The sequence below is a fragment of the Spirochaetales bacterium genome (genome assembly GCA_016930085.1).
In the GTDB taxonomy this organism is placed as follows: Bacteria; Spirochaetota; Spirochaetia; order SZUA-6; family JAFGRV01; genus JAFGHO01.
In genome coordinates this window covers 1-57,671 of the sequence record JAFGHO010000014.1, presented here as the reverse complement: position 1 = coordinate 57,671, position 57,671 = coordinate 1, and the positions used below count along the sequence as shown (strand labels likewise).

Sequence of the window (57,671 nt, the reverse complement as noted above, 5' to 3'; positions counted from 1 at the left end):
GCCGCCTCGAGGAGTTCCCCGATTTCAAGATCATCGAAAGCGTCGCACATGTGTCCGAAATCCGGCCGGATCAGTGGGTGCGGGGGAGCGAAGAGGGTGCAGCAATCCGGATAGGGAAGAATCGATATCTCGTATGTTCCGATCCTGCGGGCGACATTGATGATCTCTTCCTTGTCATACCCGATGAGCGGACGAAAAACGGGAAGAACCGTTTTGCTTCCCGTAAAACGAATACTCTCCGGGGTCTGACTGGCGACCTGGCTCAGGCTTTCTCCCGTAACAAGGCAGAGTGAGGCGTCCCTTCGTGCGATCGTATCCGCGATACGCATCATACTCGCCCTGCTCAGCAGGGTGATTTCATCACGAGAAGCCTTTTCCCTGATTCGAAGCTGTACTTCCGTAAACGGTACAACAAAGAGTTTCATATTCGGTATATATGTTTTTACAACGCCGATAAGGCTGCGGATCTTTTCAAGCACTTCCTGTGAGGTGAACGGCGGCGTATGAAAATAAACCGCATCCAGAAAAAGGCCCCGTTTTGCCATGAGGTACCCGGCGACGGGAGAATCGATACCGCCGGACAAAAGAAGAAGTCCCTTTCCGGCGCATGAAACGGGAAGGCCGCACAAACCCGGCACCTCTTCCCCGTAGACGTACGCACGCTCGCGAACTTCCACATTGATGGTCCAGTCGGGTTTATCCAGATTGACGGAGAGGCCGGGAAAGGTTTTACGTAAAACATCTCCAAGCCGGCATGCGATCTCGTATGACGATGAAGGAAAGGATTTATCCGTCCGTCTCACTTCACATTTAAATCTATTCCCCTTTCCGGATTCGACGAGCCTGCCGGCGACCTTGCATGCCGCTTCCTCGATGGATTCAATCTTCTTTTCCACCATGATTGCCCGTGAAAACGCCCTGATGCCGAATGTACGGGAGAGCACGACGGCCGCCCTCTCCTCCGCCCCCTCTTCCACTCTCAGATAAAACCGTCCCGGCCGGAGGGTGAAATCCGTCTTGATTCCGGTCAGCTGTTGCCTGATATTGCCGCGTAATCTTTTAGTAAACTGTGCCTTGTTTTTCCCTTTTATCGAAAGTTCTCCATATTTTACTAGAAAGAGGGATCTTTCATACATCTTTTTTTCTCTTTTCCATTATTATTTCAGCGATTGTACGAGTTGTCTGAGTACCCGTGAGAATGCGATACAATCTTCCATTTTCGTTTCCCAGCCGATCGATATCCGGATACTCGACGATGCGATATCCTCGCCGATACCCATATGACGGAGCACCCGGTGTGATTTTTCTTTCTGCCTGGAAGAACAGGCGGAACCTGTAGAAACAAGAAATCCCTTCCCGTCGCACATCCTTACCGCCACTTCACCGGGTATCGGCGGAAAAGCGACCTTGAGTATGTACGGTGAACAACTCGCCCGGTTCATATGCGGCCGCCCGTCCGGTATAAAAACAATTCCCGGAATCGATGAGAGGTCTTTCATCAGTCTTTCCATTATAGCGGTTGCGTTTTCATACCGTTCCTCCAAAAGCCCGGCGCCCTTTTCCGCGACAAGTCCGAATCCGTAACACCCGGCAATATCCTCGGTTCCCGGCCGCCGTTTCTCCTCCTGTTCACCCCCCGTATAAAGAAAATCGGGGATAATTCCCTTCCGTATGAAGAGCGCTCCGGAGCCTTTTGGTCCGCCCAGCTTATGGGCGCTGATCGCGGCGGTATCCACGTCCCATTCAACCGGCCTGAAGGGGAGTTTTCCGAACCCCTGTACCGCATCGACATGAAAAATAATCCGCCGCCCCGACTTCAACCGGTATTCCCGTATCAGGCGCCCCGTTTCTTCCACCCGCTGAACGACCCCTGTTTCGTTGTTGACGAACATAAGGGAAACGAGCACGGTCTTTTCATCCAGCGCCTCGGCGATACGTCCGGGCTCGACCCTTCCGTCTTTCGCGGCGCGGATAACCGAGACCCTGAATCCCATTAACTCGAGTCGTTTGACGGGGTTGTAAACGGACGGGTGCTCGATTCCGCTTGTGACAATATGCATTTTCCGTTTTACCTCGATCTTCGGATTCCGCTGTGCCGGACGGCCGAGTAACGAGAAAAGGATCATATTATTGGATTCGGTACCGCCGGAGGTAAAGACGACCTCTGAAGAATCGCACCCCAGGGCACCCGCTACCCTTTTCCTCGAGGTTGAAAGAAGCTCCCGTGCCTTTTTCCCCGCAGAGTGCGGCGATGAAGGATTGCCGAAACACGCTTCTTCCTCACCGCATCGTTTCCTCAATACATCGAGATCAGGTAAGGCTGTCGCAGCCCAATCCAGGTAAACCATACGCTTTCGGTATGCCTTTAATAGAATACATCGATCAAATCATAAATACTCAAGACGAGTGCAAGTGATGCGGCGGCAAAGCCTATAACGACCGTGATCTGGTCGAGTGTGTATTTCGTATATTCCCAGGCGGTTTGATCGACATAAATAAGATAACCGGGTTCGACCTCGCTTTCCAGCGTAAGCGGGGCTTTTTTCCCCTTCGTGTCGAGGAGGAAAATACGATTTGCATCCCCTTCTTCCGGGATGATTCCCCCCGCCATCATGATATAATCGGAAACAATCGAGTCGGTGACATAAGGAAATGCGCCGGGGGTGTTCACTTTTCCCGCGACCACGACTTTTGTCGCGACCATCGGTACATACACATGATCTCGGGGTTCGAGGAGTATGTCGAGGTTGTCGCTCCGGGATTCCCACAGCCTTCTCACATCGACCGGTATTTTTTCTCCTGTCCGCTTTCGTATCACGAGGCTTTTCTCCGCGTCGGCAAGGGGCGTCGGACCACCGAACTCCTCGAGAACTTCAAGGAGAGTCATCTCCGGTATATAGGGAACATTGATGACGATAGGTTTTGGTGTAATCGGCTGCGGTTCCGTTCCGGACGTCGGTCTGCCGTAAAGGGCCCCTTCGACCAGAATCATATCGGAGTTTTCATGAAACGAGGCAACCTTCATCTGATCGCCGTTTTGAACGGCAACGGTTTCAGCCGCTTCATAGGTGAGATCGATCATGGTAAAAGACCTGCTTTCCGTCATCCGGACGACCTTTATATGCTTCCTGTCCGCATCCGGCCGTAATCCGCCGGCAATACGGATGAGATCGGCCATTGTTTCACCCGGTACGAGTTCGTAAGTGTCCGGGTACAGGACATTCCCGTCGATTTTGGCCATGATTTCCGCATGGGGGATATAAATCCTGTCTCCCGGTTCAAGAAGCATATTCTGTGAAAGGTCCCCCTCCCCGATATATTTCCCGAGATCACAGACAAAGGTCTCCCCGCCCCTCTCCAATGCAATCTGGCGGTAACTTCCGCCTTTCTTGAAGCCCTTTGCCAGAACGATCGCCTCCCAGAGGGTGTTGACCGGCGTGACCGTGGCGATCCCCGGATTCTCCACCCCGCCGTAAATGAAAATATCGAATAACGCAGGCGCGACGAGAACGAAATCGACGAAGTCGACAACCATTTTTGCCTTGATTCGTTTGATTATCAGCTGTCTGAGTTCGGAAAAATACATCCCCCTGACATCGACCGTTCCGAGAAAAGGTATTTCAAGAAGATAATTTTCATCGAGTATAAGTGGCTGCGTTATCGTTTCCCTGACCTGAACGATAATCTTGTACGAATCCCCCGGGGTCAGTTTATATTTTGTCGTTCCCAGTATTTTCTGTGCGATTACTTTCTCGCTGTCGATTTTTGTGGTGAGTATCGGCTGATTTCCGAATGCAGGCATTCTCACATACTCCTCAGATATGCCCGAATAACAGATCATAAAGAAGCACATGATGCTGAACAGGTATTGTTTCATGGCCGTATAGTAACAGCTATCATCTCATCAGGTCAAGGGGAGGTGTCCGGGTTTGCGTCCAGGTGAAATTTCTCGGGCGACATACACGCGTCCTTTTTTCTTGAGTTATCATTCATATTCACCGATTTTTATAGAGTGGGAGAATAATCAATGCGACTAAACAGGGATGTTTTTGACCGTCATGTGAAACAGTTTAAAACAGGTACCGTCATTTTTCAGGAGGGTGACCGCGGCGAGGAACTCTATATTATTATAGAAGGCGAGGTCGAAATAAGAAAATCGACCTACACCTCCTCATCAAAAACACTCATAAGTCTGGGCAGGGGCGATATGTTCGGTGAAATGGCGATTATCGAAAAAAAAGCGCGATCGGCAACGGCCGTCGCGACAAAGCCGACCAAGCTCCTCATCATGAACGAGAATCTTTTCGAGAAAGTGATTGAAAAAAACTCTGATTTTGCTAAAAAAATGATACGGATTCTCTCGGAACGGCTCAGACGGGCGAATACGATTCTCCAGAAGATGATTGTCACCACAAGGGACAATCAGATTATCGGAGGTCTTATCCAGTTCGCGCACGATTACGGGACCCCCACCTTCAACGGGTTCCGGATCAATATCGACAAGTTCGTCAATTGGGCGTGCGACCGTCTCGGGATCCGTTCGGATGATATTCTCCAGACAATCCAGGACCTTCTTCGAAGGGGGATCGTCACCAATTCGGCGCTGGGTGACAGGGAGATCATTTTAAAAGAAAAAAAACGGTGAGGCGCGGTGTTTCCGTATTCCGGCCGGCGTCAACCCGTTATTCGAGCAATCCCGCGAGGCGCCGGTATAGCTTGTTCACTGTTTGACGGTCGGGACCCTGGAGAACCTCGTCGGGTTCGTCCGCGAGGGTTTCAAGGCTCGCGAGGCTTTCCGTGAGTGCCGAATAAAAGGTCTTTTTACAGATAAAACGGTAATTGCCTTCGCCGTCCGTTCGAAGCGAAAGAAATCCGAGACGTTTCGATTTTTTCCTCTGTTTGCATAGCATGAGAATCAAGCGAAGGTTTTGCAAAAGGCGGGCGGGGTTTTCACGAAAACGGAAGATATTTCGGGGCCATTTTCTGATGATTTCCTTTTCCGGATTGATTTTCGCGGCCAGATTAAGCAAGGTATCGAGCCTTGTTCCCGAAAGAATCTCATATTGTTCATAAATTATTTTTCCACGCAATCCTTTGAACGAAGGCATCATGGCATCCGTCAAGGCCGGCAACATCGCCTTTACCTTGTTCCAGGGGAGGACGACCGTCTTCTTCTTTCCTTTTACCGTTTCAATCCTGAACACTTCCCCGCCGATTTTGATATTATTCGTATAATCCCTCTCACCCCTTCGCTTTCTTTTCACACCCCCTTCCACACCAAGGAGGGATGTTAGCAGGGGAGAAATATCGGGAATCCATTCGGGCAGAATCTCGGAAACCGAGCGGGCGTATGTGCGGGTCGTCTTGACGATTTCACCAGCCACGATGAACCGGGGGTTTTTTCGAAACATCACCGAACCGGGATGAATAAATATTTTCTCTGCGGTCAGGCTTGCGTATAGCTCCTTTCCCCGTTTTATGCACACAAACTGAATAAGCCCCCTGGCGATAGCGGATATATAGTCCTTGACGCCGCCGCCCGACCGAATGGGAATTTTATTTTCCGCCACAATATCTTCGAGTTGTGTTTTGATATTGAGAATTTCAAGCATCGTCTTGTAATCAAGGAAATATTGTTCACAGAATTTCTCTTTCCTGTTCGTCCGTAAAAAGCTTTTATAAAGTTTGAGATAGGAGAGAAAATCCCCATTCTTGTCCCTGAATGAATGATGTGCCTTTCTCGCTTCGATTTCAAGTCCCTGCGGGAGAAGAAAGGGGGAATTGGTGGTCAGGAAAGCCGTTGCGATCAGGACCTCTTCGATGACGACCGGATACCGCATAATCGCCTCGACAATAATGCGTGAATGCCGCGGCAGGAGGGGGAATATCGCCATCATTTTTCCGATTTCAGTGAGTTCCATATTGTCGTCGAGTCCGTCGAGCATGGTAAGGGTTTCCACGGCACTATGAATGCCTTCCTTTTGCGGTTGCGAGATAAAATCAAAGCCTTCAAAATCATGAATACCGATTTCAGCCATTCGCAATACCACCTCGGACAGATCGGTGCGGAATATCTCTTCGAGGGTAAACATGGATCTCGATTCGTAATCGGTATGGTTATAAAGACGGAAACAGACGCCGGGATTCGTGCGTCCGGCCCTTCCCTTTCGCTGGTTACAAGCGGCCTTTGAGATGGGGACCTCGACAAGGGAGGAAGTGAATGTCCTGGGATTGTAGAAGTTCATTTTTGCGAGTCCGCTGTCAATCACATAAATAATGCCGTCGATGGTCACCGATGTTTCGGCAATATTGGTGGCAACGATGACCTTTCGTTTTCCCGGATACTGATTGAACACCTTTTCCTGTTCTTCGCTCGAGAGGCGGGAGTAAAGGGGCAGAATTTCAAGTTTGTCCGCGAAGGGAAGTCCGTAAAGCATGGTAATACATTGCTTTATCCCCTTTTCACCGGAAAGAAAAACAAGGACGTCACCTTCTTCCGATTCTTTATCGATTCTGAACATGATATCGGTTATATTCTGCAGCATCATATCGAAATTATGCTCGACCTTTGCGACCTGATAGACGATTTTGACGGGATAGATGATACTCTCGATATTGACCACGGGACAACTGTCGAAATATTCGGAAAACACCTGGGCATTGATCGTTGCGGAGGAGATAATGACCTTGAAATTCGGTCTGCTTTGCAGTATCCGTTTCAAGAGTCCGATGATAAAATCGATATTCAGGCTCCGTTCATGGGCTTCATCGACGATGATGACGCTGTATTTTGAAAGCATATAATCCGCTTTTATTTCCTGGAGGAGAATACCGTCAGTCATGATCTTTATTTTTGTCCGGGCGTCGGTTGCATCTTCAAACCGCATTTTGTATCCGACGGTGTCCGGGATGGTTTTTCCCATCTGTTTCGCGATAAATTGTGCAACGGAAACGGCCGCGATACGCCGCGGCTGCGTTATACCGATGATGCCTGACTTCGCATACCGGGCTTCATAGAGAATCTGCGGTATCTGGGTTGTTTTACCCGAACCGGTGGGACTTTCCACAACGATGACCTGATTCGAGGCGAGCCGTTTGAGAATTTTTGATCGCTGTTTGTAAACAGGAAGTTTTTTAGAATTCATGCTTTTTATTATTAGTTCGCAAGGTAATGATCGTCAGTAGTTACGGAAATATCATGTGTATCACAGATCAACATGTCGTTACCGCTTTTTTTTCTTTGGAAAACTCGACATTCAGGGCGCTGAAATTGCCGTCCGCATCAAATTCGATATTGTTTTTATCCATAAACTCCTCTGCGATATGTATTGCTTCTGTTTCTTCGACTCCGAAAGAGATGATAAAGGCGGATAATTCATCAAATGATGAAACTTTTTGTGGCATCAAAAACTCCTCATCTTCAAATAGAGCCCGGCCCGTCCATTATTAATTGAGTCCATTGAGCCTCTTACATTTATTGTATATTCGAATTACCATTTAATCAAGGAGAATTCGGCATTTCCCTCCACATAATGACGCTCAGGGAAAAGCGGGGATATACGATGCCCGTTCCCCATCTCCTCTTTGTTCATGCAGATAAAGGGGGAGGACAAATACCGCCCTCCCCCGAACGTTCATCGGGGCCGCCTGCCGGCCCCGATATCAATGGGTGAAAAAACCGGGTTAAAACCGGAGATCATTTCCAAGCACCTGCCAGGAATCCCACGACTGAAAAGAGCCGCTCTGCAATCTGATATAGAGGTACCGGGTGGTACCGCGAACGACGACAAAGAGGCGTCCGTCGCTGTACCTCGCAACGGCGGGATCCGATGTCGCAATCCCTTCGATATTCGAATTCCAGGAAGACCAGGAGGAATAACCGTTCCGTTTCCGGTAACTCGTCCAGTTGATGACATTCGATTTGGCGCGGACAAAAATAGTGAGATCCAGATACCAGGTTCCGCCTGAGTCACGAAAATACATCCCTTCACCCGCCGGCCGGCCGGCAACTTCAAGCATGTTTGTTCCGACTTTGGCCCATGAACTCCAGTTATTCTCCTCTGTTTTATAATAGAGGATATTCTCCTCGACGCTCCGGACTGCGGTAAAAAGAAGCGAATCGGGTGCCCTGAAAACGACGGGTTCATATTTGAGGTGTCCGTCGAGATACTCCCAGCCGTCTCTGTATCCCCCGCCGGCACTAACCTGATATGTACGCCCAAGCGGTATATTACCGGAATACCCGCCGAGGCCCGCGAAAATCTCGATCCTCCCGTATCTGTTCATGCACGCGCCCGAGCCCGTTTTTGCCCCGCCGATTATCTTCTCCCATCCCCCGAAATCACCATTCACCGCGGTCTGAACCCGCCTGTAAAGATTACCGTCGATACCGCGGGCATGGACCTCGACGCGTCCGTCCCTGTTCCTGACCGCCGTAAGCGGGTAATATGTTTCTCCGCCCAAATCCGTCATATTGTTCATGCTTCCGGATGAGGACTCCGAGAACAGAAGGACCCGACCGGCCGTTCCCCTGACAAAAAGAAGCAGGCGGCCGGACGGCTGTTCGACAACGACCGGATTCCCTGTAGTCGGGGTGGTATTGACGACACTCCAGGGGCTCCATCCGCCGTTCGCCGAATACTGATACGTGCGGTAGATATACCTGTCGCTTTCTCTTCTCATGAAGACATACGCCCTGCCGTTGGCTGTTTTTCTGAGGGCAAAGGGCGCCGGTGTAAACCAGTCAACCGCCGTTCCCGAAAGCCGATGTAAATCGAAAACGAGAAGCTGGGAATAGCTCAAGAGAACCGCCCCGTGCCGGTACAGCGGATCATTGACCACATAGCTGCCGGAAGAGGTTTTTCCCGTCACCGCGATATAGTGATAGCCGCTTCCCGACCAATGACCGTACGGCGAAAACTGGTTTTTCCACGAATCGGTCAAATACCCCCCGAGGATAACGGAAAGCCCGTTATCCATCGCCTTGTCCAGGATTTCCCGGGTATTGAATGCGATGATATCCCCCCCGATCGAGGACAGCGCATTGCCGCATCGCGATTCGATATCCGTGAGGTTACCGTCGAGGTTCAATTGGGTGTAGGGTATACCGGCCCGGGTGATCGTTGTGAAACTTCCGCTTAATTCCGGATACAACAGGGCGCGTGTGTGATCGATTTGTTCTTCAGGTGTCAGTGTCGCCGCGCTTCTGTAGGCGAAATAGCCCGCCGCCCTCAGACACATCGCAAGTGATGCGGGCCCGCAATTGTTGCTTCCGGAAGGTCCTGAGGGATTGTAGACGGGATGAACGATCTGGGTGATGTGGATCGAGTCTCCCTCCGAGCGGCTTATCGCAAGCTCCCCGGAAAGGGGATCATCGGCAGCCGCATCGATTTCCGGCATCCTGTTTACCTCAAGATCACAATTGATTACTATAATGGACAGAAATACCATTATTACAATACACGGGTGGAATAATCTCCCGTTTTTTCTCATACGATTATCCTCCTTGATATTCATAATATCTCCTGAAAGTGTAATCGTTACCGTAAACCTGTAAATCGTGGAAAGTACGTATTTTTAAAAATTACGGGTATACCCGTAAACGCATTTGCCGCCGCTAAACATCCGTTTTTGCAGGCGGATCGGTCTATATACGAAAGGATTTTCGGTAATGACGGCGTGACAAACCGGCTTGAGTGGGCTATATTAATGCCCGTAGATGCGGGATGACTCATTCTTGCGGATACCGGGGTCTATGGGAACGGACTCTATGAGTGTCTGTAATGCCGTTTATCCGGTTTGTTTTACGATGGCGATAATCACCGCATGAGGAGGAATCGATGGCAAAATCAACAAAAAAATCCGGTTCCGGGAAAACGTCCGGGAAGGAATCCCAACGCAGCAGGCTTGAAAAACAACTCAAAGATCTCCTTAAAAAAATCGATGAAGACGGCCTTATTTTTCTGCTGAAACAGGCAAACGTCATCATCCATAACATGCAGGTTGACAAGCTGAACAGGGAAATCGTCGAATACGAACAAAAAAGGACTAAAAAACCGGTGAGGGGAAAGCGTAAAACAAAAGCCGCCCGGGCAGAGGATGTAATGATCGAATCGACAGGCCGCGGTAAGTCATTTATCATAACACTGAACAATGCCAGAAAGATATTCAGTCTTCCGGAAATGAAAACGATTGTCGGTATCTGCAGGTCATCCGGCAACAGGCCCGACGCCTGTAAACGTTTGTATCACTGGTTTTACACAAACAGATCCGATGTTATTGCCGACGGGGGATTACGGGGCGCCGGCGACCCTCTTCTTGCCAGGCTTTACACGGATGTCCTCAATACATTTACGGACGGGTAGAAAAGCGCTTGACATAGTCATCTGCGCTTTTCGACGTCACGAAATCACCTTCGGGGAATATCGCGATCCATTTGAAATCGTCAAAAAAATAAAGATCGAACATCTTGATGTGTTTGAACCGATCCCAGATCGTGATCGAACGGTCCCTGTTCAGTGAAAGAAGGAAGGTTCCCGCGACATAGAGCTTTCTCGGTATATTGGTACTGGGCGGAAAGGATTGCAATGTCCTTTCGTTCCAGCGCTTTATCGAATCGAATCCCAAACTCGTATACACCTGTCTGTTGCCCGGGACAAGGGCGATCGAAGCGGAAAGGTCTTCGCCCGCGAAAGATGAAATAATCCGTTCCCTTTCATATCCCCTCCCGTAATGGGCCTTGAACATGGTAACGGAACCCGACTCATCATGTCCGATACTCAACGAATAGAGATAACGGGATGCGGGGTCATAGGCGATATCGTAGCAAAGCAGACTCGGATCGGAGAGGGGGACCGTTTCCCCGGTTTTCGGATTAATCGAAATAATCGAACTCCCCGCGCTGCTTAGCTTGCTGCGCGCCCCGATGAGAATGCTGTCTGAAACATAGATTACTTTGTTCATTCCCTTTACCGTATAGTCGAAAGACGGCTTGAAGCTAACTTTGTCCAGCAATTTCGTACGGCCGTTTTTCTCGAGGGTGAGGATGGTATCATCGATAAAATCGAGCTGAATAAGCGGGTTAGCGAAATCGCTACACTCCTCTTCGATCTCTCCCGTTTTGATATTGAGTACATTAAACCCGGCGGGAATTGTATCTTTGCTCCAGAAAAGCAGTTTGTTGGTCCGTAAAAACTCAAGCCCGACATCGGTGTTCAGGGTATTGCCGAATACATTCAATGCGAGGCCGGAGACATCATCGATTGTCGTTTCACTGACATCGAGAAGGTTGAGGGGAAAGGTTATTATCTGTTTGTCGTTACTGAGTGCGATAAGATCGCTGATAAAGGCGATATCGGAAATCCGGATAAGCCTGCCGGATGAGAACACCTTCGGTGTATCGTCTGATGAAAGTTCATAGATACGACCGGCCGGGCCGGAAAAGAAGATTCCCTTCTTCGTGTAAACCGGTGTATTGACGTTCCGGAAGATCCCGGCGCCGGATACGATCGGTTTCGGTACAAGATCGCTTCCATTGAAACGAAACCGGTAAAGACCCGACGTCCCTTCCTTTTTGGCGATACAGATAACTTCGGTGTCATCACGCGAAATACCGGTCGAGGTGATCCCTTCCATATCCGTATGCGCGATCACCCTGCCGGTCACAAGATCCACGATGACCAGTTTTTTGCCCGTCGAAGCGGCGATAAAGCGTTTGTTTCCTGAAATACTGATTGCGGCAAGATCGGGCAGGGTCGAGATCGGCTCGTCGAGGAGTGGTTTTTGTGTACTGAGTTTCCAATACGAGATTTTTCCGGAAGACTGGTAGGCCATTATATTTTTTTCATTATCCGAAATAATGAGACAGGAAACTATGCCGAATCCATCCTGAAAAAAAGAACGCCGCCCACCCGTTTCCGCATCGAAAAAGGAAAGGCTGTTCCATTCGGGTTTGCCGTAGACAAGATAATTCCCCTTTGGAGAATAGGTAAAGAAAAGGGGGATGAAGGCGAGTTCCTCACGGAAGAGAATTTCCCCTTTTTCCCAATCCGCCACCGTCATAACGGACGAAGCGGGACCCGTGATTTCAAGTGCGGCAATATGCGGCTTCACCGGGTGTACGGCGATTTCTTCCACAGGCCGGAAAGAAATCCTTAAACTTTGAAGCACTTCGGAGGTGTTCGTATCCCAGACCTTGATACAGCCGTCGTCCGAAGCGGAAAAAAGGAGATCGGCCTTTTCATGAAATCGAAGGCAGTTGATTTCCTCGAAATGGCCGCTTTGAATGACCGTCCTTCCTTCCTGCGCATATCCGATCGCGGCGATCCACGCGAGAAGGATGACAAATAATAAAATGTGACGGGTTTTCATTTTTCCATATACACCCTGTTCAATGACACATAGGGAGGGACCAAAAAGGTATTGAAGGGCTCTTCTTTTACCTTGCCGTCTATATCGGTCTTTATTTTATCGTACATTTCCTGTTTGATCTCGGAAACACCGATAGTATCCTCTTTCATTCCCTCGATATGAAAAACGAGGGCCCCGGGTTTTTGTTCCCTGAAGGAAATGGCGATATCCCGATCTTCATCCTTCGACGTGTCCGTCGCCTTCTGAAGCAGATAGAATTTAATCGCCTCGATCACCCTGTCGTCGAGTCCCGCTTTCATAATGAGGAGTTTTTCGACAAGTTCCGGATATCCGATGACCACACGCGCGGGCGCCCCGATAGTATATTCGAGGTTTCCCAGAAAATAGGCGACCCTGTCGAGTTCGGGAATGAAATAGACCGAAAAATCTCCCCCGACATGTTCGAGCAGAAACGGAACCTCGGGTTTGAGTACCTTGCCGCACTCCGGACAACGTATATTGAGGAAACTGCCGTCGATAATGGAATCGACCGTTTCTGGATGCTTTTTACAGTCAACGCGATCCGGAAGCTCCGCTTCGAACTCAGACTCACAAAAACAGGTTATTGTCTTTTTCATCATTTTCTCCTTTTACGGTCGCGATTATACAATGGTTGTCGTAATGCGTGCAAGGATCAGACTCTAAAATAATATAAAAAGTCACTGGAAAAGGCGAGTATGGTGAGAAGAACGATAATCACAATACCCACATATTGGTACCGGTAGACAAATCTCGATGTCAATTTCTTTTTAATCCTCATGATAACGGCGAGCACCACCTGTCCGCCGTCCACAACGGGAATGGGAAGGAGGTTCATCAACCCCAGCAAAATGCTGATGGCGCAGATAAACTCCAAAAAGCTTTTTATTCCGTCCCCGATTCCCACACTGAATCCCGAAACCGCCTGCTGGCCGATTGTCTCGGTGATACGGACCGGTCCCGCAAAGAGATCCGTGATATTCCGGACGCCTTTTGTCGCGATCGTCTCGACCGCCTTGACGATCACGGAAAAAACATACACCGTCTTGCCCACGCCCTGCACGAACGCCGTTGCGGGATCGACAGGCGGCGTATGAATGACCACTCCCTTGAAATCGATTCCAAGGGCGGCGATAAAAAAGGATGCGGATTCCGGTTGAATCGCCTCGTTATATTCGGGCGTGACGGCTGTATTGAAGACCTCCCCGTCCCGCTCATACGCAACAGCGAGTGTTTCCGGCCGGCCGCTCAATAGAGTACGCAGCGCAGCGCCGTGAGGAATCGTTGTCCCGTTGACACTGATAATCCGGTCGCCGGATTTGAGTCCCGCCCCGGCCGCCGGCCCTCCGTGCCGGAGGAATCCGATAACGGGATCGTACCACCCCCAGATACCGATCATCGGTCTCCCCGACTCTTCATTCGTTTCGGGGGTAACCGGAATAAACAAGACGGCATCACTCCCCTCCCTCGTGACCTCGAAGGTCATCGTCCTGCCTTCGCCGGCCAGAACAATCCGCTGAATATCCGCATAGGTGCCGACTTTTTTGTTATCGATTTCAGAGACGACGTCCCCTGTTTTGAGACCGGCTGAGGCCGCGGCCATAACGGGAGTTTCGGTTCCCGCAGGATATTCGGAAAAGAGAACGATCTTCGGGATCGTCGTATGAATATCCGTTCCGGCCATGGAAATGAACGAAAATAAAAGAATCGCGCAGAGAATATTTGCCAGGGGGCCCGCAATGACGATAAATATCTTGCGCGGGGTGGAAGCGGCCATGAAAGACCCCTCCTCTTCTTTTGCCTGTTGAAAATCTTCTTCGGTAAAATCGGGCTTGAACATTTCTCCTTTGAGTTTGCAGTAACCGCCGAGAAGAATCATCGAAAGCTGGTAGGTTGTCCCCTTGCGGGTAAATCCGACCAGTTTTTTTCCGAACCCGATCGAGAATGTTTCGACCCCGACCCCGCTGATTTTGGCGGCAATAAAATGGCCCAGTTCATGAATGAAAATAATGAAACTGAGTCCGAAAACACCGAAAATGATAATTAAAAGCAAATCCATACAACCCCTACCTGTCTGTTTCTGCAATGATTTCACGTGCGCACGTCCGTGCCCGTTTGTCTGTTTCCATGATTCCTTCTATAGAACCTACTATATTTTCCCATACAAGATCAAGCGTCTTCTCCACAATAACGGAAATCGCGGTAAACCGGATAGCGCCCCCGAAAAACGCTTCCACGGCCTCCTCGTTTGCCGCATTGTATACAACGGGATAAGGCATGCCCGCTTTGACGGCCCGATAGGCAAGGAAAAGCATGGGGTATTTATTTTCGTCGACCGGCAAGAACGTGAATTCGCTGCCGGCGAGATCGAGTGTTCCGAAACCGGATGCCGCGACATCCGGATAATGAAGGGCGTAGTGGATCGGCATCCGCATATCGGGTTTGCTTATCTGGGCAAAAAGACAGCCGTCGACCGTTCTCACAAGGGAATGGACCAGACTCTGGGGATGTATCACCACCTTGATTTTTTCAACAGGCATGCCGAAAAGGTAATGCGCCTCGATGATCTCGAGCCCCTTGTTTCCCATAGTTGCCGAATCGATGGTGATTTTCTTTCCCATATTCCACGTCGGATGTTTGAGCGCATCCCTCACCGTCACATCGGAAAGGCGGGAGACGGGAAGGTCGCGGAAAGCCCCCCCCGAGGCCGTAATGACGATTTCAGATACCCTGTTTTCCGGTATGCCGGCCAACAGCTGGAAAAGGGCAGAATGTTCGGAATCAACCGGAATGATTCGGGAGCCCTTTCCCCTCGCAAGATTGAATACGAGCGGCCCCCCCATAACGATCGTTTCCTTGTTTGCAAGCGCGAGATCCGCCCCACAGGAGATCGCATGAATGGAAGGGATAAGACCGTTTGCACCGGCAATCCCGTTCACGACGATATCCGGCTCAAGCCGGACCAGCATTTCTCTCAAGCCGTCTTCACCCCGGTAGATCGTCCACGGACGCCCGTCACCGGAAGCATCCGGCCCGGACTGTCCGGTGACCGCAACGGCCGCGGCCCCGAACTCTTTCGCCTGCCCGAAGATCCGGCTGATGTTCGTGTGGCAGGACAGCCCCGCAACATGAAACGAGTGCCTGTCGCATCGGATCACATCGAGCGTGTTCTCTCCGATAGAGCCGGTGCTGCCGAGAATCACGACCTTTTTATTCTCCGATTGCTTCTGCATTGGTGCCCTGATCACTATGAGATAAGCGGATATATAAGGTAAAAAACCGGCGCGCTCAGAAGGAAGGAATCCACGGTATCGAGGATACCGCCCCTCCCCATCATGATAAATCCGGAATCCTTGAGATTTGCCGATCGTTTCATGGCGGATTCGAAAAGATCGCCGAAAATGGTGGTCAGTCCGATCAGACTGCCGAAAAGCATAACGTTGAAAAGATCCGCGGAAAACAAGTCCGGCACAAGAAAATAGAAAACAACCGCGGTCGCGATAGAACCGACAAATCCCGATATAAAACCCACCAGCGTTTTGTTCGGGCTTATCGCGAGATTGAGTTTTGTGGACTGGCCGAAAAACTTTCCGCATAGATAAGAGATGATCTCATTGCTGAATACCAGGCTTAAAAAAAACAGAAAAACACAGCTCGAATTCCTGAAAGCAAGCAGGCGAATCATATAGGTCATGAAGAGTCCCGGATAGATAAGGATAAACGAAGAGGATATGGCAAGGGGGATGATGCTGTTCATATTTTTTTTACGCACGGTAAAAATAGTTCTTATAAACATGGCCGCAAGGACAATGATAAGCCACTTGTAGGTAAGAGCATCATAGCCGGTAAGAAAAAAAACCTCGAAATAGGTGACAAGCGGGATTGTTACCGAGAGAATCGGGGCGCTGTATTTGAATGTGGGAATATGCGCCTTATCGAAAAAGTTCCGCACCTCGAACGCCCCGACAACGACAAAAGCGAGAATAAACAGAACGAGCGCGACAAAATGAAACCCGGTGATGACAAAAATAAAAAGATAAAGAAGCGGGAAAATAATGATTGCCAGTAATACGCGAAAAATAAATTTGTTCATTTTATATTGCCGAATCTTCTTTCTCTTTTTTGAAAATCTAAAATGGCGTCAATCAGGTCATTCCCGTCCCAATCGGGCCAGAGTTTCGAATCGAAATACAACTCCGCGTACGCGGTTTCCCAGATAAAAAAATTGCTCAGCCGCCGTTCACCGCCGGTACGAATCACAAGGTCAATAGGCGGCAATTGCGGATTATCCAGATGCGCTTCCAGATCGCCCGCCGTCAGCACGGGGATCTCACCCGGGATTGAATCGCGGGAGGCGTTTTGAAGCCAGCGGTTGCAGGCCCGCACGATCTCATACTGCCCACCGTAATTGACGGCGAGGTTGACGATAAGTCCCCCGAATGCTCTAGTATCTTCCGCAGCCCCTTTAAGCTCGTCGGCAACATATCCCGGAAGCCCCGGAATATCGCCTGAGTAAATGACCCTGATCCGGTGCTCCCGGTAAAAATCAAGCTCATTTCGAAGATGGTTTTTTACGAGCCGCATGAGGAAGGTTACTTCCTGCTGCGTTCTCTTCCAGTTCTCGGTTGAAAATGCATAAAGAGTAATACATTGTATACCGATATCCGCGGCCGCCCGGACTACCCGCTTTGCGGCCTTTAAGCCTTCCTTATGCCCGAATGTCCGTCGTTTTTTTCTCTGCCTTGCCCATCTCCCGTTGCCATCCATGATAACACCGATATGAAGCGGCAGCCGCGTGTGATCGAGTAACGTTTTTTCTTTCATCGATGCGTGGGTGACTCTTTCACCGTCTAAACTTCAAGAATTTCCTTCTCTTTTTTTTCCAGCAGATCATTGATGTCCTTGATGTATTTGTCCGTCAGCTTCTGTATCTCGTCCAATCCTCTTTTCGATGAATCTTCACTGATTTCCGATGATTTCTGCATCTTTTTAAGATCTTCATTTGCGTCCCGCCTGATATTTCGAATCGAAACCCTGCTTTGTTCCGCGATGTTTTTCGCCAGCTTGACCAGTTCCTTGCGGCGTTCTTCCGTCAGAGGGGGAATATTGATCCTGATAACCTTGCCGTCATTGTTCGGATTCACCGATAGTTCGGATTTGAGAATCGCCTTTTCAATTTCGGAAAGAACCGACCGGTCCCACGGCTGAATGACGACCAGACGGGCTTCGGGAACCGAAATCGTTGCCACCTGGTTAAGCGGCACTTTCTGTTCATAATAATCGACCTTGATCTTCTCAAACAGGGCCGCAGAAGCGCGACCGGTGCGTATGTTATTGAACTCCTCCCCAAGCGCATGAACTGCTTTTTTCATTTTGTCTTCCGCAGTATGCTTGACTTTTTCCATGTGTCTCCTCCTCTGTCAAAGACAATGAATGTCTGTGATGTTGATTATATCATTCCGAGCCGATTTTGAAGTAGAGATAATCCGTGATTTCGATATTACCGCCGACTTCCTTGCCGAGATCTTTCAGAACAGATGCTACATTTTTTTTCTCGTCCTTGACGAACGCCTGGTCTAAAAGACAGATATCTGCAAGATGCTTGTTCATTTTTCCCTTGACAATACCTTTGAGAACATTTTCGGGTTTTCCCGTTTTTTCCGCCTGTTTCATGAATATCTCTTCCTGTTCTTTCATGTATTCCTCCTCCACATTTCCTGCGGAAAGATAGAGGGGGGCAAAAGCCGCAACATGAAGCGCCAGATCAAAAGCGGTCTGCTTTACTTTTTCGTTTTCCTTCAGGGCCGGCTCCGATACTTTCAGCTTGACGATAACCCCGATTCTACCTTCACCGTGAATATACTGAACCAGCAGTTCATCCTGCCCTGCTTTTAAAACCTCAAAGCGCCTGAGAACAAGGTTCTCCTTGATCACTGCTATGACATCTTTCACACATGCTTCGAGTTCGTCCGAGGGGGCCGTCAATTTTTTATCGTTGATGATCGCTACGAGTTTTTCTCCAAGTGCGATAAAATCCTTGTTCTTTGCGACAAAATCCGTTTCACATGAGAGTTCCAGAAGGATTCCCATATCCGGTGAAACACGTGAAAAAATTCTTCCTTCATTTGTCGCCCTGTGGGCCCTTTTTTGCGCAGCGGCAAGACCCTGTTCCTTCAGATATTTTTCAGCCTTTTTGAAATCGCCGTTCGAGGTAACCAATGCCTTTTTACAATCCATCATTCCGGCACCGGTTGCTTCCCTGAGATTTTTTACATCCTGAGCTTTAATTTCCACGTTCTTTCTCCTATTCCTCGTAAAGTTTGTCGTCATCGAGCTGATTCTTGTCTATTTTGTTGACAATGGGTTCTTCAATCTCTTCCGCGGTTTCGTTTTTAACCTCTTTTTTGTGATCATCCTCTCCTTCATAATTGGAGTAATCCATATCGGTGAAAACCGCCTGGTCGTCGTCTTCTTCCGATGTTCCGATACTCGCGCCGACAGCCGCTTTTTCGACATTGTCGGTTTCGGTTTTTTCCTCACCATTTTCCGTTTCCGAATCCGCATCCTTGTCCGGGATAAAACCCTGCTTTTCAATAAGCGACGCGAACTCTTCATCTTCCCCTTCTTCTTTTTCTTCCTGAAGGGTTTCGATTACTTCAAGACCGACCTCGTTTTCCGCTTCGATCACCGCATTCGCGATAATCTGGGTAAAGAGGGTGATCGCCCGTATGGCGTCGTCATTGCCGGGAATGGGATAATCGATACCGATCGGATTACAATTGGTATCCACGATTGCAATAATGGGAATACCAAGCCGCCGTGCTTCGGCGATCGCGATCGCTTCCTTCCTGGTATCGATAATAAAGAGGATACCCGGAAGATCTTTCATTTCCTTGATGCCGTTCAGGTTTTTCTCGAGTCGCTGTTTTTCTTTCTGAAAGCGCGAGATTTCCTTTTTCGTGAGACTACCGAATGTCCCGTCGATTTCCATTTTCTCGATCTTTTTCAACCGGAGAAGGGATTTCTTGATTGTGAGAAAATTGGTGAGCATCCCCCCCAGCCACCTGTTGGTGATATAGAACATCCCGCATCGTTTTGCTTCCCGTTCTATGGCTTGCTGGGCCTGTTTTTTCGTTCCCACAAAAAGTACGGATTTCCCTTCGAGTACATTCTGCCTTACCACCTGATACGCTTCCTTGATTGCAGCGATGGTTTTCTGAAGATCGATAATGTGGATTCCGTTTCTTTCTGCAAAAATGTACTTTTTCATCCTGGGGTCCCATCGTTTTGTCTGATGGCCGAAATGGACACCCGATTCCAAAAGGTTTTTCATTGTTACAACTGCCAAATGTCGCCTCCAAATTATTAAAATCAGGAATTCTTTCGAATCCTTAAATTTCCGGAATCATATGTATAATAATAATATTATCCCGGAAAAATTTAATTACCCTGTCTCAACGAGAAGGAATAATTATTTTCTCTGAGCATGTCATAAAAATCGGATATTGGCAACCCCACTATGTTGCTATATGAGCCGTTTATCCATTCGACAAAGAAAGCTCCCCGCTCCTGGATTCGGTAGGCACCGGCAACACCCTGCCATTCTCCGGTTTTGATATAGAATTGTATCTCGATGTCCGAAAGCAGTTTGAACTTTACGGCACTCGTTACAACCCGTACAGCAACAGGATACTCATTTGAGGCGAGAAGGGCAATACCCGAAACCACCCTGTGTATCTTTCCCGAAAGCCTTTTCAGGATAGACGCGGCTTCATGACGATTTTTGGGTTTACCGATTATCTCTTTTTCCAATTCGATAAGGGTATCGACACCAAGCACCCATTTTCTCTTTCGCGTCGGAAGTCTGCGAGCCACATTTTCGACTTTTTTTTCAGCGCAACTGCCGGCAATTTCTTCGATTGTGCGGGCGATCACCGATTTTTCGTCAAACGCGGGCTTTATAACCCTGAAGGGAATATGAAGCCGACGGAGAATTTCCTTTCTTCGCGATGACCCGGACGCAAGAATAATCCTTTCCATCGGTCTATATCGTGAAAAACAGGATAATACCGGCTATCGAGCCGAGAATAGTTCCGGGATTTCCCCTGAACGAGACAGCGAGAACATAGAAATCAAAAAGCGTCAGCGGTTCATTCATGGTAAGGCTGAAATCCGATAATCCCGGCATGAGATGAATAATCCGTTCGAGCACCTCCCACGCGATGCTTCCAATAAGAAGCCCGAGAACAAGAAAAAGAAGAAAAAGTGTCTTGTTTTTCACGGTCAGTTTCATCGACGACTCCCTCCATACTTTTACACGAAAGCCGGGCATTATTGCAAGGGGCATATCCGTGTGCATGCCGTCTGTAAAAAATCCGGAGTAATGATCCTTGACATTTTTCTCTTTCTTCAATAATATTGCGGCATAGTGAAAATCAGCTTCCAAAGGCGCAGCTTTTTGGGGAAGTCGTTTTTTTATGCTAATGAGTCGTTTTCTTATATTAAACAAGGGCAATTAGCTCAGCTGGATAGAGCGCTGGCCTCCGGAGCCAGAGGTCGCAGGTTCAAATCCTGCATTGCTCGTCGTACAAATTATCCCCGTTTTCCTCATTCGAGGTTGCCTTGCAACCTTAATTGCAGTCAAAAAACTTGAATTCCGCCATAAAATACAATATAACAATAGTGAAGGAATTGATCGCATCGCATACTGTATCGAAGCCAATTCGATATTGCGCCGATATCGGAAAAGGAGGATAAAGTGGGCAGAATTGAGAATATGCTCGATAAAATAAACAAATACCTGAGAAACAAGGGAATCCCGGCGGTGAGACCGCCCATTGGAGACATCCATGAACTCTTCGAAAAATCACTCTATTCTGTCTGGCACCTCGAAGACAAGGACCAGCGTGAATCGATCGCAATCGAGATCGCTCAGGCTTTAAAGCCGTATTACGGCGGCAAAAAAATCGAAGACGCCCTTGACGAACTCATGGAAAAACTCAATTACAGGGAACAGCAGGCCGAAATCGCGGAAGAAAAACAGGAAAAAAAAGATGAACTCGAGCAACTCAAACAGCGAATGAAAAACCCCGATTACGTCCCGACCTTCGAAGAACTCATGAGGGTAAAGAAGGAAAAAGAAACATAACGAGGGGGCGTATATCCGCATCTAATTGGAAAGCATCGGGATATTCAACCGGAAAGCCAAAAAAAGATATTTCAGTTGTAACAAGGAGTTATGGTAATGGAAAAAAACGCCCTGTTCGATGCCGTCAAATTCGCGGTAAAAGCACATCATGGGCAATTCAGAAAAGGATCGATGCTCCCCTATATATTTCATCCCTTGAATGTCGGCAGGCTGCTCATCGAATACAATTATCCGATAGACCTGGTGATCGCCGGATTCCTTCATGATACGCTCGAAGATACGATGGTAACCGTCGAAGAGATCGAAAACACCTTCAATAAAAGGATCGCATTACTGGTGGAGAACGTATCGGAAAAAAACAAGGCATCATCATGGGAAAACCGCAAAACGGAAACACTGGAAAACCTCAGGTCCGCGGAGGCCGATGTTCTCGCGGTTGCCTGTGCGGATAAACTCGACAACCTAAGGTCGATGAAAAAAGATTTTCTGACTGCGGGGGAAGAACTCTGGCGACGATTCAATCGGCCCCGGGAAAAACAGGCATGGTATTACACCAGTCTCGCTTCAGTTTTTGAGGAAAGGATGAAGGGGATTTCCCCGTTTCCAATGGCGGCGGTGTTCATCCGGGAGGTCAAAAGTTTTTTCGTTCCGACCGTATAATCTCGGGGGAGGTCTTTTTATGAAATGGTCGTTGACAATGACGTGAGGAGGAACCCTATGACATGTGATACCGTCTACCACATTTTTCTATATATCGAAACCGGTTCGGCTGCCGTTGTCTGTATACTGCTTCTTGTCATTTCAGCGCCCTACGGAAGACACTACAGACCCGGCTGGGGCGCCGTGATACACTCACGAATCGCCTGGATTATCATGGAATCACCCGCTTTTCTTCTGATGCTTGCCTTCTTTGCGGCGGGAAAAGGCTATACACATATCATCTCCGTTTTCTTTCTATTACTGTGGCAGGCTCATTATGTTCACCGGGCACTGGTGTATCCTTTTCTGCTTGCACGGAATAAAAAAAATTTCCCGATTCTCATCGTTTTCATGGGTTTCTTCTTTAATATCTTAAACGGCTATATAAACGGTTATTATCTGTTTGTCATATCTCCGCCTTATCCCGTTTCCTGGCTCCTCGATATCCGTTGTATTATCGGATCGATCGTTTTCATGGCGGGATTTGCCATTCATCTCCATTCTGACAAGATACTCAGAGAATTAAAAAACGGCCGCGATAACGGCTATCGGGTCCCTTTTGGAGGTTGTTATCGTTATATTTCCTGCCCGAATTATTTTGGTGAAATCATCGAATGGACCGGATGGGCGGTTTTGACGTGGTCTGTGCCCGGTATGGTTTTCGCTTTATTTACCGCCGCCAATCTTCTGCCGAGGGCGCTCAGCCACCACCGATGGTACAGAAAAACGTTTCCCGATTACCCTCGGGAAAGAAAGGCTATTATTCCCTTTCTTCTTTAGCGCAGACAGGCAATGAACGATGATTGCGCGTTTTAGTATCGACCGCCGGCAGCCGGGGTAAAACTCATGCCTGTATACGGGACGGACGGATGACGAGAAAGGTATTACACATTGCCAAAACGGCACTCAGCGTGATCGTGATGCTGCATTGTTCGTTTTTTATTGTCGCATTCACTTATATTCACTCATATATTGCCGATAATCCGAAAACAACAGCCATCATGCATTTCCGCAGAAATCAGCATGGGTACACACTCAAGCCCCCAGCGTTCATGCCCCTCAACGAAATTCCCATCGATATGGTAAGCGCACTCATATTTATCGAAGATTATCATTTTTTCCGGCATTCCGGTATCGATATCGGATCGATCAAAAGGGCGATGGAAATAAACAGGCGGCTGGGATATCTTGCTTATGGGGGAAGCACCATCACTCAGCAGCTTTCACGAACCCTCTTTCTCAATCCCGATAAAAATTATTTCCGCAAGTACTGCGAACTATTGCTCGCCCTCGAGATGGAACTCATATTAACAAAAGAGCGAATTCTCGAACTATATTTCAATTACGCCGAGTGGGGCGGCAATTGCTATGGCATTGCCGATGCCGCTTTTTTCCATTTCCATAACGACGTTCATGATTTAACAGAGGAGGAAAAAGTCATCCTCCTCACTCTCCTGGCCAATCCGCTCGATTATGCGCCGGAAACGGTGGTTGCCGATACAATGATGAAAGCCCGTCACGATGCGATTGAGGTATTTTTTGAAGAGATGAAAAAAGCCCCCCCGCGTTTCAAATCACAGATACGTGTCATTGAATAATCCGATACATGCCGCTTCGAGCTTCCACGAAAGGGGAGGATCGATGTTACATGTATCCGTATGTATCGAGATATTCATACGTATTCAGATATTCGTACGAAACGCCCTGACCAAGCCAGATATCCTGGGAAATCGTCCATGAGTATGTTTTCCCCAGAACAATCTTCAGGGACTCTTTTACATTGACAAGCTGATTGCCGACAAAAATATCGGCCTTCAGATCGAACTCGCCGCCCGGTATATTCACGGATACCCGATTGCCGGGAAGGATCGTCCTGCCTTTGAGAAGATCGGGCCCCCAGCCACTCTCCCCGCCGAGCTTCGCATAGAGGTGCTGTATTTCATAAGGAGAATTATTCTCGACTTCAAGGGTGGTAAAATATTCTTTTTCCGGCGGTTCCAATGAAAGACAGGTTGAAAACAGTAGAATCGTACCAATGACGATAAAAAACGTTACCCGGTGCCTTGACATTATTTCACCTCCTGCCGCAGTTTTTTTCTATATTATTATATAATAGTGTAGGTCGAATAACCGGCGAAGTCAATATTTCTCTTTGATATTCGTACATCGTTGTTCCCGGTTTATGCGACTGTCATACAATACACGACCGCCATCACACGGTGCATCACGAATACGATAACGTAGAAGAAACCTCCTAATTTTTTTTCTTGCATTTCAAAATGCCCTATGGTATAATTTGGTACCGGTATGTAAGTAAAATAAATGAAGTTAGTAAGGAAATTTACTTATAAAAGGCGTTTTCTTTTATAAGTACGGAGGAAGCCAAAAATCGGAAGGTAAATTTAAAAAAGGAAAGGAGACAGGACATGAGGAGGTCTCCCAAGCAAAAACTGGTTGAAATCTTGCTTGTCGAAGATAGCCCCGGTGATATTCGCCTTACCATCGAAGCGTTGAAAGAAAGCCGTATTCCAAATAATATGAGTGTGGTCAAGGATGGCGTTGAAGCGCTCGCCTTTTTACGAAAAGAGGGAAAATACTTCAATTCACCGAGGCCGGATTTTATCCTGTTGGACCTTATGCTTCCCAAAAAAGACGGTCATGAAGTGTTGAAAGATATCCGTTCGGACACATCATTAAAAAACATCCCTGTCGCCATCCTTACCTCATCGGAGGATGAAGGCGATATTCATAAAGCATATAAATATCTGGTCAACGGTTATATTGTCAAAAAAGCGGATATCAAGGAGCTTGCCCGCTGTATCGAACATTTCTGGGGATTCTCGGGACTGACAAAAACCGATATGCCGTTGCGCGCGGCGCCCAAAATCAAAAAAAAGGTCGTAGTCAAAAAAAGGAGGCTGATAAAACCTCTATAATAATCTACCGGGCAACCCGCCTTTTTTATTCCGCACATTCCCCTGCGACAAAACGTCGATATATATCATTTTGTTATAAACCCGATAGACAGGCCCGGGAAACCTCATGACGCCTGTTTCCAGCACGACACGGCCCGGACGAACTCCTTTGTATCATCACTGTCGACAACCGAATGCGTGAGGGTGAGTCGGTATTCATCCGTATTGCCTTCGTCCCCGCCTGTCTTGCAGACAACATCTTCTCCGTAACGGGCTTCCCCGACATAATTAATATCGAAGAATTCGATGACCCGGTTTTCTCTCAAATACACCGGCAGCGAATCGATAATCCACCTGATATAACTCACGCTGTTGACATGGCCGTTGATATCGGTATCACTGTGATTTATGCGGAACGAGGTTTTCCGGCACGACCCATGAACGGCATCGAGTTTTTTCAGGCGATCCCCGTCTCTATCCCCGCCGATAATGATATCCCGGACAAGTGGAAGCGAAGGGACCGGCCTGCGGGAAACGAGATCGATCGCCAGCCAGGCACTGTATGCCCTGCCGACAACCTCCTTTTGTTCGCTTAAAAAAAGAAAATTCCTCAAGGCAAAAAGCTTTTTTACCCCCGACGGCCAGGTCTGAATTGTCAGTTCTTCCCCGGCATGAGGATACCTTGTAATCTGTACGTGAAAACGGGCGAGCATCCATGTAAGCCCCCTTTTCAAGAGGGTCGGAATATCGAGTGAAAGGAGACGGGCATGGTTATTTGCCGCCTCGAGGATATAATGACTCAACGAAACAAACGACAGGTACCGCTCATTGTCGCTTTCAAAAAAACGGACACGAAAAGTCTCCTCAAAAACTCCCTTCTCGGCCATATTAAATCGTCACCGTATCACCGATATGGGGGACAACCACTTTTTTCATGCCGTGCCCGCGAAGACTCTCGGCAAACGCCAGTGACGCATCCTCATCGCCGTGAACGATATATGTTTCAGCCGGCAGCTGCCTGAACCCGTCGACCCATGCCAGCATCTCCTTCCTGTCGGCATGAGCACTGAATCCGTTTATTTTCTCGACACGGGCCTTGAGAGAGTATTCTCTGCCGAGTATTCTCACTTCGGGTTCCCGTTCGACCAGACGTTTCCCGAGAGTATACGGAGCCTGCCAGCCGACGATAAGAATGGTGTTTGCGGGATCTTCCACATTATTCTTCAGGTGATGGAGTATTCTTCCGGCCTCGGCCATGCCGCTTGCGCTGATTATCACGGCCGGCTCCTCAAGCCGGTTGAGTGTTTTTGATTCGGCGACGGTTCGTGTGTAATGCATCATCTCGAATCCGAATGGATCGCCCTGTCTGTCGTCGATAAGGACCTGATAAGCCTCGTCGTCGAATGCCTCGGGGTGAAGGCGGTAAATACCCGTTGTATCGATCGCAAGGGGACTGTCCACATAGACCGGAAGCCTGCCGGAGATCTTTTTCTGCCGCACCAGTTCGCGAAGCGAATAAACCAGTTCCTGGGTACGGCCGACGGCAAAAGCGGGAACAATAACTTTACCGCCGTTTTTGCATGTCGAATTGATGATCGATTCCAGTTTTTCACTTGCGATATCCCCCGCTTCATGCTCCCTGTCGCCGTAGGTACTTTCCATAATAAGGACATCGGCTTTTTCTATGACCGTCGGATCGCGGAGAATAGGCCTGTCCGGCCGGCCGAGATCGCCTGAAAAAACAAGCCGCACATCTTTTTTTTCCTCCCTGTCCTCGATATCGAGGACGACGATCGCAGAACCGAGAATATGTCCTGCATCAAAAAAGGTTAGGGTCACCCCGGGCATGATTTCCCTCGGCCGGTTATACGCAAGGGCGAGGAAATATTTCAGACTTTCAATCGCGTCTTCCGTTGTATATATGGGGGTCAAAAGCTCTTCACCGTTTTTTTCACGCTCTTTATTGACATATTCGATATCTGATTCCTGTATATGTGCACTGTCCTTGAGCATCAACATACAAAGATCGCGCGTGGCATACGTACAGACGATATCGCCCCTGAATCCGTTTTTTACGAGATTGGGAAGATTGCCGCTGTGGTCGATATGGGCATGGGAAAGTATGCAGAGATCGACTTCCTCTGCAGCAAACGGGAGGTCTATATTTCGCCTGTAACTTTCCATCCGGTGTCCCTGAACGAGACCGCAATCAAGGAGTATATTCTTCCCATTAATCCGAAGCATATGTTGTGAACCGGTTACCGTTCTTACCGCACCAAAAAATTGTATCTTCATGACTTATCTCTCCTCTCCTCTTCGTTAATCCGCATGATTACAGTATAAAAAAAACAGACCGTGAAAACCATATCATACATACTATTTTTAAAATCCCTGAACGGTTTTCCCGTGAGACCGATATTTTTCACTTACATTTTTTCACCAAAATAAATTCCAGCCCATTCCCAGCGGCCGTCGATTTCAGGATCTGTTGGAAAATCCACCCGTCTAAAATAAAAAAACCAGGTGGTTACCATATACGACCAGTGCGTCGTCCTCAAATATGCTTCATTTGAATTGGAGTCGATATCGAGTTGAGTATCGACCCTGACATCCGACGAATAGAGAAATGTGGCGAGATTAAAATATCGAGCCCGTGTTTCATCGTAATTTTTTTGTTCCCAATTCATGGCAAAAAAGTTCACCTTGGCCTTGTATCGTTCGAGTTTACGGGCATTCTTTGTCGCAATCGCGTTTTTAATTTCATCGACAAGAAAATCAAGATCTTCGACAGTCCAGTTTCTGTAATCCGAATTGTAAAAATCTATTTTCTTTTCGATATCTTTATACACATCTTCGAGACCGGGTATTCTGGTGTGGGGCTGCTTGAGAAACTTTTCATATGTCTGGATTGCCTGGGACCATTCTCCCACCTCTTCATAGGTCTTCGCAAGCGAAAAATAGATTTTCCCCTTGTCATCGACCTGGTCTTCAAAGCGCGACAAGAGTTCTTTATAATATTCGAGTCGCGATTCGGCATCCTCCCCATAGGTAAGAAGCTTGGTAATACAGCGAAAATGAATATTACTTCCATTCACGACAAGATCGGGATGATTTTTCAGTATCCTTTTATAGTAATGCATGGCAAACGGAAGGGCTCCTGAGTCTTCGTATGATTCCGCCACGAGAAGCAGATAATATGAATTATAAGGATCGAAAGGATTCCTTTCGACATAATTCGTGAGAAATATTATCTGTTTGTTTCTGTCATTGTTTTTCATGAGTATTTGCGATATCTGCTTAACGATGACATACCGGATTTCATCCTTTTCCTTATAAAGTAATGAAAAGAGTTTTTTGAGTTCATTATCCTGTTTATAGTTTCCCGTAAAGAAATACGGGTCGTACGTTCCGCATCCGGTCACCGCCGCGATAATCAGAAAAAAGACGGTGCAGAGGGATATGAATCTTCGTATTGTCGTCCTCATAAACGCAAGTTTACCATAAACCGGATGGCTTGTTCAATTGTTCGTCCTGTAATTCCGCCTTTTCCCGTACGGTATCTCTCCTCGAGGGGATATTCCCTTATCTGTATGAAACAATTTTTTACGATCCCTTGATTATTTATTGAATCTGTGTTGTAGTTATGACCGTGAGTATGATAAACAAGCGATATCTATCGGGGAACAGGTGATATGGATGGTTCACATATCTCGAAAAAACACGATTCCCTGATCGTCCCCGACAATCCGGCGATACCATTTATCCGCGGGGACGGCATCGGGGGTGATATCTGGGCGGCGGCGGAGAGGGTTTTTGACGCTGCCATCGAAAAGGCATACGGCGGCAAACGATCGATCCGGTGGCTGGAGGTCCTTGCCGGAGAAGCCGCGTACCGGAAAACGGATCAATGGCTTCCCCGGGAAACAATCGATTCGTTTAAGGAATATATGGTCGGTATAAAAGGTCCCCTTACGACCCCGGTGGGAGGAGGATTCAGGAGTCTCAATGTCACCCTCAGGCAGGTTCTTGATTTATATGTCTGCCTGAGACCCGTCACCTATTACGAAGGGGTTCCGTCTCCGGTAAAACATCCCGAACTCGTTGATATGGTTGTTTTCCGGGAAAACACCGAAGATGTCTATGCCGGGTTCGAAGTCAAGGAGGGAACGGAAGAAGCCGGGAAATTGCTCGCATTCATGAAAAATGAATTACATTGGGATATCAGGAAAGATTCGGGAATCGGTATCAAACCGATGAGCAGATCGGGGACGGAACGCCTTGTCAGGGCGGCGATCGATTATGCACGCTCATACGGCAGGAAAAGCGTTACCTTTGTTCACAAGGGGAATATACAGAAATACACGGAAGGGGCTTTTCGTGACTGGGGATATGAATGCGCAAAACGGGAGTTTGCCGGCAAAGTGATCACCTGGGACGAAATTCGGGACGACACGATTCCGGAAGGGAAAATTCTCATTCAGGATACGATCGCCGACATTTTTCTCCAACAGGTGCTTACACGGCCGACGAATTTCGATGTTATCGCGACAATGAACCTGAACGGTGATTATATTTCCGACGCCCTTGCCGCACAGGTCGGTGGTATAGGAATAGCGCCCGGTGCAAATATCAATTTCGACAACGGCTATGCCATTTTCGAGGCGACACACGGAACCGCGCCAAAATACGCGGGAAAAAATATGGTCAATCCGAGTTCGATCATCCTCTCCGGAAAGATGATGTTCGATTATATCGGCTGGCGAGAAGCTGCGGATCTCATAGAGAAAGGAGTACGAAAATCAATTTCCCAAAAACAGGTCACCTATGATTTTGCCCGGTTAATGGATGACGCCGAAACGGTCTCCACCTCCGGGTTCGGTGACAAGATAATTGATAACATGTGATTATGAAAGACGAACCAAAATACCCGAATAAATATCTCATTATCGGCGTCGTCACGTTTATTATCGGCAGTCTTTTCCTTATGTGGACACAGGGGTTTTTACCCTCATTCGAAGCACTCTGGCCGCTTCCCCTCATCATATTCGGAATGCTTCTTATTTACCTTGTTATATTTCAGCAAAGGCGGGATGTTTATATCATCATCGGCATGATTCTCTCTCTTAGCGGTATTTTCTTTTTGTTGATGAATGTCATTCCTGAAAAAAATCTCGTAAAAATATGGCCCGCCTTTATGCTGATAACGGGAATTTCATTAATTCCCTATGCATTCAGAAAAAAACAGGAGAAATTCCGGATCGCCATCATTATACCTTCCTTAAGTATCATTATCCTCTCCTGTATCTTTTTTCTTTTCAGCCTTGATATCATGCGTTTGAGTTTTCAGGAATTCGTCTCACTGTGGTGGCCGGTTCTCATCATTATACTCGGCCTTTCGTTTATTGTTCTCTATCATTACAGTAAAAAGAGAAAACCGAACAAAAAAAGCACGTGAGGGCTTTTATCACCCAGAATCCATGACCTCCGGTTTTTATGTTACGGGAATTCCGTGCCATACTTGCCATAATCGCACAAATTTAATATACTCTCCTTTATCCGGTTTATCAATCATGACCGATAAAAACGAGGAGAGTAACATGCCGACATACGAATACGAATGTAAAGAATGCCGATTCAGATTTGAAAAATTCCAGAGCATCAAGGATGAACCCCTCTCTGTCTGTCCGAAATGCAAAGGATCTCTCAGGCGTCTTATCGGGAGTGGTTTGGGAATCATTTTTAAGGGAAGCGGTTTTTATTCGACAGACTACAAGAAATCGTCCTTTCAAGCGGACTCGGGAGACAACAACTCCTCTCAAAAAAAGAACCCGGAAAAAAAATCAGATACGGAAAAAGCGAAGGCCGCAACATAGAAGAAACGCAATACCCTCTCCGTTATCTATCGCCGGGCATTGCGTTTCATTCTCCGGTAGTTTTCACTCGACAACGGCATCGATGACCTCATCGGTATCTCCCTGCGATCCTTCGCCTGCATCGTTCGTATCCGCCTTCTCATCGACATCGGAAGGTTTGTATATCTGCCTCAAATATTCGATATCAGAAATCAGGAGTTCGATTTCATCAAGAAGCTTTTTTAATTCAAAGGCAAAGGCATTGTCTTTGTAACGGTCGTTTCCAAGGACGTCCTCGATTTCATTCTTGTAGGCTTCGAGCTGCGTCGCCTTGTCCATAATTTCCTTTAATTCTTTTTGGGGGAAACTCGACTGGTTCTGTAATTTCTCCCTCAATGCGCCGATTATTTCCATACTCCCGTAATAATCGTCATAAAGCCGGGATGCAACCGCGATATCGGTCGAATTAGGTGAAATGATATTGAGACCGCCGGTGTTGATATAAAACTCCTTATCAAGATCATCATATACCACCTTGAGCCAGTTTTTATCCGCGAGTTGTTCGAGGATGATGAGGAGATCCATCATTTTATATTTTTTATCTTTTATCCTGCTTTTATCCATATCATCCGGCTGCATATAAATGTCGACATCGGAAAGGAGTACTCCCTTGTTCGCGTCCGGCACGATAATACTGGCACTTACCCACCCGATATCATCATTGAACCTCTTTACCTGATAATAGTTCTTCGTATCATTATAGACGAACCCAAGCCACTTTACTTCCTCTCCCCTGTACAGGTCTTTGTCACCCACTTCCGACCACATCCGCCACCATTTCTTCAACACTTCATCCTTGTACCATTCCCTGTAATAGCCGGCGCTTTGAAGCTTTGCATCGGCAATGACCACCGCATCCGTGGCCTTTGCGGATTTGAAAATGAGATGGCCTTTTTGAACATAGCCGGTATCTTCTCCCGTTCTGATCCTGTACCATTCGGTTTCAACGGGGTTCCCTTCCGGATCCTTTGTTTTCTCCACCTTCGGATTATCCTTATTGAGGCAGACGACATTTTCGAAACAACTCAGCATGGCGATCACCTCCCCTTCTTTCGGCTCTTTATAGACGGGAGTGAATCCGACTGTCCGTAAAATTACCAGAATATCCTTCTGCTTTGCTTCAATCTTGTTTCGATCGTCCTTTTTCAGGGTCGGATCGATGGTAACGATTTCATCGGGAACAACATACATCTGCAATGCTTCATTCAGTTTATAATACTCGGAAATCACGACATCCGCATTATCGTCCCCTTTTCCCAGAATATAGGTATCGAATAATGCCTTGGGAATATATTGTGGAATCACGTCCACGACAGTCATCGCGGCGGTTTCCGTTCCGCCCCCCGTATCACAGCAGACCATACCTGTTACTGCCGCAACAAAAAGTAATAAGCCGCATATATTTCTCGACGACATGTTGCTTTTCCTCCTTGGACATGAATTGGTATCGAATATCAAGCATATACTATATCAGTATAAACCCGTTTTGCAAAGAAAAAATCTACTCCTTTTTAAGCTTTTTACCCCTCTCCATTGAAACAAGACCGCTTCGAGCAAGTTCGATAATCGTATACGGAGAAAGGAGGGCGATAAAATCGTCAATCTTTTCACTCGTCCCCGTTATCTCCAGAATCATCGTGCTTTGCCCCACATCCAATATTTTTGCCCGGAATACATCCGCTATCTGGAAAATCTCCCCCCGCTGCGATGATTTGGCATTGATTTTTATCAGTGAAAGCTCCCTGTTAACGGAGGGGAGATAGGTAATATCCACGACCTTGATGACATCGACTATTTTATTCAACTGCTTTTTAATCTGCTCCATGATCATATCATCACCGATACAGACGAGGGTGATCCGCGAAACGGTAGGGTCCGACGTCACGCCCACCGTAAGGCTTTCGAGATTATATCCCCTTCCGGAAAACAGTCCTGCGATCCTGGCAAGTACGCCCTGATGGTTTTCGACAAGCAAATAAAATGTGTGTTTCATTTTCATTTCTCCTTTCCTAACAGCATCTCATTGATTCCGGCCCCGGGTGGAACCATCGGAAACACATTCGATTCCCTCGCGATGATAAAATCGATAAATACCGGTTTATCCTTGGATTTTCCGGCTTCTTCGAGTGCCGGCTTTATCTCTTCCGGCTTCGTCACCCGCATGCCGACGGCGCCGTACGCGTCGGCCAACTTGACAAAATCGACCGTGTAAAGATGACACCATGAACCGGCTTTGCCTTCGCAATGAAAGGGGCACTCGGGCCTTCTCATGAGACAGGTGGCTGCGTACCGTGAATTCTTGAAAATCTGCTGCCACTGCCGAACCATCCCGAGGTAACCGTTGTTCAGAATGGCGACAATAACCGGAAGCCCTTCCTGGACCGCGGTCGCGAGTTCCTGGATATTCATCTGTATCGAACCGTCGCCGGCGATATCGATTACCTTTTTATTCCTGTTTCCCATCTGGGCCCCGATCGCGGCGGGAAAACCATATCCCATTGTCCCGAGTCCGCCGGAAGTGAGAAATGTCCTGGGCTTCGTGAAATTGTAATAGAGAGCGGCAAACATCTGGTTCTGGCCGACTTCCGTGGTAATGATCGCCTCAGGGAATATCTCGCTGATCTCCTTCACGACTCGCTGCGGCATGATTTCCTTTCCTTCTTCATCGGGTAGCGGATAATCCTTTTTCCAGCCTGAAACAATCTCCCGCCATTCGTCGATATCCGCGGGATGAAGAAGCGGCATGAGTTTTTCGAGGACCTGTCGCGCATCGCCGACAATCGGAATTTCGACCGTGACATTTCTCGCGATAGTGGCCGGATCGATATCGATATGGATAATTTTCGCGTGAGGCGCAAACTTGCCGAGGTCCCCGGTCACACGGTCATCGAATCTGGTGCCGATTCCGATGATGAGATCGGTCTCCGTCATGGCCATATTCGATGCATATGTGCCGTGCATTCCGACCATGCCAAGATAGAGGGGATGATCGCTCCGGATCGCCCCGATCCCCATCAACGACGAAATCGTCGGTATTTTCGTTTTTTCGACCACTTTCCTGAATATCTCCGACGCGCCCGAGATATGAATCCCTCCGCCGATATAAAATACCGGTTTTTTTGAAACCTTGATCGCCTCCGCTATTTTCTTGATCTGACCCGCATGGCCCACATAAACGGGATTATAGCCGCGTATCGAAATGGTCTCCGGATACTCGTCATCGAGCTGTTCGTTTACCACATCTTTCGGAAGATCGACGACGACCGGTCCGGGTCTTCCCGAATTCGCGATAAAGAACGCCTCTTTTAAGGTCTGGCCGAGGTGGGCCCTGTCGTTGACCAGGTAATTATGCTTTGTCACCGGACGTGATATACCGACCATGTCCGCTTCCTGGAACGCATCGTTTCCGATCATCGGCCGGATTACCTGACCGGTAAGAAGAACGATAGGGACAGAGTCAAAATTCGCGGTCGCCAGTCCCGTAATCGTGTTGGTGGCCCCGGGACCACTCGTGACAAGGCAGACGCCGGTTTTCCCGGTCGACCTCGCATAACCATCAGCGGCATGAACGGCACCCTGCTCGTGACGGGTCAGAACGACATGAATCGATGGCTCATGATAGAGTTCGTCGAAGATGGGAATGACCGATCCCCCCGGATAACCGAAAATCACCTCGACCCCTTCCTTTTTCATCGCTTCGATAATGAGTTTTGCACCTGTTTTTTTCATCTTTGCCTCCTTTGCCTCCATAAAAAAATAAAGCCGTTCCCCAGAAGGAGAACGGCCCTTTTAACCTTATTTCCGGTTACAATTCCTTACCTTCTAAGGATTCACAAACGGCCCCCCACGGGCCACGACTACAACAACGACGAGTACTGAAACCGAAAGTATTGAATTGTATCCCGATATTCTCATATCCATTACATAGTAGCGGCAAATTGAAAATATGTCAAGCCACGGGCAAAAAAAAAACCACAACCGCTTCACGGTTGCAGCCGGTTGCTTTCATTATCCGGTCCCGGCAGGAGCTTTCCCCGTATGACAACGCAGGCAGGATCCAAGAATATACTGTATTGAAGACTAATATTCAGCAAAACATCATGGCCCGATGAGGAACGTTGTCTGCCGCGGTGCAACGCCGTCCCGCACCCGGTTCCTTACGGTTTTTCACCCCCCTCTTTCGGCGCGAAGTGGGAGAACTCCATGGCAAATGTCGCCCGGCCCTGTGTCGTACTCCTCAAGGAAGTCGAGTAACCGAACATTGCGGCAAGCGGCACCTCCGCACGAATGTGTTCGGTGGTCGGTCTGCTTTCATGACTGACGATCGTCCCCCCCCTGCCGTTCAGATTTCCTATCACTTCACCGACGAATTCGTTCGGGGTCATGACATCGACTTTCATGATCGGTTCCAGGAGGATGGGTTTCGCCTTTCTGCATGCCGCATCAAAACCAAGGGATCCCGCCGCCTCGAATGCGAAAAGAGAGGATGTGGCAGGATTGAAGGCCGCGTCATCGAGGGTGACCCCGATATCGATCGTCTGATACCCGTACATGATACCCGAAGAAAAGGCCCCGGTTACGCCCCGTTTCGCGGCTTCGATAAACTGGACCGGCAGTTTGTCTTTGGAGACCAGCGAGGTAAAGGTATTGCCGCTCCCCCGGGGAAGTGGCCGGACGGAAAGAGTGATTTCCGCGGTGTTGTCCTTGCCGCCTATCGTTCTGTGAAATTTCTCCGTATGAACGGCGGCTTTTGAAATCGATTCCCTGTAGGAAACCTGCGGTTTACCGACCCGCGCGTCGAGTTTGAAATCGCGAATCAGCCTGGTGACAATGACATCGAGATGAAGTTCCCCCATCCCGCTGATAAGCAACTGCCCGGTTTCGTCGTTTTCCTTTATAATAAAAGTCGGATCTTCCCTTTCGAGGATTTCGAGGGTATCTTTCAGCTTTTTACGATCGGAGAGTGTTTTCGGCTCGATCGCCACCGATATCACCGGTTCGGGGAAATGCATGGTTTCGAGCAATACGGGGAAATTTTCCGCACCGATGGTGTCCCCTGTCTGGCATAACTTGAAACCGATCACGGCGGCAATATCACCCGCGGAAACGGAATCAAGCTGCGTCGATTTGTTTGAATGCATACGAAGCAGCCGGTTGACCCGCTCCCTCTTTTTTTTATTGATATTGAAAACCGTCGCCCCTTTTTTTATGGAACCGGAATACATTCTGATAAAATTAATGCTTCCCGCTTCCCTATCCGTCTGGATTTTGAAGACGAGCCCGAGCGGGTGACCGTCTTCACTGCAAACGACCTTGACCTCTTTTTCGCTTTTTGCATGGCGGCCGATGTACGCGGGCATTTCATCCGGGGAAGGGAGGTAATCGATGACCGCATCAAGAAGGGGTTGTACGCCGATATTTCTCAACGACGCCCCGCAAAACACCGGAACGATTTTCTGATTCAGGGTCGCCTCGCGTATCGTCTTCTTTATCAACTCCACAGGCACTTCCCTGCCTTCGAGAAAAAGCTCTGTAAGGGTATCGGAAAAAGGAGAGATCTTATCAAAAAGGGCCTCACGCCACTTATCAGCCTCTTCTTTTCTCGATCCGTCGATATCGGAAACCGACATCGACGTTCCAAGATCGGTCTGATTCCATCGTATCTCTTTCATGTCGATCAGGTCGACGACACCTTCGAATGCAGATTCTTTCCCGATGGGAATCTGCAGGGGAACCGGAACCGCCCCGAGTTTTGCGACGATTTCCTCCAGCACCTCGTAGAAGTCCGCCCCGATCCTGTCCATTTTATTTATATAGGAAATGCGGGGGATATGGTAGGTATCCGCCTGATGCCAGACCGTCTCCGACTGGGGCTCGACCCCCCCGACCGCGCAAAATATTGCGATCGCGCTGTCGAGTACCCGTAATGAACGCTCCACTTCGGCGGTGAAATCCACATGACCGGGTGTATCGATGATATTGATCTGATGATCCCGGTAAAAACATGTGGTTGACGCCGATGTGATGGTAATTCCCCGCTCCTGCTCCTGTTCCATCCAGTCCATCGTCGCCTCACCGTCGTCGACCTCGCCGATCTTGTAACTCTTCCCCGTATAATAGAGAATCCGTTCGGTGGTCGTCGTTTTTCCAGCATCGATATGGGCCATGATTCCTATATTCCGAATTGTATTTATTTTATCCATACTACCTCATTTTAAACACACAATAATAGCATAAAGGAAATTCATGCGGAAGCTACTTTTTTTGTTTATCGGAGTTTTCGATAACGAAATAAACTAATCCGCCCCACACCAATATAACGGTTCACGAGTCCCCGGACGCATTCACCACCTCATCCGTTGCCGCCGTATTTGCGCCGATCGTCCCACCGCAGGGGACCGTTTGAAATTTCCCGCTTTATATATATAAATGTTATTCACCGGAAAATCAAGACAATCCTGCCGTTCCGTCTCTGTTTTTTATTTTTATCACTCCTTTTGCTTGACTTTGAGCATAACACCCCGTATAATCATAAAAAAGGTGCATATCCTTGGGAGGGGAACATGGCCGAACAGCTTATCGTTAAAAATCTGCCTTTTATCCGGGTGCTGCCGGCATGGGCGCAGGAATTATCATATAAATATCTCTCAAAAACGGCAAATCTGTATATCATTTACGGTAATATCATGGACTTTCTTCCCCATAAAATGAACGAAGGGGAGTTCAATTTCGTTAAAATACAGGATTATATATCGGATGTCCTTTTCGGCAACAGGGATATTATCGCATTCTATGACCGTTCATCCGGCATCTCATTTTGCACACAGGAAATGAAACAAGCGTATCTTGAAATCATGAAACAGGGCAACGGCGATACCCCGCCCCAGACACTGCTTTCACCGAATCCCGTCAAAGCCTTTCGCTATCTTGAAAAATATTTCTACATGAATATGTCGAAAAAACTCAGAATCGTCCTCATCATCGACTACGCGGAGACGATTCTTCCGAATGCCGATATATCGAATTATTCCGATGAAGACCGATTCTGTCTCGTCACCCTCAACCGGTGGGCTCATGACCCTATTTTTACAAAGGGCGACATTTCCATTATTCTGCTGACGGAAAATCTCGGTGATTTGAGTCCGCGTATCGTCCGGGCGCCCGTCACCATCAAGGTTAATATACCGATTCCGGACGAAAAGGTACGGTGCAGCTTTCTCCATTTTCTCCAAAGGCAGGACAAGCTGCTGGTGAATGAAAAACTCTCGATTAATGAGTTTGCCCAGAGTACCTCCGGATTGAATCTGGTCAACCTCAATCAACTCGTTGCCGAATCGTATCAGGAAAACCGTGAAATAACCATGAATTATCTCAGGAAAAAAAAGAAAGAGATAATCGAATCGGAGGCGATCGGTCTGCTCGAGTTCATTGAATCCGAACATGACCTTACCATGGTTTCAGGGCACGATTTTGTCAAGAAACGGTTCAAAAGCGCCGCAAAGGCGATAAAGGACGGCCGTTTCGATGTCCTTCCCATGGGATATCTCATCGCCGGCCCGGTCGGCACGGGGAAGTCCTTTATGGTCACCGCTTTTGCCGGAGAGATCGGTATACCCATCGTCAAGTTCAGGAACTTCAGGTCAAAGTGGCAGGGCGTCACGGAAGCGAACCTGGAAAAGTGCCTCAACCTGCTCAAGGCAATGGCCCCGGTAGGGGTGATGATCGATGAAGCGGATGCCTTTCTCGGAGACAGAAACCAGGAAGGTGATTCCGGAACGAGCAACAGGATTTTCGCCCAGATCGCTTCGTTCATGGGCAATACCGAATACCGCGGTAAAATCATCTGGTTCCTCATTACCTGCCGGCCGGACCTGCTTCCCATCGACCTCAAACGCCAGGGACGGGCGGAAGAGCACCTTGCCCTCTTCTACCCGGAAACGGTGGATGAAAAGCAACACCTTTTCCAGACCCTGATTAAAAAACTCAACCTCCGTATCCAGAAAGTGAATATCCTGGACCTCTTCCGCCGTTACCGTTTCGATTTTTCCGGCGCCGATCTCGAATCGGTCCTGATCCGGGCAAAACTCCTCTCGGCGATGCGGGGGCATGTTTTTATCACAAAAGGAGATCTGGAGGAAACTATCGGGGATTTCGTTCCGCCGGCCTATCCCCATGAAATCGAACTGCAGAACCTTGTCGCCGTTCTTGAATGCACGAGCAGGGAGATGGTCCCCAAACGATTCCAGAACCTCGACCGTGCCCACCTGGTGAATGAAATCAAGGAATTGAAGATTCTGCTTGGCGAGAAGGTATAGCGCTATTTTTACGGATAGATGGTTCACGAATTACGATGCTGTCGCGCCCGGCCGGTTTGTGGTATCACCTGTATTCGAGAAACCCGGATGAAAGCGTTTCCGAAGGCTCAAGATCATTCGACCTTCGCGAATTTGATTCCCCACACGGGAACATAAAAGAAATACGCCTGCGAAGGCCATGACGGAAAGAGGTTCAGAATAGACTGAATACCGCCGAAACAGGTCAGTTGAAGCCAGTCGGAAATAAAAAAGCCCGCCTCGATGTGCGCCTCACCGATGACGGCGATGTGGCCCGCATCACGCCCGATATTCGAGGACGTTACGCCCAATCCCAAAAGAAGATTCGACGCGGTCACAACCGGTCCCAGCACCAGCTCCTGGCCGAGGTATACCCCCCCGGTCACGCCGCCGAAAACATACGGTTCGGGACGGGCGCCGCTTACTATCAACGAGCCGAAACCGCCCAGCCGCTGCCCGCCGGAAGAAACGGTATAAAACTGGAAACCGAAAAAATTGCAATCCAGCTCATAGTCTTCGAACGATGGGGACCCGATATGCATCCCCCAGAATAATGCCCCTGCATTTCCGAAACAGGGATATGATGCGGTTATGAGTAATAAAAGAAGCACCATCGGCTTTCGGTTTTCATGCATACGATTACTCCCCGGCGTTATTTCCCGTTTACGGGGTGAAAAAAAAATTTTTCACCTATGATTTGACCCTTGATTAAAAAGATCTTTTCGATTAGATTTTACTATTAATTGATAAATAATAACAGCCATATTATATAAAATGCGGTCGTTTTTATCAGCTTATTACAAAAAATGGTGAATAGAAAAATGTGAATCATAATTATCAGGGCTTTAACCGAAATTATTATATCAGGGATAACCGGAACAGTGAGTAAAAGGAAAACAATAAGCAAAAGAACGACAAAAGAGACCGATATCCATATAGAAATCGATCCGGATGCGGGAGGGAATATCTCGATCGCAACCGGTCTTCCTTTTATGGATCATCTTCTCCATGCGATGGCCTTTCACGGCGGATTCGGTTTTATCGTCAAGGCGAAAGGGGATATTGACGTCGACCCCCATCACCTCGTCGAGGATACGGGGATCGTCCTGGGAGAGGCACTTAAAAGTATCGTTTCGAATCACGGCGTTATCACGCGTTTCTCCCACGCGATTATACCGATGGATGACGCCCTGTCGGAAGTGGTGATCGATGTATGCGGAAGGCCGACACTCGCCTATACCGCAGATTTCCCCCAAGACAGGGTGGGTGATTTTGATGTTTCTTTACTCCGTGAATTTCTCGCCGGCCTCTCGGCGCGTGCGGGAATGAGTCTTCACGCCCATATCCGGTATGGGGAGAACAGCCATCATATGGCGGAATCACTCTTCAAGGCATTGGGAAAAGCGATAAAAGCGGCATATGCGAAACCCGTTGAAAACAACGGGGAAATGTCGACAAAGGGGACTATTTAATAGAGGAAACGGCGACAAATTAAAAAATAAGCGGTATTTGGAATTGATTTACCGATTAAATCACACTAAAATAAAGGGAGAGACGGAAGCGAAAAAGAATATGGGTGATAAGGAGCACTTTGAGGAAATACTTGCGTTGTTACCAAAAGAAGGTTTCCTGAAAATTTCGGGTGAAAAACCGAAAAACCTTAAAAAGGAAGAAAAGGTACAATTGAACCGCAAGGGAAACGAGCTTCTTAATCGGGGAAATATTGAGATGGCACAGAAAATTTTTTTGACAACAGGATATACGGACGGCTTGATTCGTTTGGGAAAATATTTTTACAAAAACAATCAGCCTCTCGAGGCGTTAAAAATGTTCTGGCTGGCGCCTTATCAAAAAGGAATCAACGCGATGGTAAAAAAGATAGCTAAGATCATTAATTCGTGGCTACATGAGGATGAGAAAGGAAACCTTAATTATGAGTGATACAGAAAATCAGGCTAATGAAGTGCAAAACCTCATTGCAGAACTCTCGAAACTCGGCTATTTCTATCTTAAGGAAGACAGACTTGATGAGGCGGAAGAGAAATTCAAGAAAATAATCGAATATGATGATAAAAACACCTACGCGCTTGTCGGGCTGGGAGACGTGGAGAGGAAAAAGGGTAATTTCAACGAAGCGGTCCGGTATTATGAAGCCTGCCTGGAACACCATGCGGATAACAATTACGCCCTTTTCGGTCTCGCGGACAGTTACAAGGCGCTCAAAAATTATCACAAGGCGATCGATATCTGGGAAAAGTACCTTGTCAATGACGAACGGAACGTCACCGTCCTCACCAGGATCGCGGACGCTTACAAGAAAATAAAGAATTTCGACAAATCCCATGAAGTATACCTCAGGGCGCTAGAAATCGAACCGGAAAACGCCTATGCCCTTATCGGCCTCGGCTACCTCAATTTCGATTTTAAAAACTATAAAGAGGCGCTCCGCTACTGGGAAAAGGTGCTTACCTTGCAGGAGGACGAGGAAAATATAAAAATCCTCACCGCTCTCGGCAACTGCCACAGAAAATTGAAGACCTTTCATGAGGGACTCAATTATTTCAAAATGGCGCTCGATATCGAAGACAATAATTTTTATGCGCTTTTCGGAATGGCGGACTGCTACAGGGGGATCAAGGATCATCGTAAATCCCTCGAGTATTGGGAAAGAATACTCGATTTCGATCCGAACAACAAGGTGATCCTCACCCGTGCCGGCGACGCGTGCAGAAACCTGGGTGATCTCGAAAAGGCTGCCGCCTACTACAACAAGGCACTGAATGTCGGTTTTGATACGTACGCGGTACTCGGGCTCGCCATGATCAATAAAGTCCAGGGGAATTTCGACGAGGCGATCAATTCGCTTCTCAAACTCGTAAAAAACGATCCGGACAACCCGCGGCTTTATCTCGAAGCATCGGAATGCTATACGCTGACAAAACAGAAAGAAAAGGCGGTTCAGATTCTCACCGAATACACGAAAAGGGGAAACAGGAATATCTATATATCGGAAATGCTGATAAAACTCAAAAAAGATAAATAGATATAGACCGATATCAGAGAATGAACACAGTCCTTTCATCCCTTCTTCCCGAAGAAATAGAGGCGACATTCCCGATCGACCGCTCCTACAGAGCGCAGCAGATATTCGGCTGGATACAAAAAGGGATTACCGAAATCGACGCCATGACGAATATCCCGGCGCCGCTGAAATCCGTCCTGAAAGAGAAAGCCCGGATTACCACATTCAACCGCATCACGCCGTTTGAGGACCCGGACGGCACGGTAAAACACCGGATTACCCTCGAAGACGGTCTTGTCATCGAATCGGTACTCCTTTCCGACCCGTGCGCGGAAGAACCTGTTTCGAAAACGGGGAAAGCCCCGGCCGCGAGAAAGACAATCTGCCTCTCGAGCCAGGCGGGCTGCGGTATGGGCTGCAGGTTTTGCAAAACAGGGACCATGGGCTTCAAGAGAAATCTCGCCGCGCACGAAATCGTCGAACAATTCCTCAGTTTCAAAAGAGAATACGGCGATATACGGAATATCGTGTTCATGGGCATGGGAGAACCGCTGCTCAACCTCGAAGCAATAAAAAAGGCGATCGCCGTCCTGCATCATCCCGGGGGGAACAATATCGGCATCCGCAAATTTACCATTTCAACATGCGGTATCGAAAACGGAATTCGCGCGCTTGCGGAAGAAGGACCGCCCGTAAGGCTCGCCGTTTCACTCATTACCGCGGACGAGAAAATGAGAAAAACCCTCATGCCCTGCGCCGTAAAACAATCCCTCAAAACCCTCAAGGATTCCCTTCTCCATTATCAGAAAAAAACGAAAAGCCGCATTACCCTCGAGATCGTCCTCATCAGGGACACGACCGACCGTCCGGAGGATATCGCGTCCCTCAAGGATTTTATTCGACCGTTACGGACATCGGTGAACCTGATCCCGCTCAATCCCGTCCCCGAATTACCGTACGCGCGGCCCGAAAACGAACGGATCGTATGGTTCAAAAAAGCATTGGAATCCGCCGGGATCACCGTCACCCAACGGTACCGGAAGGGAACGGGAATCAACGCCGCGTGCGGGCAGCTCGCTTTTTAATGAAGCAAGTATATGTGCGCATATACTTGCATTCAATAGACTTTCATGATATATTTTAAGCAGGAGGTTGTAAAGATGGCCCAATTGACAATATATCTCGATAATAAAACGATAAAAAAGATTGAAAAAACGGCAAGGGAATCGAATGTATCGGTTTCAAAATGGGTGAGGGATAAACTGGAACTGATAATGGAAAATGACTGGCCGGAATCTTACTTTTCCGTTTTCGGGACACTTGACGATAATGATATCGACGAACCGAAAGCGCCTCATCCGGATGACGATGTAAAGCGGGAATCATTATGAAATATTTTCTCGACACGAATATATGTATTTATGCGCTTAAAAGCATATTTCCCCAAATACAAACGAACATGGAAAAAAAACATCCTTCGGATATTGCGATACCTGCGATTGTAAAAGCTGAATTATACTACGGCGCCCAAAAAAGTTTATACAGAGAAAAAGTAATAAAGGCGCTTGATTCGTTTCTGAAGCCGTTTTTTATACTCCCCTTCGATGATAACGCTTCATTATGGTATGCAAAAATTCGTGCCGGACTTGAAAAAAAAGGGAATATTATCGGACCGAACGATCTCATTATAGCATCATGCGCGATGGCGTATGGCGGTATTCTGGTTACTCACAATATAAAAGAATTTCAAAAAGTCGACGGGCTTTACCTGGAGGATTGGACGGATGAGGATGGGATGGAATAGCCGTCGTGTAAAAGTTTATCAGGAATCCATGAAACAAGGAAAATATATGATTTAAAACTCTCTTTTTTCCAGGGTTCCTTATTTAAAATTTTTCTCTATAGCAATCCCTCAGTCTCACGTCTCCTTCTCAACCCTCCTCCCCCTCTTCAAGCACAGCCCTGATTCTCCGCACCCCGGCGGAAGAGGACTGCTCCTTGGTGATTTTGAACTTTCCGAGTTCCCCGGTCGCGGATACGTGCGGACCGCCGCAGACCTCCTTCGAAAAATCCCCCATTGTGTACACCTTGACCGTTTCTTCGTATTTTTCATCAAAGAGTGCCGTCGACCCTTGCTTCCTTGCCTCATCCAGCGACATCATCTCGAAGGAGACGGGGAGATTCCTTTCGATCTGGTCGTTGACGATCCGTTCGACCTCCCGTATCTGTTCTTCCGTCATCTTTTCCGGATGTGAAAAGTCGAAACGGAGCCGTTCGGCGGTAATGTTGCTTCCTTTCTGCTCCACGTGCTCGCCCAACACCATACGAAGCGCCTTGTGCAGCAGATGGGTCGCGGTATGCAAGCGTTTGACGATCTCCGAATGGTCCGCGAGCCCCCCTTTGAACGATTTGTCGCCCTGTTTCGATAATTCCTGGTGTTTTTCAAAGGCGGCCTCGAATCCTTCCCTGTCCACGGTAAACCCGTGTTCGGACGCAAGTTCTTCCGTAATTTCAAGGGGGAACCCGTAGGTATCGTAAAGCCTGAAGGCGACGCGGCCCGGTATGATTTTTTTAGGGTTTTTCAGGAGATTCGGCAGCAGCTTTTCGAACTCGTGTTCGCCCTTTTTGAGCGCGGCACCGAAGCGTTCTTCCTCACGGAGAAGTTCGGTGGTAATGACGTCCCTGTTTTTTCCAAGTTCGTGATAAATTTTTTCATAAATCCCCACGACCGCGAGGCCGAGCGCATCGAGGCACGCGTTTTCTTCCGCACACAGTTTTCTCATGTGCCGTATCGCGCGGCGGATGAGCCTTCGTAATATATAGCCCTGTCCGAGATTCGAGGGTTTCACCCCCTTTTCGTCTCCCAGGATAAAGACCGATGCCTTCATGTGATCGCTTATAATCCTCATCGACCTGTCCGTTTCCCGGTCTTTTCCGTATGATTTGCCTGTTTTTTCTTCTATAATTCCGATAATCGGCATGAAAAGCTCTGTTTCAAACACGCTCCTTTTGCCCTGAAGCATAGCGATCGTCCGCTCCACACCCATGCCGGTATCGACGGTTTTCTTTTCGAGCGGCTCAAAGGTGCCGGCTTCCGTCTTGTTGTATTGCATGAAGACATCGTTCCAGACCTCGAAGTATTTGCCGCAGTTGCATCCCGGCCTGCATTCGGCCGAACACGGGGGTTTTCCCATATCGATGAACATTTCCGTATCCGGGCCGCAGGGGCCGGTTTTCCCTGCCGGACCCCACCAGTTGTCGCTTCTGGGAAGGAAATAGATCCGCTGTTCGGGAATTCCGAGTGATTGCCAGACCGCAGCCGATTCATCATCCCTCGGTACATCCTTATCGCCGCAGAAGACGGTGACCGAAAGTTTTTCCGGAGAAAATCCGAGCCATTCGGGCGAGGTGAGAAACTCGTAACTCATCCGTATCGCCTCTTCCTTGAAATAGTCACCGAGAGACCAGTTGCCGAGCATTTCAAAAAAGGTGCAGTGGGAGGCGTCGCCCACCTCGTCGATATCGCCGGTGCGAATACACTTTTGAAAATCCACGAGACGTTTTCCTCCCGGATGGGGCTCGCCGAGGATGTACGGTACGAGGGGATGCATCCCCGCAGTGGTAAAGAGAACGGTCGGATCGTTCTCCGGGATGAGTGACTTACCGGATATCCTTGTATGTCCTTTGGAAACGAAAAAATCGATATATTTCCGTCTTAGTTCGTCCGCTTTCATATCCGCAATGTAAAGAGAGAGGGAAATAATGTCAAGATGATGAATATGGACTTCATCACCCCTTTACCACAAATAACCGAAGGAATCTTCGATACCGGGCGATTATCATATAGATACAAAAAAGGAGATAATAATGACATTATTAGCTAAAAGCGTCCTCTTCGTCGCCGTATGGACCGGACTGGTATGTATTATGGGGTGCGAAATGACAATCGACAAACCGGCAGGAGAGGCGGATCCGCCTGAGGAAATCCCCACACTACCTCCGTCCCCGGACCGTTCCCCTGAATCGACCGTCGAGCTTCAACCTCCGACCCCACAATCGACACCGGAATTCACGGAAGCCGCCACATCCGTACCGTCTCCACCTCCGTCCCCGGAACCGACACCGGATCCCACGGCAGAACCGGCGGCAACTCCGACCTCCGTCCCCACACCCGTCCCCACCGCAGCACCTTCGACCGCCCCGACGCCAACCCCGATTCACTACGCGATCATTTATTATGTATCGGACACCGATTGCAGCGACGATCAGTACCGTCAGGGTCTCGAGAAGGTACGAAAGGCATTAGGCGAGATCAAGGAACAATTCAATGTCGAATTCGATCTGGTCAATCTCGGAAAAACATGGGACGCACCGGAATCGGACGATACGGGGACGGTACTCAAGGATCTTTCCTCGGATTATTCCTCTTACCGCAATACGAACGAATATGTAGTCGGTTTTACACCCGTGATGGGAAACAATGGCGTCGCGTATCTAAACGGACACCATTGTGTCGTTGCCTGGAAGCCGTCGGGACTCCTCTCCTGGGATCATGAGGAAACCAAACTGACCACGCATGAACTTACCCATACATGGGGTGTCGCCGCCGAAGGCCATGTGGACAGCCTCCTTCCTTCGACCGAGGTCTGCATCATGAATTACTGGCACCTCGCCTTCATGGACGAGAACAATATCGTCTGGTGCGACGGATGCAGAACCATCGTGGAACACACAATGAACTCGTGGCCGGCACGGTGAACGGCGTCTAAAAGGTTTGACCCGGGGAAGGCATCAATGGTAGGATAAGGGTGATTCTTTTAATATGCGGAGGACATCATGGAAAAACGGACCCCGGTGACAAATCCGGTCTCGATAGCGATCCAGTTGTTGATTGTCCTTGTCATCCTGCCTTTTTCTCCGATATTTATTACGTTACGGTGGACATGGGGGGAGGCATGGTTGTACGGGATCATCAGCGCCTCGGGATTTATCATCAGCAGAATCCTGGCTGCCGGAAAACACCCCGATATCGTCAAGGAAAGGGCCGAATCATTCAAACATAAAGACACAAAATCATGGGACAAGGTGTTAGCCCCGATGCTTGCCTTCGGCAGCGGTCTTATCCCGGTAGCGGCGGGAATCGATGCATTATGCGGATTATCGCCCGGATTCAACGTTATTAGTAAGATTATAGCTGTTCTCCTGATACTGTCGGGCTATGCATTGGGCACTTACGCGTTAACCGAAAACCGGTATTTTTCCGGCACCGTCCGGATACAAACCGAACGGGGACACTCAGTCGTTACGACGGGGCCGTATCAATGGATACGGCATCCCGGCTACGCGGGGGCGTTGATAGCCAATATCGGTGTACCGATACTGCTTGATTCGTACTGGGCTTTTATCCCGGTTGTGTGCGTGGCGGTTATTGTCTTTATCCGTACCTACCTGGAAGATACCACCCTGCAGAAGGAACTGGAAGGATACCGTGAATATGCGAAGAAAACCGGAAAAAGACTGATACCGTTTATCTGGTAACTTCGCCCCGACCGCGCCGCAATACATCCGAAACTCCTTGACAAACGGATGTTTTCTACATTAATATACGGCGAGGTAACATTCGAATAAAAACGTCAAAAACATCGAAAAAAAGAAAATGTGTGCCTTGAGCTTATTCACTGAAACTGCGGCACCCGATTACCATTAACAGACCGCCCCCTGGGGGTGGATTGCCGGATCGTCGATGATTTGCTGCTTGGGGCCGTGCCGTTTATTTTCCGGTATGTTTTTGTAGAAATCCGCCGGCTTCAGGACGTTCTCCGAAGGCGGTTGATTTTTACTTCAAATAAAATCAAAGGAGGAACCTGATGCAGGTAAAAGTATTTTTAAATGAAGACGAGTTTCCCCGGCAATGGTACAACCTCGCCGCCGATCTCCCCTCGCCGATGCAGCCGCCGCTGGGTCCGGACGGGAAACCGATTTCGCCGGACATGCTCACCCCGGTATTCCCGATGAATCTGATCGAACAGGAAGTTTCCACGGAACGCTGGATCGATATTCCGGGAGGGGTATTGGAACTGCTTTTTCGATGGCGGCCCACACCACTCCACCGCGCGGTTTATCTTGAAAAGGCTCTGGGCACACCGGCAAAGATTTATTACAAAAACGAGAGTGTCTCGCCTCCTGGCAGCCACAAACCGAATACGGCGGTCGCCCAGGCGTGGTACAACAAAGAGTTCGGAATAAAAAAAATAACAACGGAAACCGGTGCCGGACAGTGGGGAAGCGCACTCGCTTTTGCCTGTTCCGTAGTCGGTCTCGAATGCAAGGTTTTCATGGTGCGGATAAGCTTCGACCAGAAACCCTATCGAAAAGTCATGATGCAGACATGGGGGGCTCAATGTATCGCGAGTCCGAGCAACCAGACGAACGCGGGAAGAGATATTCTCAAAAAGATGCCGGACACACCGGGAAGCCTCGGGATCGCGATAAGCGAAGCCGTCGAGGCCGCGGTCACCGATACATCGGGAGAAACCAGATATTCACTGGGCAGTGTTCTCAATCATGTCATGCTTCATCAGACGGTCATCGGACTCGAGGCAAAAAAACAGCTTGAAAAAATCGGCGAAAAGAAAGTCGATGTAGTAATCGGCTGCGCCGGCGGCGGAAGCAATTTCGCCGGTCTTTCATTCCCCTTTGTCTGCGACAAGATTCACGGCGCCGATATCGACATCATCCCGGTCGAACCGACCTCGTGTCCCACCATGACACGGGCGCCTTTTGTCTATGACCACGGCGATACGGCAAAAATGACGCCGCTTCTCCCCATGCATTCACTCGGCCATGATTTTATACCGCCGCCGATTCATGCCGGCGGTCTCCGCTATCACGGCATGGCACCCCTTGTCTGTCAGGCGATCGTCGAAGGCCTTCTCACGCCCAGAGCGCTTCACCAGACAGAGTGTTACAACGCGGCAGTCCAGTTCGCACGAACGGAAGGAATTATCTGCGCGCCTGAAACAAGCCACGCAGTCGCCGCGGCAATCCAGGAGGCAAAAAAGGCAAAAGAAGAGGGAAAAGAAAAGGTAATCCTCTTCAACATGAGCGGCCACGGCCTTATGGATTTAAGCGGATACGAAAACTTCTTCTCCGGGAAACTGATCGATTATCCGTTACCGGAAGACGAATTGAAGAAGTCCCTCAAATCGCTGGAAGGGCTTCCAAAACCGGCGGTAAACAAGACCGGAAAATGGTAAGGACGATCCCGGATGCAACCGGGATCGCTATTCGATAGAAGGGAATCACTCCGGAGGTATCGGCCCGTTGAGAAGGAGCAACACGCTTCATTATACAATAAAATGCATACCTCCGGGGTGCATATCCCCGTCACCTCCTAGATTACGGGCCGTGAGGGAATATGAGGAGATAGAATGAACGAACAGTATGATTCGGAACGAATATATTGCAGAAAACTCGGCCATCATCTTGGTTTTATATATTGCAGGACCGAACATGACGGTTTACCGTGTTCCCGCGTTCTCGATTGCTGGTTTTCTCGTATACCTGTCCGGGATTTCATACTCGCCAATTATTCGGAATCCGAGCGTGAACGTATATTTGCGCCGCCCCGCCAAAAGACGGAAACCCTGCTTGATCTTATTAAAAAAGCGCAAAGACACATCAAAAAAGAATAAAGGTCTCAAGAACTATTCCCGTCTTGCCATTCTTATTTGTTTTGGTCTGTTTTCATCGAAGACATCGACACGACACTTTGCCTCATATACATACTTATTCAAAAAAACCGCCGGATCCGGCAGCCCGGATTGCCTCCCGGCAACGTTAAAGTGACCGGTACTATTATAAAAAAAAGAGAGTGAATTCCGGCCCTCGAACGATTAATACTACAGAGAATAAAAAAGGAGAAAAAAATGAAGGGATATTTTCGCTACAGGGTGAAAAAAAACGGGAATGACGCATGGCGGATTAATGATAAAGTTAAACTTGTTCTTCTGAGTTTCAAGGAGAAAATCACCCCCGACCTTCTCTGTAAAATCAATGAAATCACCCCCGATCAACTCTTCGAATGGCGGGAAAAGTTTATCAGGGCGGGGCGGTACGGCCTTATGACCGAGGGGGCGACTGAAAGGGAACACGAACTCACCAAAAAAGTCGATTTTTTACAGGAAACACTCCAGTCGACCATACTCGAAAATATCATACTCAAGCGGAAAGTGAACAAAGCCGGATGATTGCCCGGACCCGCATCGGGCTATTGTCCGGTTATTGTCGATTGAAACGCATTCAAATTGAAACAGCTGCTATTAAAAAATAAAAAAGCAGGGTCTGTCCCCTGATAAAAGACATTTCCCTGCTTTTTTCGGTATACATTGCAGATTCATCAAACCGTGATGTTACGGATGAAACACCCGGCCGGACGTTCCGTGCCGCTTCTCACGCAAGGTGCTATCCGTATCTCGCAATACGGCCGCCTGAAGCTATTCGAATATGAGTCCGATCCGGATGCTGAACTCCTTCTCGTAGGCGCTGTTATAGTTTTTGACGTTGTACGTATTGATACATTCGCCGTAACCGCTGTAGAACTGGATATACGGCCTGAAACGGGAGAACAGTACACGTGTTTTCATCCCGATCTCCTGCCAGCCATAAAAGGGATCGAAAGATTCAAGGGGGTCGCCGCCGAATCCCAGACTGTTGTTGCCGATACCGAAACTCGCATAAAGCTCCTCGAGATCGTTTTTCTCATCATCGACGAGTTTGAGGAAAATTTTCGCGGCGAAATTGCCCATGTAATCTTCATAATCTTCGTTATTCGGTTCCTTGCGCCATAAATAATAAAATTTGAGATTAATGCCCAAATTCAGCCAGCTGCCCACACTGAATTGCGCCTCGACATACGACCGTTCGAATCCCAGCGAATACGGCTCGAATTGACCGTTGGAAAGGTGATCCCAGAATCCCAGCTGTATATAATCGATACCAGGAATGACCATATCGCCGGCAAAATTATTGCCGGATTCAAAGCACCAGAATATTTCCGGTGCGAAATTGATAACGGTAAAGGGACTCGACCACTCGTAAATCTGCCAGAACATGAGCTGGTTGTAGGCAAAATAAAGCCCGATCTTTAATGAATGAAACACATCGAATTTGAAACTTATATTGATTTTCCCCTGATCGTCCCCGATTCCCGTGATTAAATACATCGGTTTATATCCGGAAATCGCTTCCATCCAGGGACTTTCCGCGAAAACACCCGTGCTCATGAGCAAGAAACCCACAAGACAGACAATAAAAAAAATCGTTCTCATACCCTCGTCTCCTTTCCCGGCTGTATTGCCTTTTCGGGACAATAATGCCGGCTACTATAAAAGTATAGGTTTTTTGGAGGGTAATTCAAGTTTTATCCGCAGATTTTTCCTTTACGAGAAAAAGAAGTATCAATACCGATAAAAACGCGAAACCGCCGCCCGTAAAAAAGGGCAGTCCGGGCATGATCGAAAACAACACTCCCGCGATAATACTCGCGGGCAGAAGACCGATACCCACGATCATATGGTAAAATCCCAAAGCGGTCGCTTTCGCACCCGCGGGGGCGTTCTCCGCGACAAAGGCCTTTTCAACACCTTCGGTCAACGCGTAGTAGACGCCATAGACGGGCCAGAAAACCCAGAGGAGGAGATTTGCCCCCGGTGTAATGAATCCGAACGCGGCGTATACGACGGCATACAGGCAATAACCGGCGAGAAGAACGATTTTACGCCCGATGCGGTCGGAGAGGGCCCCGAAGAAGGGCGAAAGGACACTCGAACAAAGGTTGAACACGAGGTACATCACGACAACCAGCGGCAGCGATATATGAAGATCCATCGAACGAAGCATAAGAAAAAGATTGGAGGAGTTACCCAGGGTAAAGATAAACTGCGAAAGGAAAAACCATTTCAGATTCGTATTGTATTTATCCGGAGCCAGATCGGGGAGCGGTTTATCTGCCGAATTACCGGAAGAAACCTTCGGTTTGTCCTTGAGAAAAAAAAGGAAAATCACCCCGATAAAGGCCGGAATAAGTGAAATAAGAAAGACCGCTGAAAATGAATCGAAACTCTTGAGGTTTCCCGTTTTGACATCGAGGAATTGAAGAACAAGAAAGAAACAGATGACGGCCCCGAGTGTGGCACCGGCAAAATCCATGCCCCGTTGAAAGCCGAACGCCCTTCCCTGAAGCGCCGGTTGCGTCGATTCGGAAATGAGGGCGTCCCGAGGGGCCGCCCGAACTCCTTTACCCACACGGTCAAAAAAACGCGCGAGGAGAACAAAATACCACCCGTAACTTCCAAGGAGAAAGAATATTTTCGCGCAGGCTGAACAGGCGTACCCGACAATGACGGGTATTTTCCGTTTTTTTATTCTATCGGACAGGTATCCGGAAAACACCTTGAGGAGACTCGCCGAGGATTCGGCAATACCCTCGATAATCCCGAGGATCGGACCCAATGCGGCCTTTTGCGCGGCCATGATCATGGCAATGAACGCCTGCAGCAACGGGTATATCATTTCGGAAGAAACATCGGTAAAGAACGATGTGAACCCGGTAAGTATGACATTTTTATGAATCGGCTGTTTTACGGCAGGTTTATTTACATTTGTATCCGCTTCGGCTCTCTTTTTCATCGTGTTTCCTCCCTGATAAGGATTACATTTTTTCCAGAAACGGTATGGCGAGCAGATCGAAACCCTTTTTAAAGACCGCCTTGATCGCACGCAAAAGCCCGATCCGTGTCACTACGAGATCGGCGCGTTCGTTGTGCAGCACGGGATTATCGTGGTAATACCGTGAAAACAGCCTGGCCAATTCATAGAGGAACATCGCGATCACCGAAGGGTTAAGCTGTTCGGCGGCCTGCTCCACCTCTTCCGGGAACAGCGAGATAAGTTTGACGATTTCCCACTCCTCCCCGACGGAAAGCAGTTCGGGATCGAACACGCCCCCCATGTATTTCTCTTTCCGTTCCTCGAACTTTTTTAGAATGCTCGATATCCGTGCCCCCGTATACTGGAGATATGGCCCGGTATTGCCGGTAAACGAGATCGATTCCGAGGGATTAAAAATCATATCCTTGTTCGGCGTCACGGAAAGAAGATAATAATTGAGCGCTCCGAGCGCTATTTTCTTTGAAGTTTCTCCGATGTCATCGATCTCTTTCTCCCGTTCCCGCGCCCTGATTTCATTCTCCGCGAGTCCGATGAGTTCTTCAAGGAGATTGTCAGCGTCGACGACCGTTCCCTCCCGCGATTTCATTTTACCGTGGGGAAGGTTCACCATACCGTAGGACAGGTGAAAGAGGTTATCAGCCCAGCCGAAACCCAGCATGCCGAGGACTTTGAAAAGGACCTGAAAATGGTAATTCTGTTCCGAAGCGACAACATAGATAAGCCGGTCGAAAGGCCAGTCCCGATGCCGCTGAATCGCGGTTCCGATGTCCTGGGTAATGTAGAGGGATGTTCCGTCACCCCGGAGAAGGACTTTTTGGTCGAGGCCGTCATCACTCAGATCCACCCAGACGGAGTTGTCTTCCTTTTTATGGAAGATATTCTTTTCAAGCCCTTTGAGTATCTCGTCCCTCCCGTAACGGTAGGTTTCGCTTTCAAAATAATAACTGTCAAAGGAAATACCGGTATTCTCGTATGTTTTTTTTATCCCCTCTATCGCCCACCTGTTCATCTTATCCCAGAGTTCCCTCACCCCCGGATCGCCCGATTCCCAGGCTTTGAGCATATATCGGGCCTCTTCTTCCGCCCCGGAATCTTCCTTTACCCATTCATTGAACCTGACATAGTAATTGCCGACGAAATGGTCGGACTTGATATGCTCGCTTTCCGGGGTTCTGTCTTTTCCGAAACGCTTGTAGGCGAGCATCGATTTACAGATATGGATACCCCTGTCATTGATGAGGTTGACCTTTCTGACATCCGCCCCGTTTGCCTCAAGGATTCTCGCGATACTTTCGCCGATGGAATCGTTTCTCATATGGCCGAGATGAAGGGGTTTATTGGTATTTGGGCAGGAGAACTCGACCATGATCTTTTTGCCGGATAACGCCGTCCCCGCTCCGTATCCTTCCGTCATACTGTTGACAGCCGCGATCACCTCTTCGGCGACACGTCCCTTATCGAGTTTGATATTGACATACGGACCCGACGCTTCGGCATGTCCCAGCTTCTTTCGCGTGATTTCATCCGCCACCATGGCGGCGATCGCCTGCGGCGCCTTCCGGAAGCGTTTCGCGAAACCGAACATCGGAAATGCGATATCCCCGAGTTCCGGATTCGGGGGTGTTTCGGCAACCATATCCCCTGCCGAATTGCCTTTGCTGAATTGTTCGGGGTCATCCGCCATGTGCTCCAGAATCGAAACAATAATGGCCCGCCACCTGTCCCTGTATAGTTTCATGACCGTTCCTCGTGTTCACGTCTGTTTTTCCGGTTATACCCGATATATCCGATTAAAGCAAGCATCAGTGTAAAAGTTTCCCCGCCGTCCCGCCTGAAAGAGGCGAGATGCGGATTGCATGAAGTGCAGTCCCCGACGACATCGCATTCTTTCACGCCGCAGCCTTCGAGCAGGCCTATGTTCGCCTGTCTGAGATCGAGGAAGAATTTCCCGTTGTCCACTCTGCCCGCGCCGGGACCGAACTCACCGGTAAAGCTTTCATATCGGTCTTTATCAACCTCGTAACAGCACGACCCGATCCCGGGACCTATCACCACCCGTATGTCGCAGGCCGCAGCACCGCATTCCTTTTTCATCATATCGATACCGTTCCGGATAATCCCGGTTCCCTTCCATCCCGAATGGAGAACACCGAACCCCTTCCCCCGTTTATCAAAAAGGAAAACGGGGAGGCAGTCCGCGACCGTAACGCACAGGATATTGCCGCGGCCACGGGTCACCATCCCGTCCCCCACCATTTGTTGATATTCCCCGGGCGCCCCGTTTTCCGGTATGAACACGACGTTCTTTGTATGCTTCTGGTAAAGGGAAAAAACGCGGGATTCGTCGATCCCGTACACCCTGAAAAGGTTTTTGCGATACGGAAGCGTATCCCGTTTGAAAAAGGCCATATCCCCCGCTCGTTTGAGCGAGAGCAAGGCGGATGGTCCGGGTCCGTCCCCACCGTCATGGCTGGAGGGTATTCGCACCATGTGTTCGCGTCCTGTCATATCGAGGTCGATGTATCGTATCATGTACCCGTAAGAGAGTACATGGTAGCGCCCTCATGGTCAACCGGCCACTGACTTTCCGCAGTCAACGCCGGAAACAAGCGGCCATGTGCATCGAGACCCTTCCATACACCGAACCTCCGTCCCCCGCCTTGCTTTTTCACCCCCGCAATGCTATGGTTTATATCATGTACGGTCTGAAGGAGGACGACGAACCATGAGTTACTGGGCTATCGATCTCGGGACGACAAACAGTACGGTCGCGCGATGGAACGAGGCTTCGCGCTCGCCCGAATTGCTGCACATGGAAGGTATCTGCCGCGAACCGGCGGAAGGGCAGGAGATCGAAGTACGTTACTCGATTCCCAGCTGTCTCTATATCCTGCCCCAAAACGACTGGAAAACACGTATCGGCTCATGGCCGTTGTTTCAGAAACATTTTTTTATCGGGACGCAGGCCCTTATCGGCAGACAGGCCTCGGAAAAGGACGCCTGTGCCTATTCACCCGCCTATATTCCGGGATTCAAGCCGTACCTGATCCGCGACAGTTACCGTACCCTGACCAGGATCGGGCAGAAGACGTATTCGGCGCGAAAGGCAGCGACGACCTTTGTCCGGGAACTCCTCTGCCTGATTAAAAGAAAAACGGGCGAACGTCCGAGGTACGTCACCTTCAGTGTTCCGGTCGACAGTTACGAACCCTACAGGGCCGAACTCAAACACATCTCCTCCCAACTCGGCATCAGCCACTTCAACCCGATCGACGAACCGGTCGCGGCCGCAATCGGCTACGGCCTCAGGATCGACGAACCGCAATGCGTTCTCGTTATCGATTTCGGCGGCGGCACCCTCGACCTCGCCCTCATCGAAGTACTCGAAAAACAGGCTGAGCTGGGAAGGGCGCGCGTGGTCGCGAAATACGGCGCGCCGGTCGGCGGCAATGTGGTCGACGCGTGGCTCGTCGCCAGGTTCTGCAAAGAATGCGCCTACGATCTCAAAAAACATTCGACGGACGCGAATGTCTCGTGGTGGTACCGCGTCATGCTCGAAGAAGCGTGCAGGGTGAAGGAAAGCCTTTTTTTCAGACCTCACGATACATTTTTCATTTCACCGCCAAAGGAAATGCAGCGTTTCGAAGCGCTTCTTTACGCGAAGGACCAGCGGCTGGACAAACCGCTCGACGTTACACGGGAAGACCTCGTCGATGTACTCCGGGAACGGGGTCTCTATTCTCTTTTCGACCGGTGCATCGACAATATCATGGAGCAGGCCGAATCGAAGGGCCTGACCGAACGCAACATTTCCGAGGTGCTGATGGTCGGCGGCTCCACGCTTCTGCCGGACATCTACTCGCGGGTCGAGTCGCGATTCGGACGTGACAAAGTGCGGGCGTGGCAGCCCTTTGCCGCGGTCGCCTACGGGGCGTGCGCCTATGCCGCCGGGCATCTGACAAAATCGGATTTTATCACCCACGACTATGCCTTCATCACCTACGACAAGGACACCCATAAGCCGCAATACAACATCATTATCCCTCACGGGACGCCCTTTCCGACCGCCCGCGATTTCTGGAAGCGGCAGCTTACCCCGACATGTCCGCTCGGGGAACCGGAACGGATCTTCAAGCTTCTCATCTGCGAAATAGGCAAGGCCCATTCCGTCGAACAGGAGTTTGTCTGGGACAGTTTCGGGAGACTTCATTCGTTCAAGGCCGGGGACGAAAAAAAACCGCTTGTCATACCGCTCAACGAATCGAACCCGACACTCGGCTATCTCAATCCCCCCCACCCGCCGAGGGACAGGTCGGCACGGCTCGAGGTCGCCTTTATGGTGAACGCCGAACGGTGGTTGTGCGCCACGGTGTACGATATTAGGACGCGCAGGTACCTGCTGATCGACGAACCCGTCTACCGCCTGAAATGACACGGGCCGGTACCGCCGCGAAGGACGTCTTCATTCGTCATTCGACCCCGAATGCTCGTCATTCGACCCCGAATGCTCGTCATTCGACCCCG

54 protein-coding genes and 1 tRNA gene (1 of these 55 running past the window's edge) are annotated in these 57,671 nt (G+C 48.8%); 24 read left to right on the top strand and 31 right to left on the bottom strand.

Going from position 1 to position 57,671, the window contains the following annotated elements; all coding sequences use genetic code 11:
• The 3 genes in view from thiI to JW881_02095 are tightly spaced (at most 21 nt apart) and all read right to left on the bottom strand, a layout consistent with a single transcriptional unit that may run on beyond the window.
• Positions 1–1,136, bottom strand: partial view of a tRNA 4-thiouridine(8) synthase ThiI gene (gene thiI / locus JW881_02105; protein ID MBN1696282.1) — the 5' portion only. Its footprint begins 28 nt before the window's first position; only the first 1,136 of its 1,164 coding nucleotides appear in the window; it begins with the start codon at positions 1,134–1,136; the stop codon falls past the left edge of the window.
• Positions 1,137–1,157: 21 nt separating this feature from the next.
• Positions 1,158–2,348: a cysteine desulfurase gene (locus JW881_02100; GenBank protein ID MBN1696281.1), complete on the bottom strand. Its 1,191-nt coding sequence runs from the start codon at positions 2,346–2,348 to the stop codon at positions 1,158–1,160.
• A gap of 17 nt (positions 2,349–2,365) precedes the next feature.
• A complete protein-coding gene (locus JW881_02095; GenBank protein ID MBN1696280.1) occupies positions 2,366–3,802 on the bottom strand; it encodes an SLBB domain-containing protein in 1,437 nt (478 codons plus the stop codon).
• Positions 3,803–4,027: 225 nt separating this feature from the next.
• Here JW881_02095 and JW881_02090 point away from each other — a divergent pair, with 225 nt between their 5' ends.
• Complete coding sequence (locus JW881_02090) at positions 4,028–4,645, top strand: Crp/Fnr family transcriptional regulator (protein MBN1696279.1); 618 nt, start codon at positions 4,028–4,030, stop codon at positions 4,643–4,645.
• A 37-nt stretch (positions 4,646–4,682) separates the two neighbouring features.
• Here JW881_02090 and JW881_02085 read toward each other — a convergent pair whose 3' ends face one another.
• From JW881_02085 to JW881_02075, 3 genes are all read right to left on the bottom strand, one after another.
• Positions 4,683–7,145: an ATP-dependent RNA helicase gene (locus tag JW881_02085; protein ID MBN1696278.1), complete on the bottom strand. Its 2,463-nt coding sequence runs from the start codon at positions 7,143–7,145 to the stop codon at positions 4,683–4,685.
• A gap of 67 nt (positions 7,146–7,212) precedes the next feature.
• On the bottom strand, positions 7,213–7,404 hold the full coding sequence (locus JW881_02080) for a hypothetical protein (GenBank protein ID MBN1696277.1): 192 nt from the start codon (positions 7,402–7,404) through the stop codon (positions 7,213–7,215).
• A gap of 279 nt (positions 7,405–7,683) precedes the next feature.
• Positions 7,684–9,492, bottom strand: coding sequence for a hypothetical protein (locus tag JW881_02075; protein ID MBN1696276.1), 1,809 nt, complete (start codon positions 9,490–9,492; stop codon positions 7,684–7,686).
• Positions 9,493–9,839: 347 nt separating this feature from the next.
• Here JW881_02075 and JW881_02070 point away from each other — a divergent pair, with 347 nt between their 5' ends.
• Entirely contained in the window at positions 9,840–10,364 is a 525-nt protein-coding gene (locus tag JW881_02070) for a hypothetical protein (GenBank protein ID MBN1696275.1), read from the top strand.
• Here the strand turns inward: JW881_02070 and JW881_02065 are convergent.
• The 11 genes from JW881_02065 to JW881_02015 form a co-directional block, all read right to left on the bottom strand.
• Positions 10,351–12,369, bottom strand: coding sequence for a hypothetical protein (locus tag JW881_02065; GenBank protein MBN1696274.1), 2,019 nt, complete (start codon positions 12,367–12,369; stop codon positions 10,351–10,353). The two genes, JW881_02070 and JW881_02065, sit on opposite strands and share 14 nt — an antisense overlap.
• Positions 12,366–12,986 carry a CpXC domain-containing protein gene (locus JW881_02060; protein ID MBN1696273.1) on the bottom strand — a complete coding sequence of 207 codons (621 nt, stop codon included), beginning with the start codon at positions 12,984–12,986 and terminating at the stop codon, positions 12,366–12,368. The genes JW881_02065 and JW881_02060 overlap by 4 nt, the downstream gene beginning before the upstream one ends.
• Before the next feature lie 56 nt (positions 12,987–13,042).
• The gene (gene rseP, locus JW881_02055; protein ID MBN1696272.1) at positions 13,043–14,446 is read right to left on the bottom strand and encodes an RIP metalloprotease RseP; all 1,404 of its coding nucleotides are present in this window, start codon (positions 14,444–14,446) and stop codon (positions 13,043–13,045) included.
• 7 nt (positions 14,447–14,453) lie between these two features.
• Entirely contained in the window at positions 14,454–15,620 is a 1,167-nt protein-coding gene (locus JW881_02050) for a 1-deoxy-D-xylulose-5-phosphate reductoisomerase (protein MBN1696271.1), read from the bottom strand.
• A 14-nt stretch (positions 15,621–15,634) separates the two neighbouring features.
• Complete coding sequence (locus JW881_02045) at positions 15,635–16,480, bottom strand: phosphatidate cytidylyltransferase (protein MBN1696270.1); 846 nt, start codon at positions 16,478–16,480, stop codon at positions 15,635–15,637.
• Complete coding sequence (uppS, locus tag JW881_02040) at positions 16,477–17,211, bottom strand: di-trans,poly-cis-decaprenylcistransferase (protein MBN1696269.1); 735 nt, start codon at positions 17,209–17,211, stop codon at positions 16,477–16,479. The genes JW881_02045 and uppS overlap by 4 nt, the downstream gene beginning before the upstream one ends.
• Positions 17,212–17,237: 26 nt before the next feature.
• The gene (frr, locus tag JW881_02035) at positions 17,238–17,792 is read right to left on the bottom strand and encodes a ribosome recycling factor (GenBank protein MBN1696268.1); all 555 of its coding nucleotides are present in this window, start codon (positions 17,790–17,792) and stop codon (positions 17,238–17,240) included.
• Between the two features lie 49 nt (positions 17,793–17,841).
• Positions 17,842–18,681: a translation elongation factor Ts gene (gene tsf / locus JW881_02030; protein ID MBN1696267.1), complete on the bottom strand. Its 840-nt coding sequence runs from the start codon at positions 18,679–18,681 to the stop codon at positions 17,842–17,844.
• A 10-nt stretch (positions 18,682–18,691) separates the two neighbouring features.
• On the bottom strand, positions 18,692–19,735 hold the full coding sequence (gene rpsB / locus JW881_02025) for a 30S ribosomal protein S2 (protein ID MBN1696266.1): 1,044 nt from the start codon (positions 19,733–19,735) through the stop codon (positions 18,692–18,694).
• Between the two features lie 92 nt (positions 19,736–19,827).
• Entirely contained in the window at positions 19,828–20,427 is a 600-nt protein-coding gene (gene maf, locus JW881_02020; protein MBN1696265.1) for a septum formation protein Maf, read from the bottom strand.
• A gap of 4 nt (positions 20,428–20,431) precedes the next feature.
• A complete protein-coding gene (locus JW881_02015) occupies positions 20,432–20,680 on the bottom strand; it encodes a hypothetical protein (protein ID MBN1696264.1) in 249 nt (82 codons plus the stop codon).
• Positions 20,681–20,896: 216 nt separating this feature from the next.
• Between JW881_02015 and JW881_02010 the strand changes: the two genes are divergently transcribed.
• From JW881_02010 to JW881_01990, 5 genes are all read left to right on the top strand, one after another.
• A tRNA-Arg gene (locus JW881_02010) sits at positions 20,897–20,970 on the top strand.
• 175 nt (positions 20,971–21,145) lie between these two features.
• Positions 21,146–21,535, top strand: coding sequence for a hypothetical protein (locus tag JW881_02005; GenBank protein MBN1696263.1), 390 nt, complete (start codon positions 21,146–21,148; stop codon positions 21,533–21,535).
• Positions 21,536–21,631: 96 nt separating this feature from the next.
• Positions 21,632–22,195 (top strand): bifunctional (p)ppGpp synthetase/guanosine-3',5'-bis(diphosphate) 3'-pyrophosphohydrolase, encoded by a 564-nt coding sequence (locus JW881_02000; protein ID MBN1696262.1) that lies wholly within the window; start codon positions 21,632–21,634, stop codon positions 22,193–22,195.
• 57 nt (positions 22,196–22,252) lie between these two features.
• Positions 22,253–23,014, top strand: a complete 762-nt coding sequence (locus JW881_01995) for a DUF1295 domain-containing protein (protein ID MBN1696261.1) — start codon at positions 22,253–22,255, stop codon at positions 23,012–23,014.
• Between the two features lie 89 nt (positions 23,015–23,103).
• Positions 23,104–23,832: a transglycosylase domain-containing protein gene (locus JW881_01990; protein ID MBN1696260.1), complete on the top strand. Its 729-nt coding sequence runs from the start codon at positions 23,104–23,106 to the stop codon at positions 23,830–23,832.
• A gap of 46 nt (positions 23,833–23,878) precedes the next feature.
• Here JW881_01990 and JW881_01985 read toward each other — a convergent pair whose 3' ends face one another.
• Complete coding sequence (locus JW881_01985; protein ID MBN1696259.1) at positions 23,879–24,304, bottom strand: hypothetical protein; 426 nt, start codon at positions 24,302–24,304, stop codon at positions 23,879–23,881.
• A gap of 356 nt (positions 24,305–24,660) precedes the next feature.
• Here JW881_01985 and JW881_01980 point away from each other — a divergent pair, with 356 nt between their 5' ends.
• The gene (locus JW881_01980) at positions 24,661–25,170 is read left to right on the top strand and encodes a response regulator (protein ID MBN1696258.1); all 510 of its coding nucleotides are present in this window, start codon (positions 24,661–24,663) and stop codon (positions 25,168–25,170) included.
• Between the two features lie 104 nt (positions 25,171–25,274).
• On the opposite strand, the gene JW881_01975 is transcribed toward JW881_01980, so the two are convergent.
• The 3 genes from JW881_01975 to JW881_01965 all read right to left on the bottom strand — a co-directional run bounded on the left by JW881_01975 (position 25,275) and on the right by JW881_01965 (position 28,634).
• A complete protein-coding gene (locus tag JW881_01975; protein MBN1696257.1) occupies positions 25,275–26,036 on the bottom strand; it encodes a hypothetical protein in 762 nt (253 codons plus the stop codon).
• Position 26,037: 1 nt separating this feature from the next.
• A complete protein-coding gene (locus tag JW881_01970; protein ID MBN1696256.1) occupies positions 26,038–27,444 on the bottom strand; it encodes an MBL fold metallo-hydrolase in 1,407 nt (468 codons plus the stop codon).
• Positions 27,445–27,575: 131 nt separating this feature from the next.
• Complete coding sequence (locus JW881_01965) at positions 27,576–28,634, bottom strand: hypothetical protein (GenBank protein ID MBN1696255.1); 1,059 nt, start codon at positions 28,632–28,634, stop codon at positions 27,576–27,578.
• A 207-nt stretch (positions 28,635–28,841) separates the two neighbouring features.
• Here JW881_01965 and icd point away from each other — a divergent pair, with 207 nt between their 5' ends.
• From icd to JW881_01950, 3 genes are all read left to right on the top strand, one after another.
• Positions 28,842–30,053 carry an NADP-dependent isocitrate dehydrogenase gene (icd, locus tag JW881_01960; protein MBN1696254.1) on the top strand — a complete coding sequence of 404 codons (1,212 nt, stop codon included), beginning with the start codon at positions 28,842–28,844 and terminating at the stop codon, positions 30,051–30,053.
• 2 nt (positions 30,054–30,055) lie between these two features.
• A complete protein-coding gene (locus JW881_01955; GenBank protein MBN1696253.1) occupies positions 30,056–30,604 on the top strand; it encodes a hypothetical protein in 549 nt (182 codons plus the stop codon).
• Between the two features lie 142 nt (positions 30,605–30,746).
• A complete protein-coding gene (locus tag JW881_01950) occupies positions 30,747–31,022 on the top strand; it encodes a zinc ribbon domain-containing protein (GenBank protein ID MBN1696252.1) in 276 nt (91 codons plus the stop codon).
• Between the two features lie 63 nt (positions 31,023–31,085).
• Here the strand turns inward: JW881_01950 and JW881_01945 are convergent, their stop codons facing one another.
• The 4 genes from JW881_01945 to fusA all read right to left on the bottom strand — a co-directional run bounded on the left by JW881_01945 (position 31,086) and on the right by fusA (position 37,264).
• Positions 31,086–32,477: a hypothetical protein gene (locus tag JW881_01945; protein ID MBN1696251.1), complete on the bottom strand. Its 1,392-nt coding sequence runs from the start codon at positions 32,475–32,477 to the stop codon at positions 31,086–31,088.
• A gap of 85 nt (positions 32,478–32,562) precedes the next feature.
• A complete protein-coding gene (ilvN, locus tag JW881_01940; protein MBN1696250.1) occupies positions 32,563–33,054 on the bottom strand; it encodes an acetolactate synthase small subunit in 492 nt (163 codons plus the stop codon).
• Positions 33,055–33,056: 2 nt separating this feature from the next.
• Positions 33,057–34,790, bottom strand: a complete 1,734-nt coding sequence (gene ilvB, locus JW881_01935; protein MBN1696249.1) for a biosynthetic-type acetolactate synthase large subunit — start codon at positions 34,788–34,790, stop codon at positions 33,057–33,059.
• 428 nt (positions 34,791–35,218) lie between these two features.
• A complete protein-coding gene (fusA, locus tag JW881_01930) occupies positions 35,219–37,264 on the bottom strand; it encodes an elongation factor G (protein ID MBN1696248.1) in 2,046 nt (681 codons plus the stop codon).
• A 360-nt stretch (positions 37,265–37,624) separates the two neighbouring features.
• Here fusA and JW881_01925 point away from each other — a divergent pair, with 360 nt between their 5' ends.
• On the top strand, positions 37,625–39,376 hold the full coding sequence (locus JW881_01925) for an ATP-binding protein (GenBank protein ID MBN1696247.1): 1,752 nt from the start codon (positions 37,625–37,627) through the stop codon (positions 39,374–39,376).
• A 113-nt stretch (positions 39,377–39,489) separates the two neighbouring features.
• Here JW881_01925 and JW881_01920 read toward each other — a convergent pair whose 3' ends face one another.
• A complete protein-coding gene (locus JW881_01920) occupies positions 39,490–40,029 on the bottom strand; it encodes a hypothetical protein (GenBank protein MBN1696246.1) in 540 nt (179 codons plus the stop codon).
• A 264-nt stretch (positions 40,030–40,293) separates the two neighbouring features.
• On the opposite strand from JW881_01920, the gene hisB reads away from it, so the two are divergent.
• The 6 genes from hisB (at position 40,294) to JW881_01890 (ending at position 44,220) form a co-directional block, all read left to right on the top strand.
• The gene (hisB, locus tag JW881_01915; GenBank protein MBN1696245.1) at positions 40,294–40,866 is read left to right on the top strand and encodes an imidazoleglycerol-phosphate dehydratase HisB; all 573 of its coding nucleotides are present in this window, start codon (positions 40,294–40,296) and stop codon (positions 40,864–40,866) included.
• 100 nt (positions 40,867–40,966) lie between these two features.
• Positions 40,967–41,335: a hypothetical protein gene (locus JW881_01910; GenBank protein ID MBN1696244.1), complete on the top strand. Its 369-nt coding sequence runs from the start codon at positions 40,967–40,969 to the stop codon at positions 41,333–41,335.
• On the top strand, positions 41,328–42,437 hold the full coding sequence (locus JW881_01905; protein ID MBN1696243.1) for a tetratricopeptide repeat protein: 1,110 nt from the start codon (positions 41,328–41,330) through the stop codon (positions 42,435–42,437). Before JW881_01910 ends, JW881_01905 begins: the two co-directional genes overlap by 8 nt.
• Positions 42,438–42,457: 20 nt before the next feature.
• Positions 42,458–43,501 (top strand): 23S rRNA (adenine(2503)-C(2))-methyltransferase RlmN, encoded by a 1,044-nt coding sequence (locus JW881_01900; GenBank protein ID MBN1696242.1) that lies wholly within the window; start codon positions 42,458–42,460, stop codon positions 43,499–43,501.
• 75 nt (positions 43,502–43,576) lie between these two features.
• Entirely contained in the window at positions 43,577–43,807 is a 231-nt protein-coding gene (locus tag JW881_01895; protein MBN1696241.1) for a hypothetical protein, read from the top strand.
• Positions 43,804–44,220: a type II toxin-antitoxin system VapC family toxin gene (locus JW881_01890; protein ID MBN1696240.1), complete on the top strand. Its 417-nt coding sequence runs from the start codon at positions 43,804–43,806 to the stop codon at positions 44,218–44,220. The genes JW881_01895 and JW881_01890 overlap by 4 nt, the downstream gene beginning before the upstream one ends.
• 127 nt (positions 44,221–44,347) lie before the next feature.
• Here the strand turns inward: JW881_01890 and JW881_01885 are convergent, their stop codons facing one another.
• Complete coding sequence (locus JW881_01885; protein MBN1696239.1) at positions 44,348–46,150, bottom strand: alanine--tRNA ligase; 1,803 nt, start codon at positions 46,148–46,150, stop codon at positions 44,348–44,350.
• A gap of 133 nt (positions 46,151–46,283) precedes the next feature.
• Here JW881_01885 and JW881_01880 point away from each other — a divergent pair, with 133 nt between their 5' ends.
• The 5 genes from JW881_01880 (at position 46,284) to JW881_01860 (ending at position 50,665) form a co-directional block, all read left to right on the top strand.
• Positions 46,284–47,174: a hypothetical protein gene (locus tag JW881_01880; protein MBN1696238.1), complete on the top strand. Its 891-nt coding sequence runs from the start codon at positions 46,284–46,286 to the stop codon at positions 47,172–47,174.
• A 78-nt stretch (positions 47,175–47,252) separates the two neighbouring features.
• Positions 47,253–47,954: an isoprenylcysteine carboxylmethyltransferase family protein gene (locus JW881_01875; protein MBN1696237.1), complete on the top strand. Its 702-nt coding sequence runs from the start codon at positions 47,253–47,255 to the stop codon at positions 47,952–47,954.
• A 329-nt stretch (positions 47,955–48,283) separates the two neighbouring features.
• Positions 48,284–49,672, top strand: a complete 1,389-nt coding sequence (locus JW881_01870; GenBank protein MBN1696236.1) for a TrpB-like pyridoxal phosphate-dependent enzyme — start codon at positions 48,284–48,286, stop codon at positions 49,670–49,672.
• A 174-nt stretch (positions 49,673–49,846) separates the two neighbouring features.
• A complete protein-coding gene (locus JW881_01865) occupies positions 49,847–50,110 on the top strand; it encodes a hypothetical protein (protein MBN1696235.1) in 264 nt (87 codons plus the stop codon).
• A 234-nt stretch (positions 50,111–50,344) separates the two neighbouring features.
• A complete protein-coding gene (locus tag JW881_01860) occupies positions 50,345–50,665 on the top strand; it encodes a hypothetical protein (protein ID MBN1696234.1) in 321 nt (106 codons plus the stop codon).
• A 246-nt stretch (positions 50,666–50,911) separates the two neighbouring features.
• Here JW881_01860 and JW881_01855 read toward each other — a convergent pair whose 3' ends face one another.
• The 4 genes from JW881_01855 to JW881_01840 all read right to left on the bottom strand — a co-directional run bounded on the left by JW881_01855 (position 50,912) and on the right by JW881_01840 (position 55,679).
• Positions 50,912–51,745 carry a phospholipase A gene (locus JW881_01855; GenBank protein MBN1696233.1) on the bottom strand — a complete coding sequence of 278 codons (834 nt, stop codon included), beginning with the start codon at positions 51,743–51,745 and terminating at the stop codon, positions 50,912–50,914.
• Between the two features lie 85 nt (positions 51,746–51,830).
• Positions 51,831–53,105, bottom strand: coding sequence for an MFS transporter (locus tag JW881_01850; protein MBN1696232.1), 1,275 nt, complete (start codon positions 53,103–53,105; stop codon positions 51,831–51,833).
• A gap of 22 nt (positions 53,106–53,127) precedes the next feature.
• Entirely contained in the window at positions 53,128–54,885 is a 1,758-nt protein-coding gene (locus tag JW881_01845) for an arginine--tRNA ligase (GenBank protein MBN1696231.1), read from the bottom strand.
• A complete protein-coding gene (locus tag JW881_01840; protein ID MBN1696230.1) occupies positions 54,882–55,679 on the bottom strand; it encodes a polyphenol oxidase family protein in 798 nt (265 codons plus the stop codon). The genes JW881_01845 and JW881_01840 overlap by 4 nt, the downstream gene beginning before the upstream one ends.
• Before the next feature lie 193 nt (positions 55,680–55,872).
• Here JW881_01840 and JW881_01835 point away from each other — a divergent pair, with 193 nt between their 5' ends.
• Positions 55,873–57,579 carry an Hsp70 family protein gene (locus JW881_01835; GenBank protein MBN1696229.1) on the top strand — a complete coding sequence of 569 codons (1,707 nt, stop codon included), beginning with the start codon at positions 55,873–55,875 and terminating at the stop codon, positions 57,577–57,579.
• Positions 57,580–57,671 lie beyond the last annotated feature (92 nt).

Bases quoted from the DNA above. Each gene is read 5' to 3' on its own strand.
- JW881_01855 (MBN1696233.1), bottom strand. From the start codon at position 51,745: ATGAGAACGATTTTTTTTATTGTCTGTCTTGTGGGTTTCTTGCTCATG.
- JW881_01895 (MBN1696241.1), top strand. From the start codon at position 43,577: ATGGCCCAATTGACAATATATCTCGATAATAAAACGATAAAAAAGATT.
- JW881_02000 (MBN1696262.1), top strand. From the start codon at position 21,632: ATGGAAAAAAACGCCCTGTTCGATGCCGTCAAATTCGCGGTAAAAGCA.
- JW881_02065 (MBN1696274.1), bottom strand. From the start codon at position 12,369: ATGAAAACCCGTCACATTTTATTATTTGTCATCCTTCTCGCGTGGATC.
- JW881_02045 (MBN1696270.1), bottom strand. From the start codon at position 16,480: ATGAACAAATTTATTTTTCGCGTATTACTGGCAATCATTATTTTCCCG.
- JW881_01995 (MBN1696261.1), top strand. From the start codon at position 22,253: ATGACATGTGATACCGTCTACCACATTTTTCTATATATCGAAACCGGT.
- JW881_01850 (MBN1696232.1), bottom strand. From the start codon at position 53,105: ATGAAAAAGAGAGCCGAAGCGGATACAAATGTAAATAAACCTGCCGTA.
- JW881_01975 (MBN1696257.1), bottom strand. From the start codon at position 26,036: ATGGCCGAGAAGGGAGTTTTTGAGGAGACTTTTCGTGTCCGTTTTTTT.
- JW881_01860 (MBN1696234.1), top strand. From the start codon at position 50,345: ATGAAGGGATATTTTCGCTACAGGGTGAAAAAAAACGGGAATGACGCA.
- uppS (MBN1696269.1), bottom strand. From the start codon at position 17,211: ATGAAAGAAAAAACGTTACTCGATCACACGCGGCTGCCGCTTCATATC.
- JW881_02080 (MBN1696277.1), bottom strand. From the start codon at position 7,404: ATGCCACAAAAAGTTTCATCATTTGATGAATTATCCGCCTTTATCATC.
- JW881_01925 (MBN1696247.1), top strand. From the start codon at position 37,625: ATGGCCGAACAGCTTATCGTTAAAAATCTGCCTTTTATCCGGGTGCTG.
- JW881_01905 (MBN1696243.1), top strand. From the start codon at position 41,328: ATGAGTGATACAGAAAATCAGGCTAATGAAGTGCAAAACCTCATTGCA.
- JW881_01980 (MBN1696258.1), top strand. From the start codon at position 24,661: ATGAGGAGGTCTCCCAAGCAAAAACTGGTTGAAATCTTGCTTGTCGAA.
- JW881_01865 (MBN1696235.1), top strand. From the start codon at position 49,847: ATGAACGAACAGTATGATTCGGAACGAATATATTGCAGAAAACTCGGC.
- JW881_01835 (MBN1696229.1), top strand. From the start codon at position 55,873: ATGAGTTACTGGGCTATCGATCTCGGGACGACAAACAGTACGGTCGCG.
- frr (MBN1696268.1), bottom strand. From the start codon at position 17,792: ATGGAAAAAGTCAAGCATACTGCGGAAGACAAAATGAAAAAAGCAGTT.
- JW881_02090 (MBN1696279.1), top strand. From the start codon at position 4,028: ATGCGACTAAACAGGGATGTTTTTGACCGTCATGTGAAACAGTTTAAA.
- JW881_01945 (MBN1696251.1), bottom strand. From the start codon at position 32,477: ATGTCGTCGAGAAATATATGCGGCTTATTACTTTTTGTTGCGGCAGTA.
- JW881_01950 (MBN1696252.1), top strand. From the start codon at position 30,747: ATGCCGACATACGAATACGAATGTAAAGAATGCCGATTCAGATTTGAA.
- JW881_01985 (MBN1696259.1), bottom strand. From the start codon at position 24,304: ATGTCAAGGCACCGGGTAACGTTTTTTATCGTCATTGGTACGATTCTA.
- JW881_01840 (MBN1696230.1), bottom strand. From the start codon at position 55,679: ATGATACGATACATCGACCTCGATATGACAGGACGCGAACACATGGTG.
- JW881_01845 (MBN1696231.1), bottom strand. From the start codon at position 54,885: ATGAAACTATACAGGGACAGGTGGCGGGCCATTATTGTTTCGATTCTG.
- JW881_01890 (MBN1696240.1), top strand. From the start codon at position 43,804: ATGAAATATTTTCTCGACACGAATATATGTATTTATGCGCTTAAAAGC.
- JW881_01880 (MBN1696238.1), top strand. From the start codon at position 46,284: ATGACATTATTAGCTAAAAGCGTCCTCTTCGTCGCCGTATGGACCGGA.
- ilvB (MBN1696249.1), bottom strand. From the start codon at position 34,790: ATGAAAAAAACAGGTGCAAAACTCATTATCGAAGCGATGAAAAAGGAA.
- JW881_02070 (MBN1696275.1), top strand. From the start codon at position 9,840: ATGGCAAAATCAACAAAAAAATCCGGTTCCGGGAAAACGTCCGGGAAG.
- JW881_02050 (MBN1696271.1), bottom strand. From the start codon at position 15,620: ATGCAGAAGCAATCGGAGAATAAAAAGGTCGTGATTCTCGGCAGCACC.
- JW881_01965 (MBN1696255.1), bottom strand. From the start codon at position 28,634: ATGAGGACGACAATACGAAGATTCATATCCCTCTGCACCGTCTTTTTT.
- JW881_01920 (MBN1696246.1), bottom strand. From the start codon at position 40,029: ATGCATGAAAACCGAAAGCCGATGGTGCTTCTTTTATTACTCATAACC.
- JW881_01990 (MBN1696260.1), top strand. From the start codon at position 23,104: ATGACGAGAAAGGTATTACACATTGCCAAAACGGCACTCAGCGTGATC.
- JW881_01875 (MBN1696237.1), top strand. From the start codon at position 47,253: ATGGAAAAACGGACCCCGGTGACAAATCCGGTCTCGATAGCGATCCAG.
- maf (MBN1696265.1), bottom strand. From the start codon at position 20,427: ATGGAAAGGATTATTCTTGCGTCCGGGTCATCGCGAAGAAAGGAAATT.
- ilvN (MBN1696250.1), bottom strand. From the start codon at position 33,054: ATGAAACACACATTTTATTTGCTTGTCGAAAACCATCAGGGCGTACTT.
- JW881_02085 (MBN1696278.1), bottom strand. From the start codon at position 7,145: ATGAATTCTAAAAAACTTCCTGTTTACAAACAGCGATCAAAAATTCTC.
- fusA (MBN1696248.1), bottom strand. From the start codon at position 37,264: ATGGATAAAATAAATACAATTCGGAATATAGGAATCATGGCCCATATC.
- JW881_01910 (MBN1696244.1), top strand. From the start codon at position 40,967: ATGGGTGATAAGGAGCACTTTGAGGAAATACTTGCGTTGTTACCAAAA.
- JW881_01900 (MBN1696242.1), top strand. From the start codon at position 42,458: ATGAACACAGTCCTTTCATCCCTTCTTCCCGAAGAAATAGAGGCGACA.
- JW881_01970 (MBN1696256.1), bottom strand. From the start codon at position 27,444: ATGAAGATACAATTTTTTGGTGCGGTAAGAACGGTAACCGGTTCACAA.
- JW881_02100 (MBN1696281.1), bottom strand. From the start codon at position 2,348: ATGGTTTACCTGGATTGGGCTGCGACAGCCTTACCTGATCTCGATGTA.
- JW881_01885 (MBN1696239.1), bottom strand. From the start codon at position 46,150: ATGAAAGCGGACGAACTAAGACGGAAATATATCGATTTTTTCGTTTCC.
- rseP (MBN1696272.1), bottom strand. From the start codon at position 14,446: ATGGATTTGCTTTTAATTATCATTTTCGGTGTTTTCGGACTCAGTTTC.
- JW881_01955 (MBN1696253.1), top strand. From the start codon at position 30,056: ATGAAAGACGAACCAAAATACCCGAATAAATATCTCATTATCGGCGTC.
- JW881_02095 (MBN1696280.1), bottom strand. From the start codon at position 3,802: ATGCCTGCATTCGGAAATCAGCCGATACTCACCACAAAAATCGACAGC.
- icd (MBN1696254.1), top strand. From the start codon at position 28,842: ATGGATGGTTCACATATCTCGAAAAAACACGATTCCCTGATCGTCCCC.
- JW881_02015 (MBN1696264.1), bottom strand. From the start codon at position 20,680: ATGAAACTGACCGTGAAAAACAAGACACTTTTTCTTCTTTTTCTTGTT.
- JW881_01870 (MBN1696236.1), top strand. From the start codon at position 48,284: ATGCAGGTAAAAGTATTTTTAAATGAAGACGAGTTTCCCCGGCAATGG.
- JW881_02060 (MBN1696273.1), bottom strand. From the start codon at position 12,986: ATGAAAAAGACAATAACCTGTTTTTGTGAGTCTGAGTTCGAAGCGGAG.
- JW881_02075 (MBN1696276.1), bottom strand. From the start codon at position 9,492: ATGAGAAAAAACGGGAGATTATTCCACCCGTGTATTGTAATAATGGTA.